48 protein-coding genes, 13 tRNA genes and 2 pseudogenes (1 of these 63 running past the window's edge) are annotated in these 57,671 nt (G+C 43.8%); 53 read left to right on the forward strand and 10 right to left on the reverse strand.

Going from position 1 to position 57,671, the window contains the following annotated elements; translation table 11 throughout:
• Nucleotides 1-127: 127 nt before the first annotated feature.
• From V1500_RS02900 to V1500_RS02970, 15 genes are all read left to right on the forward strand, one after another.
• Nucleotides 128-201, forward strand: a tRNA-Met gene (locus V1500_RS02900).
• Nucleotides 202-204: 3 nt separating this feature from the next.
• A tRNA-Asp gene (locus V1500_RS02905) sits at nucleotides 205-277 on the forward strand.
• A gap of 171 nt (nucleotides 278-448) precedes the next feature.
• Nucleotides 449-524: transfer RNA gene (locus tag V1500_RS02910), tRNA-Phe, on the forward strand.
• Nucleotides 525-533: 9 nt separating this feature from the next.
• Nucleotides 534-618: transfer RNA gene (locus V1500_RS02915), tRNA-Tyr, on the forward strand.
• An 8-nt stretch (nucleotides 619-626) separates the two neighbouring features.
• A tRNA-Trp gene (locus V1500_RS02920) sits at nucleotides 627-700 on the forward strand.
• A 12-nt stretch (nucleotides 701-712) separates the two neighbouring features.
• Nucleotides 713-788: transfer RNA gene (locus V1500_RS02925), tRNA-His, on the forward strand.
• Between the two features lie 26 nt (nucleotides 789-814).
• A tRNA-Gln gene (locus V1500_RS02930) sits at nucleotides 815-889 on the forward strand.
• A gap of 5 nt (nucleotides 890-894) precedes the next feature.
• A tRNA-Leu gene (locus tag V1500_RS02935) sits at nucleotides 895-976 on the forward strand.
• Nucleotides 977-984: 8 nt separating this feature from the next.
• Nucleotides 985-1,058 (forward strand) — tRNA-Gly (locus tag V1500_RS02940).
• Between the two features lie 3 nt (nucleotides 1,059-1,061).
• Nucleotides 1,062-1,138: transfer RNA gene (locus V1500_RS02945), tRNA-Ile, on the forward strand.
• A 21-nt stretch (nucleotides 1,139-1,159) separates the two neighbouring features.
• Nucleotides 1,160-1,234 (forward strand) — tRNA-Asn (locus V1500_RS02950).
• Between the two features lie 13 nt (nucleotides 1,235-1,247).
• Nucleotides 1,248-1,338 (forward strand) — tRNA-Ser (locus V1500_RS02955).
• A 7-nt stretch (nucleotides 1,339-1,345) separates the two neighbouring features.
• A tRNA-Arg gene (locus tag V1500_RS02960) sits at nucleotides 1,346-1,419 on the forward strand.
• Between the two features lie 349 nt (nucleotides 1,420-1,768).
• Nucleotides 1,769-2,458 carry a DUF421 domain-containing protein gene (locus V1500_RS02965; RefSeq protein ID WP_409304123.1) on the forward strand — a complete coding sequence of 230 codons (690 nt, stop codon included), beginning with the start codon at nucleotides 1,769-1,771 and terminating at the stop codon, nucleotides 2,456-2,458.
• Between the two features lie 273 nt (nucleotides 2,459-2,731).
• Nucleotides 2,732-4,192: a protein adenylyltransferase SelO gene (locus tag V1500_RS02970; RefSeq protein ID WP_409304124.1), complete on the forward strand. Its 1,461-nt coding sequence runs from the start codon at nucleotides 2,732-2,734 to the stop codon at nucleotides 4,190-4,192.
• A gap of 118 nt (nucleotides 4,193-4,310) precedes the next feature.
• On the opposite strand, the gene V1500_RS02975 is transcribed toward V1500_RS02970, so the two are convergent.
• On the reverse strand, nucleotides 4,311-4,754 hold the full coding sequence (locus tag V1500_RS02975; protein WP_409304125.1) for an acyl-CoA thioesterase: 444 nt from the start codon (nucleotides 4,752-4,754) through the stop codon (nucleotides 4,311-4,313).
• A gap of 286 nt (nucleotides 4,755-5,040) precedes the next feature.
• Entirely contained in the window at nucleotides 5,041-5,601 is a 561-nt protein-coding gene (locus V1500_RS02980; protein ID WP_409304126.1) for a replication protein, read from the reverse strand.
• A gap of 403 nt (nucleotides 5,602-6,004) precedes the next feature.
• On the opposite strand from V1500_RS02980, the gene V1500_RS02985 reads away from it, so the two are divergent.
• The 3 genes from V1500_RS02985 (at nucleotide 6,005) to pepF (ending at nucleotide 10,725) form a co-directional block, all read left to right on the forward strand.
• Nucleotides 6,005-7,243, forward strand: coding sequence for an MFS transporter (locus tag V1500_RS02985; protein WP_409304127.1), 1,239 nt, complete (start codon nucleotides 6,005-6,007; stop codon nucleotides 7,241-7,243).
• A gap of 294 nt (nucleotides 7,244-7,537) precedes the next feature.
• Nucleotides 7,538-8,671 carry a M24 family metallopeptidase gene (locus tag V1500_RS02990; protein WP_409304128.1) on the forward strand — a complete coding sequence of 378 codons (1,134 nt, stop codon included), beginning with the start codon at nucleotides 7,538-7,540 and terminating at the stop codon, nucleotides 8,669-8,671.
• 242 nt (nucleotides 8,672-8,913) lie between these two features.
• Entirely contained in the window at nucleotides 8,914-10,725 is a 1,812-nt protein-coding gene (gene pepF / locus V1500_RS02995) for an oligoendopeptidase F (protein WP_409304129.1), read from the forward strand.
• Nucleotides 10,726-10,774: 49 nt separating this feature from the next.
• On the opposite strand, the gene V1500_RS03000 is transcribed toward pepF, so the two are convergent.
• On the reverse strand, nucleotides 10,775-11,275 hold the full coding sequence (locus tag V1500_RS03000; protein ID WP_409304130.1) for a hypothetical protein: 501 nt from the start codon (nucleotides 11,273-11,275) through the stop codon (nucleotides 10,775-10,777).
• A gap of 97 nt (nucleotides 11,276-11,372) precedes the next feature.
• On the opposite strand from V1500_RS03000, the gene V1500_RS03005 reads away from it, so the two are divergent.
• The 6 genes and pseudogenes from V1500_RS03005 (at nucleotide 11,373) to V1500_RS03030 (ending at nucleotide 17,568) form a co-directional block, all read left to right on the forward strand.
• Entirely contained in the window at nucleotides 11,373-11,957 is a 585-nt protein-coding gene (locus V1500_RS03005; RefSeq protein ID WP_409304131.1) for a vWA domain-containing protein, read from the forward strand.
• Nucleotides 11,958-12,735: 778 nt separating this feature from the next.
• Nucleotides 12,736-13,431, forward strand: a complete 696-nt coding sequence (locus V1500_RS03010) for a response regulator transcription factor (protein WP_409304132.1) — start codon at nucleotides 12,736-12,738, stop codon at nucleotides 13,429-13,431.
• 1 nt (nucleotide 13,432) lies between these two features.
• Nucleotides 13,433-14,773 carry an ATP-binding protein gene (locus V1500_RS03015; protein ID WP_409304133.1) on the forward strand — a complete coding sequence of 447 codons (1,341 nt, stop codon included), beginning with the start codon at nucleotides 13,433-13,435 and terminating at the stop codon, nucleotides 14,771-14,773.
• Nucleotides 14,774-14,863: 90 nt separating this feature from the next.
• Nucleotides 14,864-15,466: a PepSY domain-containing protein gene (locus tag V1500_RS03020; RefSeq protein WP_409304134.1), complete on the forward strand. Its 603-nt coding sequence runs from the start codon at nucleotides 14,864-14,866 to the stop codon at nucleotides 15,464-15,466.
• A gap of 111 nt (nucleotides 15,467-15,577) precedes the next feature.
• Nucleotides 15,578-16,003: pseudogene (locus tag V1500_RS03025) on the forward strand (DNA/RNA helicase domain-containing protein); the annotation flags it as partial.
• 314 nt (nucleotides 16,004-16,317) lie between these two features.
• A complete protein-coding gene (locus tag V1500_RS03030) occupies nucleotides 16,318-17,568 on the forward strand; it encodes an ATP-binding protein (RefSeq protein ID WP_409304135.1) in 1,251 nt (416 codons plus the stop codon).
• 296 nt (nucleotides 17,569-17,864) lie between these two features.
• Here the strand turns inward: V1500_RS03030 and V1500_RS03035 are convergent, their stop codons facing one another.
• Nucleotides 17,865-19,508: an alpha/beta hydrolase domain-containing protein gene (locus V1500_RS03035; protein ID WP_409304136.1), complete on the reverse strand. Its 1,644-nt coding sequence runs from the start codon at nucleotides 19,506-19,508 to the stop codon at nucleotides 17,865-17,867.
• Nucleotides 19,509-19,952: 444 nt separating this feature from the next.
• Nucleotides 19,953-21,173 carry an ATP-binding protein gene (locus tag V1500_RS03040; protein WP_409304137.1) on the reverse strand — a complete coding sequence of 407 codons (1,221 nt, stop codon included), beginning with the start codon at nucleotides 21,171-21,173 and terminating at the stop codon, nucleotides 19,953-19,955.
• A 539-nt stretch (nucleotides 21,174-21,712) separates the two neighbouring features.
• On the opposite strand from V1500_RS03040, the gene V1500_RS03045 reads away from it, so the two are divergent.
• Both V1500_RS03045 and V1500_RS03050 read left to right on the forward strand, forming a co-directional pair.
• The gene (locus V1500_RS03045) at nucleotides 21,713-22,381 is read left to right on the forward strand and encodes a YdeI/OmpD-associated family protein (RefSeq protein ID WP_409305901.1); all 669 of its coding nucleotides are present in this window, start codon (nucleotides 21,713-21,715) and stop codon (nucleotides 22,379-22,381) included.
• Nucleotides 22,382-22,577: 196 nt separating this feature from the next.
• Nucleotides 22,578-23,555, forward strand: coding sequence for a ring-cleaving dioxygenase (locus tag V1500_RS03050; protein WP_409304138.1), 978 nt, complete (start codon nucleotides 22,578-22,580; stop codon nucleotides 23,553-23,555).
• Between the two features lie 357 nt (nucleotides 23,556-23,912).
• On the opposite strand, the gene V1500_RS03055 is transcribed toward V1500_RS03050, so the two are convergent.
• The gene (locus tag V1500_RS03055; RefSeq protein ID WP_409304139.1) at nucleotides 23,913-24,350 is read right to left on the reverse strand and encodes an SRPBCC family protein; all 438 of its coding nucleotides are present in this window, start codon (nucleotides 24,348-24,350) and stop codon (nucleotides 23,913-23,915) included.
• A gap of 275 nt (nucleotides 24,351-24,625) precedes the next feature.
• Between V1500_RS03055 and V1500_RS03060 the strand changes: the two genes are divergently transcribed.
• Genes V1500_RS03060 through V1500_RS03070 form a run of 3 tightly spaced genes read left to right on the forward strand, consistent with a single transcriptional unit; the run spans nucleotide 24,626 to nucleotide 28,244 of the window.
• Nucleotides 24,626-25,819, forward strand: a complete 1,194-nt coding sequence (locus V1500_RS03060; RefSeq protein WP_409304140.1) for a hypothetical protein — start codon at nucleotides 24,626-24,628, stop codon at nucleotides 25,817-25,819.
• A gap of 17 nt (nucleotides 25,820-25,836) precedes the next feature.
• Nucleotides 25,837-27,066 carry a Zn-dependent hydrolase gene (locus tag V1500_RS03065; RefSeq protein ID WP_409304141.1) on the forward strand — a complete coding sequence of 410 codons (1,230 nt, stop codon included), beginning with the start codon at nucleotides 25,837-25,839 and terminating at the stop codon, nucleotides 27,064-27,066.
• Nucleotides 27,067-27,068: 2 nt separating this feature from the next.
• The gene (locus tag V1500_RS03070; RefSeq protein WP_409304142.1) at nucleotides 27,069-28,244 is read left to right on the forward strand and encodes a M20 family metallopeptidase; all 1,176 of its coding nucleotides are present in this window, start codon (nucleotides 27,069-27,071) and stop codon (nucleotides 28,242-28,244) included.
• Between the two features lie 759 nt (nucleotides 28,245-29,003).
• Here the strand turns inward: V1500_RS03070 and ade are convergent.
• Both ade and V1500_RS03080 read right to left on the reverse strand, forming a co-directional pair.
• A complete protein-coding gene (gene ade, locus V1500_RS03075) occupies nucleotides 29,004-30,758 on the reverse strand; it encodes an adenine deaminase (RefSeq protein ID WP_409304143.1) in 1,755 nt (584 codons plus the stop codon).
• Nucleotides 30,759-30,781: 23 nt separating this feature from the next.
• Complete coding sequence (locus tag V1500_RS03080) at nucleotides 30,782-31,252, reverse strand: nucleoside deaminase (protein WP_409304144.1); 471 nt, start codon at nucleotides 31,250-31,252, stop codon at nucleotides 30,782-30,784.
• 333 nt (nucleotides 31,253-31,585) lie between these two features.
• Between V1500_RS03080 and V1500_RS03085 the strand changes: the two genes are divergently transcribed.
• The 19 genes from V1500_RS03085 (at nucleotide 31,586) to V1500_RS03175 (ending at nucleotide 49,622) form a co-directional block, all read left to right on the forward strand.
• Nucleotides 31,586-32,137, forward strand: a complete 552-nt coding sequence (locus tag V1500_RS03085; protein ID WP_409304145.1) for an XdhC family protein — start codon at nucleotides 31,586-31,588, stop codon at nucleotides 32,135-32,137.
• A 6-nt stretch (nucleotides 32,138-32,143) separates the two neighbouring features.
• Nucleotides 32,144-32,632: an XdhC family protein gene (locus tag V1500_RS03090; RefSeq protein WP_409304146.1), complete on the forward strand. Its 489-nt coding sequence runs from the start codon at nucleotides 32,144-32,146 to the stop codon at nucleotides 32,630-32,632.
• Between the two features lie 194 nt (nucleotides 32,633-32,826).
• Nucleotides 32,827-33,705: an FAD binding domain-containing protein gene (locus V1500_RS03095; protein ID WP_409304147.1), complete on the forward strand. Its 879-nt coding sequence runs from the start codon at nucleotides 32,827-32,829 to the stop codon at nucleotides 33,703-33,705.
• A gap of 9 nt (nucleotides 33,706-33,714) precedes the next feature.
• Complete coding sequence (gene pucD / locus V1500_RS03100) at nucleotides 33,715-36,000, forward strand: xanthine dehydrogenase subunit D (RefSeq protein WP_409304148.1); 2,286 nt, start codon at nucleotides 33,715-33,717, stop codon at nucleotides 35,998-36,000.
• A complete protein-coding gene (gene uraD / locus V1500_RS03105; RefSeq protein ID WP_409304149.1) occupies nucleotides 35,991-37,064 on the forward strand; it encodes a 2-oxo-4-hydroxy-4-carboxy-5-ureidoimidazoline decarboxylase in 1,074 nt (357 codons plus the stop codon). Before pucD ends, uraD begins: the two co-directional genes overlap by 10 nt.
• Nucleotides 37,065-37,066: 2 nt before the next feature.
• Nucleotides 37,067-38,011, forward strand: coding sequence for a factor-independent urate hydroxylase (gene pucL / locus V1500_RS03110; RefSeq protein ID WP_409304150.1), 945 nt, complete (start codon nucleotides 37,067-37,069; stop codon nucleotides 38,009-38,011).
• Nucleotides 38,008-38,358, forward strand: a complete 351-nt coding sequence (gene uraH / locus V1500_RS03115) for a hydroxyisourate hydrolase (protein ID WP_409304151.1) — start codon at nucleotides 38,008-38,010, stop codon at nucleotides 38,356-38,358. The genes pucL and uraH overlap by 4 nt, the downstream gene beginning before the upstream one ends.
• Before the next feature lie 15 nt (nucleotides 38,359-38,373).
• Entirely contained in the window at nucleotides 38,374-39,789 is a 1,416-nt protein-coding gene (allB, locus tag V1500_RS03120) for an allantoinase AllB (RefSeq protein ID WP_409304152.1), read from the forward strand.
• On the forward strand, nucleotides 39,752-40,978 hold the full coding sequence (locus tag V1500_RS03125; RefSeq protein ID WP_409304153.1) for a Zn-dependent hydrolase: 1,227 nt from the start codon (nucleotides 39,752-39,754) through the stop codon (nucleotides 40,976-40,978). The genes allB and V1500_RS03125 overlap by 38 nt, the downstream gene beginning before the upstream one ends.
• A gap of 20 nt (nucleotides 40,979-40,998) precedes the next feature.
• Nucleotides 40,999-42,285 carry an ArgE/DapE family deacylase gene (locus V1500_RS03130; RefSeq protein ID WP_409304154.1) on the forward strand — a complete coding sequence of 429 codons (1,287 nt, stop codon included), beginning with the start codon at nucleotides 40,999-41,001 and terminating at the stop codon, nucleotides 42,283-42,285.
• A gap of 152 nt (nucleotides 42,286-42,437) precedes the next feature.
• Nucleotides 42,438-42,740 (forward strand): urease subunit gamma, encoded by a 303-nt coding sequence (locus V1500_RS03135; protein WP_409304155.1) that lies wholly within the window; start codon nucleotides 42,438-42,440, stop codon nucleotides 42,738-42,740.
• Nucleotides 42,741-42,757: 17 nt separating this feature from the next.
• Entirely contained in the window at nucleotides 42,758-43,078 is a 321-nt protein-coding gene (locus tag V1500_RS03140) for an urease subunit beta (RefSeq protein ID WP_409304156.1), read from the forward strand.
• Nucleotides 43,079-44,788, forward strand: a complete 1,710-nt coding sequence (ureC, locus tag V1500_RS03145; RefSeq protein WP_409304157.1) for an urease subunit alpha — start codon at nucleotides 43,079-43,081, stop codon at nucleotides 44,786-44,788.
• Between the two features lie 11 nt (nucleotides 44,789-44,799).
• Nucleotides 44,800-45,246, forward strand: a complete 447-nt coding sequence (gene ureE / locus V1500_RS03150) for an urease accessory protein UreE (protein WP_409304158.1) — start codon at nucleotides 44,800-44,802, stop codon at nucleotides 45,244-45,246.
• The gene (locus tag V1500_RS03155; protein ID WP_409304159.1) at nucleotides 45,239-45,925 is read left to right on the forward strand and encodes an urease accessory protein UreF; all 687 of its coding nucleotides are present in this window, start codon (nucleotides 45,239-45,241) and stop codon (nucleotides 45,923-45,925) included. The genes ureE and V1500_RS03155 overlap by 8 nt, the downstream gene beginning before the upstream one ends.
• 26 nt (nucleotides 45,926-45,951) lie before the next feature.
• Complete coding sequence (ureG, locus tag V1500_RS03160; RefSeq protein WP_409304160.1) at nucleotides 45,952-46,566, forward strand: urease accessory protein UreG; 615 nt, start codon at nucleotides 45,952-45,954, stop codon at nucleotides 46,564-46,566.
• Entirely contained in the window at nucleotides 46,563-47,378 is an 816-nt protein-coding gene (locus V1500_RS03165) for an urease accessory protein UreD (RefSeq protein WP_409304161.1), read from the forward strand. Before ureG ends, V1500_RS03165 begins: the two co-directional genes overlap by 4 nt.
• Nucleotides 47,379-47,536: 158 nt before the next feature.
• A complete protein-coding gene (locus tag V1500_RS03170; RefSeq protein WP_409304162.1) occupies nucleotides 47,537-48,220 on the forward strand; it encodes a sulfite exporter TauE/SafE family protein in 684 nt (227 codons plus the stop codon).
• 367 nt (nucleotides 48,221-48,587) lie between these two features.
• The gene (locus V1500_RS03175; protein ID WP_409304163.1) at nucleotides 48,588-49,622 is read left to right on the forward strand and encodes a hypothetical protein; all 1,035 of its coding nucleotides are present in this window, start codon (nucleotides 48,588-48,590) and stop codon (nucleotides 49,620-49,622) included.
• 954 nt (nucleotides 49,623-50,576) lie between these two features.
• Here the strand turns inward: V1500_RS03175 and V1500_RS03180 are convergent.
• Entirely contained in the window at nucleotides 50,577-51,332 is a 756-nt protein-coding gene (locus tag V1500_RS03180) for an alpha/beta hydrolase (RefSeq protein ID WP_409305902.1), read from the reverse strand.
• A gap of 165 nt (nucleotides 51,333-51,497) precedes the next feature.
• On the opposite strand from V1500_RS03180, the gene V1500_RS03185 reads away from it, so the two are divergent.
• The 5 genes and pseudogenes from V1500_RS03185 (at nucleotide 51,498) to V1500_RS03205 (ending at nucleotide 57,391) form a co-directional block, all read left to right on the forward strand.
• Nucleotides 51,498-52,100 (forward strand): SAM-dependent methyltransferase, encoded by a 603-nt coding sequence (locus V1500_RS03185; protein WP_409304164.1) that lies wholly within the window; start codon nucleotides 51,498-51,500, stop codon nucleotides 52,098-52,100.
• A 363-nt stretch (nucleotides 52,101-52,463) separates the two neighbouring features.
• Nucleotides 52,464-53,565 (forward strand): annotated as a pseudogene (locus V1500_RS03190) (threonine aldolase family protein).
• Between the two features lie 8 nt (nucleotides 53,566-53,573).
• Nucleotides 53,574-53,732 (forward strand): hypothetical protein, encoded by a 159-nt coding sequence (locus V1500_RS03195; protein ID WP_409304165.1) that lies wholly within the window; start codon nucleotides 53,574-53,576, stop codon nucleotides 53,730-53,732.
• A 245-nt stretch (nucleotides 53,733-53,977) separates the two neighbouring features.
• The gene (locus V1500_RS03200) at nucleotides 53,978-54,379 is read left to right on the forward strand and encodes a (deoxy)nucleoside triphosphate pyrophosphohydrolase (RefSeq protein WP_409304166.1); all 402 of its coding nucleotides are present in this window, start codon (nucleotides 53,978-53,980) and stop codon (nucleotides 54,377-54,379) included.
• A 123-nt stretch (nucleotides 54,380-54,502) separates the two neighbouring features.
• Nucleotides 54,503-57,391: a DUF3427 domain-containing protein gene (locus V1500_RS03205; protein WP_409305903.1), complete on the forward strand. Its 2,889-nt coding sequence runs from the start codon at nucleotides 54,503-54,505 to the stop codon at nucleotides 57,389-57,391.
• 117 nt (nucleotides 57,392-57,508) lie between these two features.
• Here the strand turns inward: V1500_RS03205 and V1500_RS03210 are convergent, their stop codons facing one another.
• Nucleotides 57,509-57,671, reverse strand: the end of a protein-coding gene (locus V1500_RS03210; protein WP_409304167.1) for an alpha/beta hydrolase. Its footprint extends 752 nt past the window's final position; the window shows 163 of its 915 coding nt (coding positions 753-915); the start codon falls outside the window, past its right edge; it ends in the stop codon at nucleotides 57,509-57,511.

A 57,671-nucleotide genomic window follows, 5' to 3' on the forward strand; every position in this document is an offset into this window, starting at 1 on the left:
ACGAGCGTTCCTTCATTGAATAACTGCGAGTTGTACGGATTGAGCTGCTGCTTGGTTTAGCTTACTGAAATCCGGACAGTCTACAATGCACTTAGTGCATAAATTAAAATTGCATCATTTATATTATCGCGGGGTGGAGCAGTCTGGTAGCTCGTCGGGCTCATAACCCGAAGGTCGCAGGTTCAAATCCTGTCCCCGCAATCTGGTCCCGTGGTGTAGCGGTTAACATGCCTGCCTGTCACGCAGGAGATCGCGGGTTCGATTCCCGTCGGGACCGTTTTATTACTTCTTTCAGCAGGTAAAAATATTATGGCTCAGTCGTTAGAGCAAGGAGCAGTACTTCTATGATATATCGACGAGTTGTATCCAATGAACTGCTACTTGTAAAGTCTTTCAGTGTTGGGGACAAAGGACAATGAAAATTTAATTTAGGTAGTATACTACTTTTGGCTCAGTAGCTCAGTCGGTAGAGCAAAGGACTGAAAATCCTTGTGTCGGCGGTTCGATTCCGTCCTGAGCCACCATTTTTATGTGGAGGGGTAGCGAAGTGGCTAAACGCGGCGGACTGTAAATCCGCTCCCTCCGGGTTCGGCGGTTCGAATCCGTCCCCCTCCACCATTTATCACAGGGGCATAGTTTAAAGGTAGAACTGAGGTCTCCAAAACCTCCAGTGTGGGTTCGATTCCTGCTGCCCCTGCCAATAAGCATTTTGGCGGTTGTGGCGAAGTGGTTAACGCATCGGATTGTGGTTCCGACATTCGTGGGTTCGATTCCCATCAGCCGCCCCATTTCACTTTTTAAAAAGTACTATTATTGGGCTATAGCCAAGCGGTAAGGCAACGGACTTTGACTCCGTCATGCGTTGGTTCGAATCCAGCTAGCCCAGCCATCTTTGCCGATGTGGCGGAATTGGCAGACGCGCACGACTCAAAATCGTGTTCCTCACGGAGTGTCGGTTCGACCCCGACCATCGGTATTTTATATGCGGGTGTAGTTTAATGGTAAAACCTCAGCCTTCCAAGCTGATGTCGTGAGTTCGATTCTCATCACCCGCTCCAAATGGGCCTATAGCTCAGCTGGTTAGAGCGCACGCCTGATAAGCGTGAGGTCGATGGTTCGAGTCCATTTAGGCCCACCATAATGCTAAATTCTTTTTTGTTCCGCAGTAGCTCAGTGGTAGAGCATTCGGCTGTTAACCGAACGGTCGTAGGTTCGAGTCCTACCTGCGGAGCCATTTTTATGTCTATGGGGAAGTACTCAAGAGGCTGAAGAGGCGCCCCTGCTAAGGGTGTAGGTCGCGTAAGCGGCGCGAGGGTTCAAATCCCTCCTTCTCCGCCATAATGATGCGCCTTTAGCTCAGCTGGATAGAGCAACAGCCTTCTAAGCTGTGGGTCAGAGGTTCGAATCCTCTAAGGCGCGTACGAAAACTAAATGCAAATAGTTCAAAAAAAGCCCAAAATAGGGCTTTTTTGTTTGGAATGAACAGGCCTCCCCTTTTTAAACACCCGCAGAGCTATCACGTGTATTTTACCACGAAGGGCTTTTCTTCAATTTTCCTTTAATATCCCTGTGAGCTTTTTGAAGAAGTACACATCTTGATATGAAAAAACCGCTTGACGTATGCTGGCCCTTTTCATTTTTCTCCAAATAAGAATTTGATTTGTGAAAAGCTGTTGCTTTTCTCTCTTTTCAGTCCATTTCAATAACTTTCATCGCATATTTCCCTTTGTCAAACTAAAACATAGAAGATAGAGGGAGGGAGATATCTTTGCCAGTATCAGAGCTATTAATCAGGATACCGGTCTCATTTTTTATGCTTTATGTTGTTGTCCGGTTATTAGGGAAAGAGGAAATATCACAACTGACATTTTTTCATTTTACATCTGCCATTGCGTTCGGCTCCATTGCGGCGAATATGGCTTTTAATAAACATCTGAGCATTCATAATGGGATTTTTGTATTAGTTGGCTGGTCAATATTAACGGTTGGTATGGAACTTATAAGTTTAAAATCGAAAAAGGCGCGGAGAATCATCGAAGGAGAGCCAGTCATCCTGATTAAACAGGGGAGGGTAATGGAAAAAGCTTTGGGAAATGTTCGGCTGGATATGAGCGGCCTTAAGGCGCTGCTTAGAGAAAAAGGCATATTTTCCTTGTCGGATGTAGATTATGCAATTTTTGAAACGGATGGAAACTTGTCAGTGCTGAAAAAAAGCAACACCGAAAATATACATACTAACAAAGACTCCATTCTCCCTCTTGCAACAGAAGTCGTTTCACAGGGCAAAATCCATTACCAAAATCTAAGGAAGTTAAATAGGGATGAAGATTGGCTGCATCAAGAGCTACAGGAGAATGGGGTAAAATCGATATCAGATGTGTTTTATGCCGAAGTTCAGCAGGATGGATCACTCTATCTGGACATTATGGATGACCGGGAATCGACTGCGAAGGATTGATCGACAGGATACCATTGATTTTCGATTGCTGGTATTTCTAATTAAAATCTGCTATGCCTATCTTGTTCATTTGATTTCGAATATGTGGATATCAGGCTCCGCCTGCATAAATACAGTCCCGGGCAAAAAGGGGGTCATCTTTATGCAGAAAGGGTATAATAATATGGAAGAACCAGGCATTACAGGGTACTGCCTGTCGAGATACGGAATGTGAATCTTAATAGCTAATCTTTTATAAAAACAACTGCACAAGACAAAAGAAGAGGGGATACCATGACGAACAAAATAGGATGGAATCTAGATAACAGCTATACCCGTCTGCCACAGATATTTTATACAAGCCTTACCCCGGAGCCAGTAGAATTTCCAAAGCTTGCGATTCTAAATGAAAGGCTTGCAGAAACCCTTGGTTTAGATGCGGAAGCGCTGAAAGGGGAAGGTGGGGTATCGGTCTTTGCCGGTAACCAGATTCCTGAAGGCGCTTCACCGCTTTCCCAGGCTTATGCGGGGCATCAATTCGGGCATTTCAATATGCTCGGTGATGGCCGGGCAATCCTGCTTGGCGAGCAAATCACGCCAGAAGGGGAACGGTTCGACATTCAGCTTAAAGGGCCAGGGAGCACTCCGTATTCCCGAGGCGGTGATGGCCGTGCGGCACTTGGGCCGATGCTCCGTGAATATATCATCAGTGAAGCAATGCATGCATTGGGCATTCCCACGACCCGAAGTTTGGCGGTTGCAACGACCGGTGAGGCAGTCATCCGCGAAACCCATCTGCCAGGCGCGGTACTGACACGTATAGCTGCGAGCCACCTTCGTGTCGGCACCTTTCAATTCGCGGCAGCATATGGCAAGCCGGAAGAACTTCGGGCCCTGGCAGATTATGCGATAAAGCGCCATTATCCAGATATCGAGGGCGATGAGAATCCATATCTGTCCCTGCTTAGGGAAGTGGTCAAACGGCAGGCATCATTGATTGCCAAATGGCAGCTGGTCGGTTTTATCCATGGAGTAATGAATACTGATAATATGACGATTAGCGGCGAAACGATTGATTACGGCCCTTGTGCCTTTATGAATGAGTACGACCCGGCTACGGTATTCAGCTCCATCGACACCCAAGGACGCTATTCCTATGGGAACCAGCCAGGTATAGGCGGATGGAATCTGTCCCGATTCGCAGAAAGCTTGCTAGTGCTGATAGATGATGACCAGGAAAAGGCTGTAGAACTTGCTCAAGATGTCATCACCGGATATCCAAAGCTGTATACGCAGAACTGGCTGTCAGGAATGCGGGCGAAGCTTGGACTCTTTAACGAAGATTCGGAGGATGAAGCACTGATTCAGGAGCTGCTGGATTTAATGCAGAAGCAGCGTGCAGATTATACGAATACCTTCCGTTCCTTAACATTAGGAAAAACAGAGGGTGAGGACCTGTTTTCTACTCCGGAATTTGCCAAGTGGAATGATAAATGGCAGGACAGATTAGGCAGACAGGAACAATCAAAAGAGGATTCACAGGAACTGATGCGAAATAACAATCCTTCTGTGATCCCTCGTAACCACAGGGTGGAAGAGGCGCTGGCAGCTGCCGTGGAACGGGCAGACTACACTGTGACGGAAAAGCTTCTTTCCGCCCTTTCAAAGCCCTATGCTTACTTAGCGGAGCAGGAAGAATATTGTGCATTGCCGGTTCCATCAGGAGTTCCTTACCGCACTTATTGCGGGACCTGATATAGCTTAAGATATTTAGCAACATTTTTGAGGTTTTTTAGGTGGATATACCCAATCTTCTTGCGGTCATACCTTTCAAAATGGGAAGGAGTGTATACTCACTTCCCATTTTTATGGGCTATTTCTCAGACAGCACGTCCTTCTCAAACTGTTCTATTCTTTCACGCACAAATTCAGGAACAGGTTGGGAAGTTTTCGTATGAGGATTGTAACTTACATAGATGACCTCGGCGATGAGGAGCGGATCGATCTCTCCGTCCCTAGTAATCATGAAATTCATGGTCATGCTTGCATTGCCGATGCGGCCGACACGGCACCAAATATTCAGCCAATCGTTCAGCCGTGCTGGACTTTTGTATTCCATAATCGTCTTGGCAATAACGAAATCAAATTCACCATTTTCTGCAAGTTTGACCAGGTCAAGCTTCAAACCTTCCAGGAAAAATTCTGAAACTGCTACATCGAGATACGTTAAATAATGTGCGTTAAATACGATATTTTGTCCATCAATTTCTGAGTACCTTACCTTAAGGCGATGAGAAAATCGAAAGTCCCCGGTCATTTTAGCCCCTCGCTTAACAATCTGTTTTGTAAAAATTTTACAATACTTAGAAAGTTACCACAACTAATTTAGGGGTGTTCAACGTACAAAAGTTCACAATGTTCACGGAGAGGCCTTGTAATAATTTTCACCAGTGAGCCATTCTTCAATTTTTGTATTTTTATCCAATAATAGGGTCAGTCGAAAGACAAAGAGTTCAAATAATACCTTGCGTCGTGAAATGAACTGAATCGTAAATTGCGTAATACCCTTAGATTCACTTTATTCCAGACAGCTTTTGAAAAAGTTAACTGTCCGGAACTAATTCCTGTTTCGATTTGCTGAGCTTAACTGGAATTCTTTCTCTGGGACGGGTAGAGGAAGTCGATGAAATCGACAATATCTTTTTTTCTCTGTTAGTAATCTCTGTAGTAATCTCTGGTATTGCTTTGTTCACGCTGGCATGAAGAATGGCTCCTTCTGATACCGAAGAGCTTTCATGCTGGCCCGATGCACAGTCACTTTCGCTCTTCTCTTGGAACAAAATGAGCTCTTCCAACTGATCATAATCAATCGTATACCATTTGGTTTGGTCCATCTTGCTGGTATTGAATTTGCCTGAAATCAATAAACCGTTTTGCTCCAATCTTTTAATGATCCGTTTGATTGTGCTTACAGACCAAAAAGGCATCTGGTCATTCCATTCTTCATAGGTGTTATAGACCCAGCTTTTCCCTTCGAGCATATGCTGCTTTTTAGATAGCCAATAATGGACCTGCTGAAGAAAGATGGCCTCGTTTAGGCCTATTTGCATGGCCAGGGATGGGATGATTAAAAGAGGATTACCTTGCATAATTAATTTCGACATAGATCTGCCCCCTATCTACCAAATAGTCAGCCCGCATTAATTCAATGTAGCAGGCTTCACTCGTGTTATATAATGAAAAGGTGCAAAAGTAGAATGTGGAAGAAAATTTGTTGAAAAATCACCTTGTTCGTTCAATTTGTTGCCATAATTAAAGTTGTCCTAAAATAAACGAATAGGCTCCCTGCGACAGAACAACTCAGCTGTGAAAGGAATGCCACCCAGGAGATGGGACAGTTACATGAAGCAGGATCAGCAGGATGGCTTGGACTCAAGATGCAAGAGCCAGAATTGTGGGATGTTCTTGGCTTACACTTTGCGGGGATGCCTTTAAGAGAGACGGGAGGCGTTCAATTTTCTCGAAATTTAGTATTGTGCATATATTTCAGCTGGGGGAGGAGTATTCTTGTTTAAAAAAATACAGGGGAATGCAAGAGGCTGTTTGATTTATGAGCCGATGTTCATCCTGCCATACAGCATGCTGTCCATGTATGCATCGGTATATATGTTCCAGCTCGGAGTCAATGAGAAGCAGATTGGACTGATCACTTCGGTGGGGCTTGTCCTGCAGATATTCACATCCTTTATCAGCGGGTACCTTACGGATCGTATGGGGAGGAGAAGAGCGTTACTTTATTATGACCTGCTTGGCTGGAGCATTGCCGCACTGGTATGGGCGGTTTCGCAAAATTTCTGGTACTTTTTGATTGCTGCTGTACTTAACAGCTTTTTAAGAGTCCCTAATACCGCATGGTACTGCCTCCTGGTCGAGGGTACCGACCCGCAGGACCGCTCGTATGTATTCAGGGTCCTTCAGCTGATCGGCGTGATTGGGGGATTATTCGCTCCGCTCGGCGGATTGCTGGTCAGCCATTTTACACTCGTCCCTGCCATGCGGATCATGTATGCGGTATTCGCCGTCAGTGTGACCATTATGTTCATAGCGAGGAATTTTGCGACACATGAAACGGAAATCGGCATCCGGAAACGGAAGGAAAGCAAGGACATCAAGCTGAGTGACAACTTTAAGGAGTATTCTACCGCGATTCAAGCGATTCTTAGCAACAGGGTTTTATTAATGGTATTTGGCGTATATATGTTTTTTAATTTTCAAACGACCCTGCAGAATACATATTTGTCGATATACCTGGTCGATGCGCTGGATATTAACGATGCGTTGATCGCCGTTTTTCCGGCAGTGTCGTCCATCGCCATGCTCGGATTGATGTTTTTCGTCATCCCGCGCTTCCATGAAAGAAAGGCCAATCAGTACATCATTTGCGGATTTGCATTAACGATCCTTTCAAAGATCATCCTGATTATGACCGGTACAGGCCAAATTGCCCCGGTTGTAATCAGCACGATGCTGACGGCTGCCGGCAGTATCATCGCCAGTCCTTATCTGGAGTCGGTCGTGGCCAATTCCATCGATGACGAGCAGCGGGCAAAGATGTTTTCCATCCTGCAGGTTCTTATCCTGTTAGTGATCTCTCCATCAGGGCTGATTGGCGGATGGGCTTATTCCATCGATGCAAGGCTTCCATTTATCCTGATGATTGCGTCGCTTGCTGCCAGTATTGTTTTGGTGGCCGGATTGATGCGAAGGGAAGTGAAGGGCCGTCAACAGGGGAAATTGAGTGTGTGAAAAAGCAGATGCGGAAAGTGCAATTTAAAAAACCAAAGTCTTTTTAAGGTTCATATGATCAGTCGGGAGACAGAGACTATATACTATAAAAATAATTCGAGGGCAGAAGTAATGCACTCTAAATTATGTGAATAATTTGATATATTTACTTTAAATGAGGGATAGAAAAAGCCTTAGGCGCATGCTTCCAAAACTTCTTCACGATTGCTGGAGAATCTTTTAAACAGCGACACACTGCTGAAATTTATTATAAGGTTTCCAATTCCTCTATCAAAAGAAAGGGAGAAAATCATTATGGATTCTAGTAAGCGTATAAGAGAACTACGCAGTTTCATGGATCAAAACGCCATTCAAGCCTCTGTGATCATCAATTTTGAAAATCAGTATTATATGAGCGGATTCAAAGCCATTACATACTCCCGGCCCATCGTATTGCTTATCGATGACAGCAAAACCAGCTTAATTGTTCCTGCTCTTGAAGAAAACCATGCGCGGGAAGAATCAAGCGCGGACGAGCTGCATGTTTACTACGAGCATCCGGAGAAACAATCATTCGGCACCTCTTATCTGGAGCATCTAGCCTCGCTGGTCGCCAGTTATACTTCTGGAACAAAAATCGGAGTGGAATTCCACTCGCTCCCTATAACCATAGCTAATTTACTCAGGGATAAAGGATTTGAATTGTTCGATATAGGCGGGAGAATCGCCCAAATGAGATATATCAAGGACGAGCAGGAATTAGATTTGCTTGTTGAATCCGGCCGATTGGTCAGCCTGGCTCTTTCGCACTCGCTGAAGAATGCCAAAACAGGTGTTACGGAGATGGAAATCGATCAATATGGGAACAGGGCGCTGTTTGAAGAAACGTCGACCAAGCATCCAAACGCAACATTGGATTTCTTTGCGATGTCGCCTTCTGGAATTGCGAGAAGCGTAATGCCGCATGTATTCTCGAATACCAGGAAACTGGAGGAGAATGATATTGTCGTGCACAGCCGTCAGGTCGGATTGAACGGATACCGGGCAGAGTGCGAGCGGACCTTTTTCCTCGGTAAGCCTGCTGACAAGCAGATTCATGCCTTTCAAGCAGCATATGAAGCTCAGCTTGCTGCTTTAGAAGCTATTAAAGCAGGAGTCAGAGCAAAAGAAGTGGATGACGCGGCCCGCAAGGTATTTAGAAAAGCCGGACTCGAAGAATACAGCATCCACCGTACCGGGCATGGAATCGGAATCGGTCTTCATGAGGAGCCTTCGCTTCGCTTTGATAATGACTTAATTCTGCAGCCGGGAATGGTATTCACGATCGAACCGGGTATTTATATCCCTGGTGTTGGAGGCTTCCGTCATTCAGATACTGTAATTCTAACTGAGCACGGGACAGAGCTGATTACAGAATATCCGAGAGAATTGATACATTTGATATTGTAAGGATTTACTTAAAAAAATTCACCAAATTTTCAGCCAGGTAGATTTTTTGTTTGTGTCATTCTTAGCGAGTTCAGACAGACACCATCAAGGAAAAGTAACAGGAAATAATTTTTTTATGTTAAATTGGCGTGTAGCCTTAATTAAAATTCGAGTGGTGACAACTACCAGTTCATTCCTTTATAATGAATATATGTTTCGGTTGTCGAAATATTTTGTCATTTCATGAAAGGGGAGAGTTTTTCTTGAAAGAAGTACTGACTAAAACGCTGACCCGCTCTGAGGTTCCTGTGGAGGAGACCTGGGACCTGACTGATTTATTTGATACAGACGAGAAGTGGAAGGCTGCATTGGAGGCCATCCAGACAGATGTGGAAAGGGTGACGCAATATAAAGGCCGTCTGCAGGAAAGTGCCAAGACATTGCTGGGATGCCTTCTTGCCCGGGATGTGTTAAGCGAGAGAGTTATGCGCGTGATGACGTATGCCCATCTTTGCCAATCAGGTGATGGTACGAATCCTGTCTACCAGGCGAACTCTGCCCTTGTTGCATCCGTGATTGCTAATGTCAATGCGAGCACATCATTCATAAACTCTGAGATTCTTGAGCTGGACGAAGGAGCCATTCAACAATACATACAAGAAGAACCAGGCCTGCAGGACTTTTCAAAAACATTGACGGACTTATTGGAGACCAAGCCATATAAGCTTTCCCCAGAGGTGGAAAAAGTGCTGGCTGCTTTTGGAGAGGTCCATAATGCGCCATACATGATTTATGAAAGAAGCAGGACGTCGGATATGCAGTTCTCATCATTCGTTACGGAGGATGGGGAGGAGCATCCGCTGACATTCAACTCGTTCCCGACATACGAAGGCTCCCATGATACAGAGCTGCGCCGGAAGGCATACGATTCGTTTGGCAGCACCCTGAAGCAGTACAAAAATACGTATGCGGCTACTTATGCTACAGAAGTGAAGAAACAGGTCATCGAAGCCCGCCTGCGTGGTTTTGGCTCTGTCACGGACATGCTATTGCATGGACAGCAGGTCACAAAGGAAATGTATCATAACCAATTGGATACCATTCAAACACAGCTCGCTCCGCATATGCGCCGCTTTGCAAAGCTGATTCAGCGCGTCCTCGGATTGGAGACCATGCGTTACTGCGACCTGAAGGCTCCGCTTGACCCTGAGTTTGATCCGAAGGTGACGTACGAAGAGGCCTCTAAGCTTGTACTTGATGCGCTGCAGGTCATGGGACCGGAATATGTGGGAATCATGGAGAACGCTGTTCAAAACCGCTGGGTTGATATCGCCGATAATGTTGGGAAACGTTCCGGCGCATTCTGCTCAAGCCCTTTTGGTGCCCATCCATATATTTTGATGACATGGAACAATTCAATGAGGAATGCCTTCACACTGGCACATGAACTGGGACATGCCGGCCACTTCGCGCTTGCCGGCCGCTACCAAAGAATCTCTAATACCCGCCCGTCCTTGTACTTTATCGAGGCACCATCCACGATGAACGAAATGCTGCTGAGCCAGCATATCTTGGCAAAAACAGACGATGCACGCATGCGCCGTTTGGTCATCCTTCAGTCACTGGGTACGTACTACCACAACTTCGTAACCCATATCCTTGAAGGAGAGCTGCAGCGCCGGGTGTATGAACTCGCTGATCAAGGAACGCCGATCACAGCGAAGATTCTGTGCGAGCAGACAACAGAGCTGCTGCAGAACTTCTGGGGAGTGGCCGTGGAAATCGACGAGGGTGCAAGCCTGACATGGATGCGCCAGCCTCACTATTATATGGGTCTCTATCCATACACCTATTCAGCCGGACTGTCAGCTTCCACTGCTGCAGCCCAAATGATTCAGGAGGAAGGCCAGCCTGCAGTTGACCGCTGGCTATCCGCGTTAAAGGCAGGAGGAACATTGAAGCCGCTTGAACTCATGCAGCTGGCCAATGTCGATATGTCGACACCTGAGCCAATCAAAAAGGCAGTGGCTTATGTTGGATCTTTGATTGATGAATTAGAACAGAGCTTTATTTGATATAGAAAAAACTGAGTGAGGCTTGGGCTTCACTCAGTTTTTCTATCTATTATAGTGATCCCACCAGAGGCTTCAGGCTAAAATGGTCCAGCATGAGATTGACCTCATGGATATCGTAGATTTCTTTCTCCAGGCAATACCTAATCACCAGGTCGTGGGTGTCGCTGTTGGACAGGGAATAACCTGCGGAATCCAATAGCGTATCGGCATCGTCGGCATGCAGCTCAAGCGCTAGTGCCAGAGCAATGATGGTCTTTTTTCTGGGATGATAATCGGGATTCGTGCGGATCTTGGAAAAAAGCCTGCGGTCAATGCCTGCTTTATTGTAAATTTCCGCATCAGTCGCTCCCGTCTTATCGATAAAGCGAAATAAAACCTCCTGGAGAGAAGGGGCCTGATTTTCATTAATGAAATCCGCCAGCTCGCTGTTATGTACTTCATCCAGGATATCCTCCAGCCTAATCGATTCCTGAAAAACGATAAATTGTGACGCGCTCAGGTGCATCTCTACGTATTCTTCCAAGTCCCTCAGCAGTTCTTTATCAAGCATAAAATCCACCTCCCAAAATGTCGCTTCCAAGGCGACCTAATCACGAATCAATTTAGCTACTATTATATCATCATTAAAAATTGAAAGGATGATCGATATGAATAGCAATCTAACAGAAATCATATTCCTGCTTGATAGGAGCGGTTCAATGTCAGGACTGGAAAGAGACACGATTGGAGGCTTCAATTCGCTGATTGAAAAACAGTCCCGGCTGGAAGGGGAGACCAGAGTTACAGCCGTGCTGTTCGATGACGAATATGAAGTGCTTTGGAATGGCGTTGAGGCAAAACAGGTAAGGCTGACGGACAAGGAATACTATGTGAGAGGGACCACTGCGCTGCTGGATGCGGTGGGGAAGACCATTCTTGATGTGGGCTATAGGCTTTCGCAGACTAAAGAGGAACAAAGGCCTGGTAAGGTCATCTTCATTATCACAACTGACGGTATGGAGAATGCCAGCCGTGAATTCACCTACAAAAAGGTGAAAGAAATGATCCGGCACCAGCAGGAGAAATATAATTGGGAGTTCATGTTTATAGGAGCTAATATTGATGTGGCCAAGGAAGCGGATAGTATAGGGATTAGTGTGGATGATGCTATTACTTTTGAAGCGTCGCAGGAGGGAGTTGAGAGGATGTATATGAGGATGGAGGAGGAGATTTGTGAGAGAAGAAGGATGTGAAACATCTTTCATTAAATGAGACGAAACAAGAGGAAATTGGTTTATTTATGGTATGGTGAACCGTATCACAAGTGATAGTAAACAGAAAATCAGAGTTTATATTTGAGATCAGTAAATTGAATTGGGCACTGTTTCCTTTAGCAAACATTGAAAATGTAATATAAAATGGCTATCAAATTTTACTTGAATTTGATAGCCATTTTTGTTGATGTAGAGGGATTTCCGTATAGGGGTTGAAATAAACGGTTATGAAAGAAATGTACTTAGTTGAACAAGAATAACAGATAAATTTTGAAACAAATTAGGTTATTGGGTCGTATTTATGTTATAGATGAATACCGTATCCGTTGATTTAGTTGCTTATAGGAAGCTGATTTTTGCAGACTTTCACTTTTTGAATTAAAGGCAGGAGAAGCTGGATTAAAAAATGTTTGAGGCTTTAGGAAACTTGTTCAATGCAACAGATCTATTAGGGGAATGTTTCGAAATAGGACCTTTGAGGTTCCTTTTTTGTTGCCATTTTTAAGACTTCAACAGTTGTTCTTCTAATTTACATGATGGGGCAATGATGGCATTTGAGCTGTTATTGTTTTTTGTTCATAGGACCTAATTGGGTTTTTACCAAAATAGAGCTATAGAACAGTTCATAAGGGGGCTATAAAACAACGGGGTGGCTGATTCCGTGTATAAAGGGTCATGTTTTTTTGTTTTCATACTTTTCTCATTCCATTTTAATTTTTATCAAGTACACTTACATCAAATGAAAGGGGAGTTCGAGTTGGTACAGCGCATCTTAATTGTTGAGGATGAAGAACGGATTGCCAGGATTTTGACTCTGGAGTTGACCCGCGAAGGGTATCGGACGAAGGCGGTCTTTGATGGAAATGAGGGGCTTGCAAACGGAGCGCAGGAACAGTGGGATCTCATTTTGCTTGATGTGATGCTTCCGGGTTTAAATGGTCTAGAGGTTCTAAGAAGATTGAGAAATAAGCAAATAACGACTCCGGTTATTCTGTTGACTGCACGGGATGCGGTTCCAGATAAAGTCAGCGGGCTGGATCTGGGTGCAAATGATTATATTACAAAACCATTTGATATGGAGGAATTGCTTGCGAGAGTACGTGTCTGCCTGCGAAATAGTTCTACGACAGCGAAATTAGCAAATGAGAAGCAAGAGAGCCTGTCCGCCGGCAGCCTCGTTCTAGGCTTGCCTACAAGGGAGGTCCTGAAGGAGGGAAAAGTGATTGAGCTTACTGCCAGGGAATTCGACCTGTTAGCCTACCTGCTTCAAAATAAAAACTTGGTCGTTTCGCGCGACCAAATTCTCACCCATGTCTGGGGGTACGATTATATAGGGGAGACGAATGTCGTGGATGTTTACGTCCGCTATTTAAGGAAGAAAATAGACGCGGCAGGAGATGAGTCGTTGATACAGACTTACCGGGGCGTAGGATACAGCATTAAGGAGCTTTGATATGAAGATTAGAACAAAGATTCAATTATATTCAAGTCTTTTTTTACTCGCGATGCTGCTATTGTTAAATGTAATTCTTGCCTTCCTTTTCTTCAGTTTTTCTTTGGAGAGGGAAAAAGAAACGCTGGAGGATCAGGCGGCACTCTTGAAGGAAAATCATTCAAAGAATGAGATTTTCGGTGGTGGTTCCAGTATATTAACCGCCTATACTCCAGAGGACGGCACGGTTTTCATTGTTAATCTGGACAGCGAAGTTGTAAATATGAATGCCGATGATGAAGATGATGCAGAGGTCATCCCTCCCAGGCATGTTAAGGAGGAAGAATTCGATGTCCGCTATAGGGAAGAACGATTGATTTACCGCCTCCCGTACCGTGCTGATGGTGAATTGATCGGCACAATTGAAATAAGAACCAGCCTGGAATCAGTTTTCGAAGGTTTGTCACTGCTTTCAACAGTATTAATGGTGGCATCGCTCATCATTCTTATTCTTTCGGTTGTTGCGGGGAGGTGGCTATCTACATTAATCATTGCTCCCATTTCCATTATGAGCAGGACGATAAGCGAAATTGAGAGGGATGGTACGTTTAAAACAATCCCCGTTGAAGCCGAGGATTCTAAGGATGAATTGAAGGCGATGGCTGTCACCTTTAATAAGATGATGGAACGCTTAGAAATCAATCATGCCAAGCAGCAGCAATTCCTTTCCGATGCCTCTCATGAATTAAGGACACCGCTGACCATCATTGATAGTTATGCCAGCCTGTTAAAGCGTTGGGGGATGGAGGATAAGAAGATATTGGAAGAAGCTGTCGAAGCAATCCAACACGAGGCACAGCGAATGAAGACATTGACCGGGCACTTATTGGAAGCGGCCACGCAGGGCCATGCGGATGAAGCTGAAAAGGAGGAACTTGAGGCTGTCCAGTTTTGCCGGGAGGTTGCTCTGCCGTTATCAAGGACTTCCAATCGAACCATCCTGATCGATGCTTCGCAGCAGGAAATAACTATGGTTGCCGATAAGACAAAACTAGAACAGGTATTAATCATCCTTCTTGATAATGCTCTAAAATATAGCAGTGACGAAATAATCATCAAAGTAGAACAGGATGAACGGATTGCCATCATCGTTGAGGATAAAGGCATAGGGATCTCTCAGAAGGACTTAGCCTTCATTTTTGATCGTTTTTACCGGGTGGACCGTTCCCGCTCGAGAAAGACAGGAGGAAATGGGCTGGGATTGTCGATTGCGAAAACCATGGTAGAAGCCATGGGGGCAGAATTGGAAATAAAGAGTGTGGAGGGAAAAGGAACCTCGGCTGCGATTATATTTGATGCTTAAATATTCTCATCTGATTTTAATGTTTCTTTCATCTTCCTTTTATTTTTCCTGTTTATATTTAAAATATCGATAAACAAGGAGGAATAAAGGATGAAAAATGCATGGCTTAAGATAAGGGAAACTGCTGTAAAGAGAAAGAAAATAATCATCACTCTCTTTTCAATTCTCTTGCTGATCGTATTGGGGGCAGCAGGCACGGCGGCCTATGCGGCGAAAAGCATGTTAAAGATTTCCGAAACTGAGGCATCTGAAATTGTCAGCAAAGAATTAGATGGTGAAGTAACCAAAATGGAAAAGGATTGGGATTATAAACAAGTACAATATGAAATGACTGTCAAGACAGACACTGGGTATCACGAAGTTGAGCTGGATGGGACAACAGGGAAAATCATTGCTGTTGAAAAGGGCGATGAAGATGACGAGCTTGATGATGGCGGATCAGCCCAAGGCGATATCGATAGCACAGATGATGATTCCTCACTCAGAGAGACAGCCCAAAAGCCAAAAGTAAGCGTTGAGGCCGCGGTTGAAACGGCTTTGAAAGAAGTGAAAGGTACCGTAACCGATCGTGAACTCGACACAGAGAACGGAATATTATTATATGATATTGAAATTTCGCAAGAACAAAAGGAATTTGATGTGAAAGTAGATGCAGAGTCAGGAAAGGTCATTAAGGTCGAGGAAGAGAAATAGGGCCAAGTTATATTAATAAGGTGCTTGTTCAACAAAACGGATGGATTAAGCAAGGATCAGAGTCGTCATTTAGACGGCTTTTCTTATTGTGCTACAGGGCAGGTCCGTACTTTGGGATGGGACTTAAACAACTCAGAAACATAAGCTATCGATCGGAACCCGTTGAATGAAATTGGCTGTATTCATACTTGCGAGTGGCTGGAGTTTGATTATGTTGGGGTCTATCGGGGCTGATCTTATTTGTCATGATGGACAAGTGCTGACTGACGTTACCAAACGGGCAAAGACAGATGCCTCTTTAAAAGGCCTGAAGAAGATGGTGAAGGAGAAACCGGAAGAAGCCACAAAGGTCACTGATGAGATTATCTAGAACACATACAGGACCTTAATGACCCGTGGGCAAAAAGGATGATTCATAGACTGTACGGATACAGAGTTAGAACAATATTTTAAAAAGCGGGTTAGGGACATGCAGCATAGAATGAGTTCTTTAAGCCGATATCCATTGCTGCTGAGGAAAAGGGAGAATATAAGTAACAAAATTTGAGTAGCCACTTTAGGTTACTCTTTCTTTTTAAGTAATTATACTTATGGAGAAGGCTGTCGGATCAATGGGCACTGGATTTGTAGGATGTAGAAACTGTGGCCGCTCTTTAACATGAACAACAGTTTGACGTAAAAAGGTTGAACATTTCTGGATGTAAACTATCGCCAATTAACTGATAATATAGTATTTTTAGTAAATAAAACCTTTGAGACAATTCTGCATAAGAAACGAGTCCAGCAAGAGTTATATAATAAAAAAATTTTTATTATATGCAGCAAAGGGACAAGATTTGGAGTGATCGTATATGTCCAAGGAGAAATGCAGCCTCCATTCATTTAAATCGACTCAAGAGGAGTTAGAATTCTATAAGCGATTGATCGCTGATTTACCTATAGATATAGACTATATTGATGCGAAAACAAATATAAGAATACAGAAAAAGAAAAATGATAAATCAATTATTTTTTCAGGAGTCACGGAAAAAGATATTGAAAAAAGCAATTTAGTTTATCCGTCTATTCGATATAGGTTTGAGCAGCTGGAGCTGTTTTTGCAATCTATGCTAGATGTAGTGCCTCACCACATTGTTTTTATAGACAAGGATGGACTCATCACGCTTTGTAACAAACAAACATTAATAGATTTAAATGCAACTGAAGAACAGGTAATTGGCACGCACATCTCTAACTTATTAAAAATTGATGATTCGGAGATTAAATTGCTGCAAACGCTAAAAACCAGCACAGAGATTTATAACGAAGAAGTCCTGGATTCAAATTATGGAATTATTAATACTAGGATCATATATGATGAAGACGGCAATGTATTGAGGGTCATTGGTCTGTTCCATTTTTTAAACTATTTAAAAGAAGCGGAAAAAATGAATATGATTGGACAAATAGCAGCAAGTATCGCTCATGAAATTCGAAATCCTTTAACGACGGTTCGGGGATTCTTGCAGCTGATGGGGGAAGGACAGCTGGATGTAGATTCAAACCTTTTCGATACACTGCTAATACCCGAGCTTGACCGTGCCAATAAAATTATAAGCGAATTCTTAATGGTTTCGAAGTCCTCGCCAATGCTGAAGGAACCTGAGCCGGTTACGGATTTCGTGGCCCATTTTACAGGGCTGCTGTACAGTGAAGCCATTCTGAAAAAAGTGGACATGGTAGTGAACATTAGCGAGGATTTAGACAATACTCTGATTCTGGTAAATCAAAGTGAACTGATTCAAGTATTTATAAATTTATTTAACAACGCAGTCGAATCTAAAGGAACAACGGATATGGAGATCAGTTTAGTGTGCACAAGAGAAAAGAATGATATCAGCTTCCAATTCAAGGATAATGGGATTGGAATAGATAGCCAACATTTAAAGTATATTTTCGATCCTTTCTTCTCTACAAAGGAAACGGGAACGGGATTGGGATTATCGCTTTCGAAGAAAATCATTGAGCTGCATGGGGGAACTCTCTCTGTATCTAGTGCTCCGCATAAGGGAACAGTTTTTACGATTAAGATTCCAATCTATGATGTTAGCGAGGGTAAGTAAAAAGCGGAGACTGGCTGTGCCGATACGTTTTTTTAGATTATTTATACTGGAAAATCGTATATGTAGTTCAGACCAAGCCAGGATGCGAAATAGTTCATTGTTACACCATTCTAATCGCTAATATTAAAAACGGAATTCAGATTAAGTTGACACAGAAGCGTATCGCTGCTGCGCAAACAAAATGGCCCCGAAGCGATACTGGGGCCATTTTTATTTATGCAGCTTTAAACGTTTTTGACTGGTCTAATATGGGTCACGCATAATTAACACTTTTTGTACGAAATGAGTTTGCCCCATTATGGCAAAGGCGTCAACTCAGCTTCCAGGACAATCTTTTCTCCTTCTTCCGGCTCAAGCCAGCGCTGCTTTACCAATTTATTGACTGATGCTTTAATCTGCTTCACATAATTTTGATGCGCTCCAACTGCTCCGTACATTTTTTGAAGAGTTTCACTAGAAAAGTCTACCTGGTGGCCAAATGACCATGCATACGGATAACCTGGCTTTAAAGTGGCCCACTCGTTGTAAGTAGCTCTTGGAACATCGACATACGGACTGCGTACACCGTCCAGAACATTTCCGTATTTATCCTTTACAAAAGAGGCATTGATGGTTTCCCCGGTCAGACTTTTCTGTGTGCTTACACCAGCTTGTACTCTCAAAGGCTTGGCATGTGGAGGTTTAATTCCTTTGATAACCCAGCGTTCCATATTGGCATACATGGCTATTTCGAGGTAATGGCGCGGCAGTTGGTTTGCCTTTGGCTCGACACCTCCGTAAGCGTACGGTACCATTGTTGGTAAATTTCCTGCCTTAACTATGTCTTCTGCTGGTGGCTGATAGTTCACAATGTTAATTGGACCATGCGGAGCGCCAGTGATTTCATACATCCGGAAACCTGCACCAGGGGCGTCGCTGTCCTGCTGTCTCCACAGATAGCTGCCAAGCTGGAAGATATCGCCTTGTGCATCAGCCCGCATAAACGGCACATGCTTTTTAGGGAGCTGGGATCTCGGGTCTTTAACATCGGTGGCAGGTACACATTGATTGATTGGTGTTGTTCTGCCTGCTCCGGAAGCTGAGATAAAACCATCATAAACAGTACGGCCGTTTTTCAGCTTTGCATTCTCGGCAAAATTTGCCGCATATGTGTTAAGGAAGAATCCTGTTTGGGATTCCCCGGTTCCAAATACATACTTAACATTATACTTATGAAGTGGATTATTCTTGTCCTTTTCGCGCAAAAGGGCGCCTGTCTGGCTCAGCATATCCCAAACAAGTCCATTTTCATAGAGTTTTGAAAGATTTTCATCGTAACCTGCTTCTCCAGGCAGCTTGCCGCATGCTTGCAGTTCCGGAGACAGTGGATTCGCCATCGATAAAGGGGCATAACGTTTAGGATCAATACGTTTCAGGGAGGCTATTACATTGGGCTTAACCGTTACAGAAACCCAGATGTCGCCATCCCGAAGGACTTTATCTTGAACTGTCGGCCATTGAACCTCAACATCCCAGCCACGAGACGGGTTATTCAGTTCCACCCAAACATTGCCGCTAAATTTTCTTGGGTTTTCAGGTCGTCTAACAACCATCCGGGTTGTATAAGGCGCGTTTGCTGTCCTTACTTGTGGACTAGCTGCTTTACCGTCTTTTCCCCAATCGTAAACATTTGCTTTGCCGCTGACTAAATATTCATCCAACCGGTATCCATACTTTTCGAGATCTGTGCCTCCTACGGTAAATGGACGGGAAGTTTTTGTAATGGGAATAGGTCCTGAAACAGTTGGTATTGGAGTGCTATATTTTTTTGAAGCTGCTGACACCTTGTTGGAGTTTGTTCCTGCAGGATTCCATAGAAGTGATAAGACTAGCGTGATAAGTAATAAACAACTGATAGCCGCCCGCAAGCGGATTTTTGATAATAAAAGTGACTTCTTCATTTTTTCCTCCCTAAACAACTACTTTTTGTAGCGATTTGTAAATAGTTCTTTAAAAATTTCAAATGTAACTAATTACTCTTAGTTTGGATGAAACGTATACCACCTCTTTTCAAAACTACCATTTTTGAACGTAAGTTTAATTTGATAGCGCTTACAAAGGTGAGTTGCAATAATAATCCTGACCAGTTTTCTAAATTAATAGTATCCCACTCGGTATACTCTCGTTAATAGGACTATTTTACTAAATTTTGGTAAAGTAAAGCATAGCCGAAAAAGATTTATCAATAGGGGGAAATTTAAGAATAGTACACTTGCGAGAAGTATGGTCAGCAATAAAGCTTTCAGCCGCATAGAAAACCACCCGCTATTACGGGTGGCCGTCATATCTGGTTTTTTAAATCCAGTACCGGCTTTTGACATGCCAAAGCTGCAGTAATTCCGTCCCTACACAGGCTTTATTGCCGGTAAGCATAGCGTAACGGTTGTCCCTTTACCTTCCGAGCTTTGAAAGCTGATTGTCCCATTATATTTTTCTATAATGTGATAGCAAATCATCAAACCCAATCCAGTCCCATTGCTTTTTAAAGAGTAAAAGGGAGTGCCGAGAGCTGCGACTTCAGCCTCTGACATGCCGCACCCGTAATCGATTACTTCCATCTCTACGAAATCATTCTTTCTTTTTGCGTTTACAGTGACAGAATCACCCAAGTTAGAGGCTTCAATTGCATTTTTAATGATGTTAATCATTAATTGTTTATACTCTATGCTGTTAGCGCAGATGAAGCAATTATCATCCACATTTAATTCAATTGTATTATCATGCAGCAGCCCATAGGATCTAAGCAAATCCGTGACACTCTGGAGAATTACCTTAACATTCACTAACTCCATTTTTATATTTTTGTCTGGCTTGGCTATAGATAAAAATTGAGAAATCACTTGTTCTGCTGTATTTAATTCATCGATCATCAAAGTAAAATGTCCCTTTGCTTCATCATCAAATGCTGTGTCTTTTTCTCGATAAAACTGCAGAAAACCCTTAACCACCGTCAATGGATTTCTAATCTCATGGGCAACGGCAGCTGCTAATTGACCAGTTGTCTTCAAACGTTCTGAATTTTGCAGCTGCTCATAGTATAATTTCTGTTTTCTCATGCGAACATTCGTAAAATGATAAATGAGATATATAATGGCCTGGCTTGCTAAAAAATTGATCACATTCCCTACTAAATCTTGTTTAAAATAAACATATACATTGTCATGATCCATTAAAAAAATATAGTTAAATATGATCGTGAATGATAGCCCGTTAAATAGTAATGAAAAATAAAACAGCTTTGAATCAAAAAACAATATAGAAATGGCAGGTATAAAACATAGAAAAATAAAGGTAGACCGTGTTTCTGGATATAGAAAGAAAATGGTATAAAGAAAAGCTGACGCCACAACGATTATGATAATTCTAAATATATGGTGTTCATACTTGGGATAAAGCAATAAACATGCAATCAAAACGATAGCAAGACCGATATGTAACATGTAACCTGCATCATACTCTCCAAATCGCGGATTGCCTAATAGCAAACCAATCATAATAAGAGCCATGATCATGAACACTACCGAATAATATATTTTTTTACTGATGAGTGTATAAAACTCCTTCATATGTACTCCTTTTGATGTGATTCATGAATGAAAAAAACAAACCAGATTACCATAATAACACAAATTATTACATATTTAGGAGGTGCATTCTGTCATTTGTGAAAGAAAATGATAAATGTGGAGTATGAAAGACAGTGGCGTTGGCAATTACATAAAACTTTTGAGAGTAGAACCAGCAAAATATGAATGGTCAAACCGGAGGATGGATTTATATTTAATTCTGCACTAACAATATTGTTGGTGCTTTTTTGCGTGGTCTATGGAAATGGCTGACCGTTTGATGAAAGCTGAACGAAACAGCATCGATATCAGGAAGGACTTCAAGCCGCTTAGGGATTTCTTTAAAAGTTAATGGTATAAAATTGAAAAGGCTGCCGGCACATTTGTCGGCGGTCTTTTTTTACGGACTCTTTGAAAAGGATTCGAAAAACTCCGGTTTGTCTGTGGAAAAAGAGCTGATACTTTAAAATAATTCAAGTTGCGAATGAAAAAGGAAACTTTTACACTTAAAGTACAATAAATTTTTTAGGTGGATCATGATGGCTAAAACAATAGCAGAGAAACTGAATTTACAAAAGTATAAGAAAGTCGCTGTGTTACATGTGCCGGATGGTAGGGATTATTTAGAAGGCTTGTCTGATTATGACACGGAGCTGATTGATGGGCCGTACGATCTTATTTTTGCTTTCGTGCTGGATATGGATTCCTTAAAGGGACTTGTGGACAGGATCATCGAAAATAATTTGCTAAATAATAAAGGCTATATCTATCTGGCTTATCCGAAGAAAGGGAATAAAGTATATTCCACGTATATTCATCGGGACGACCTTTTAGGCGGATTGGGTGCAGGAGAAGACGGCTACATAGGTGACAGCAGCATTAAGTTTGCGCGGATGGTAGGCCTGGATGAAGTGTTTACGGTAGTCGGCCTGAAGGAGGAATCCCGCAGCAAGAAAACTGCTTCTGCAAAAGCAAGCCAGCGTGTTGATGATTATATCGAATTGATTCCTGAGGTGGAACAATACCTGCAGGATTCTCCTGACCTTCTTGCTTTCTATCAGTCCCTGACACCGGGATACCGTAAGGATTGGGCACGCTATGTATACAGTGCAAAGCAAGAGGCGACAAGAGAAAAACGCCGTGAAGAGATGAAATTGATCCTTGCTGCCGGTTATAAGACACGGGATTTGTATCGCAGGGATCATTAATTAAATGGATGGCTGAAAGGACACTTGTGATGAGTGTTCTTTTTTAATTGACACTTCATCCTATTCATATTACAATTATCTCGAATTAAAGATACTTTAATTAAAGTAAAATGAGTATTCCAGTGGAGTTATGGGAAAACGTATCAGATAGAGATTAAATAGAATTGATTTTACATTATAGTTCGGAGGCTTATATATGAATGGATTAAAAGGAATACACCACGTAACAGCGATTACGAGCAGTGCGGAAAAGAATTATGAGTTTTTTACGTATGTGTTAGGAATGCGTTTGGTCAAGAAAACGGTGAACCAGGATGATATCCAGACCTATCATTTGTTTTTTGCCGATGATACGGGCAGCCCGGGTACGGACATGACCTTCTTTGATTTCCCTGGCATCCCAAAGGGAGTGCATGGAACGAATGAGATTTCCAAGACATCCTTCCGTGTACCAAGTGATGCAGCATTGGATTATTGGGTGAAACGGTTTGACCGCCTGGAAGTGAAGCATTCCGGAATTAAAGAACAGTTTGGCAAAAAGACATTATCTTTCGTTGATTTTGATGACCAGCAATACCAGCTGATCTCCGATGAAAAGAACGAAGGCCTTCCATCCGGCACTCCTTGGCAAAAGGGACCGATTCCACTCGAGTATGCCATCACAGGATTGGGACCGATTTTCGTCCGCATTGCCCACTTTGACTATTTTAAAGAGATGATGGAAAAGGTCCTGCAGTTTAAGGAAATAGCGAAAGAAGGATCGTATCATTTATTTGAAGTCGGACAGGGTGGCAACGGAGCGCAGGTAGTTGTCGAGCATAACACGGTCCTTCCGCAGGCAAGACAGGGATTCGGAACTGTCCACCATGCGGCGTTCCGTGTCGAGGACCGCTCGGTGCTTGAGGAATGGATTTCCCGCATGGAAAGCTTCGGCTTCCAGACATCCGGCTTTGTGGACCGTTTCTTCTTCGGCTCATTGTATGCACGGGTCGCACCGCAAATCCTGTTTGAATTTGCCACAGACGGCCCTGGATTCATGGGTGATGAACCTTACGAAACCTTAGGTGAGAAGCTGTCACTTCCTCCATTCCTGGAGCCGAAGCGTGAACAGATTGAACGTCTGGTCCGTCCGATTGATACGGTTAGAAGTACCATTGAGTTTGTCAAAGAGTAGGAAAAAGAAGTGTATACGAAAGAAGAGACCTCACCAGTGTGAGGTCTTTTTTCTTTTGTAAGAAAATCTTATGATGAAAATCAGTGGAAAACAGCCTGCCCCCGTCACACCTGCCACTTTTATCGGACCTGCTAAAATTTGAGAAAATAGGGGCGCAGCAATTCCTCCTATGCTACAGCATCAATAAACAAGGGCACCATCGGTATCACACACAAGCATTTAATCCGCAATATTATCAAACAGAATACCATTATTCATCAGCAGATAAAAAAACATGGCCGTTTGGGTCCATGTCCTTGATCTTTGTAGCATATGATTTTTAAATCAAATTTCATGATGTTCAGCCAGACAGCAGCGTCAATCCTTCACCAATCCGCCTCTTAGCTTTGTCACGCCAAACTCTAGATACCCCTTAAGGCAGGTCAGCATAAACACCCAGCCTTCCTTATTGTCCAGTAATTTAGCCATTAAGTCTGGATCATTGTCTGCAAAACCTTCCTCATTCACTTCGATGATTGTCTCAGAATTTTCCAATTCATGCAGCGTTATGGTAATCGTACGCTCTTCGTCGTCGGCTCCCCATTTGAACGCGATTTTTTTATTGGGTTCGGCCTCCACTACGGTAATCTCGAGTCTAGCATTGTATTCGTCATACGTTAATTGAATCTTCTTTCCGCTTTCCCATCTCTCTGAACTGGATGAGAACCAGAAATTCCCGATTTTTTCAGGATCTACAAATGCTTCATATACTTCATTTACAGAGGTTGCTATTTTAAATTTTGTAACCAAGTTCATGGAGAGTGTCATCCCTTTCATTTGTTTTGTATTAAGTATAGCTTATTGTAATTATTTTACATAACCTGATTTTCATTTGTATTTCATATAGCCTCTTCCCTGCACACAATTTATATCTTTTGATTTCCAGGAAAAATAATCGTCATTTTAAAATGCTGTCCCTCTCGAGCCCTTTTTCTTGATTAATCAGAAAAGATATACTTATCTTTTTATTCTGTCATATTAGTGTTATTATGCTTAAATACTATTTTTGAAAGGTAAGTGAAAAGATTCTTATGTCACAGATGTTAGCGTTAGTCATTCTTGTCGCAATTTTATTTATAGGGGATTTAGTAGCAGTGCGCACGAAGGCCTGGGTGCCATCGATATTTGTATGTGCAGTCTTGTTCCTGATTGGATACTGGACATTCTTTCCAAAGGATATCGTGTCTCTGGCAGGTATACCGCCAGTAGTTGCCACTATGCTGATTTACTTGTTAATCACGAATATGGGGACATTGCTATCACTAAAGGAATTGAGAAATCAGTGGAAGACTATTCTGATTGCCATATCAGGAATTCTGGGAATTATCGCAACTTTATTAGGTATCGGTACATTTGTTTTCGGTTTTGAGACAGTTGTCGTAGCAATTCCGCCTTTAGTTGGTGGTGTTGTTTCCGCCTTGATTATGTCTGAAGGAGCGAAGGAAGCTGGTCTGGCATCACTTTCCGTCTTTGCGATTGTCATTTACGTTATGCAAGGTTTTGCAGGATATCCATTGACATCCATCATGCTTAAGAAGGAAGGCAAGAGGCTTCTGAAGCTGTACCGCAGTGGGCAGCTGTCCGAACAAAAAACGGAAGAGGCAGCGGCTGCACTAGAAACCTCTAAGCAGGAATTAAAACTGTTTAAAAATATGCCTGAGAAATATAACACAGATTTCTTTAAATACTTCAGGCTCGCTTTGGTAGCATATTTGGCTTATTTAACATCAACTTTACTGGCACCGGTCGTCAGTGTCAGCCCGTTTGTTCTTTGCTTATTGTTCGGTGTCATTGCGACAAGCGTCGGTTTTCTGGAAAAACAGGTACTGCAAAAGGCGAACGGTTTCGGGCTTGCGATCATGGCGCTGATGCTCTTCATTTTTGACGGATTGAATAAAGCGACCCCGAGCATGATGGTCGATCTTTTATATCCGTTGATTGGTTGTATTGTCCTGGCCGTAATCGGTATGTACATATTCTCATTGGTGATCGGAAAGGTGCTAAAGGTCAGCAAAGAAATGGCATTTTCGGTTTCGTTGACTGCCCTTTACGGATTCCCGGCAGATTACATTATTACCTCTGAAGTTATCAAATCGTTGACCGAGGATGAGAAGGAAAGGGAAATGCTTACGAGCCGGATGCTTCCGCCTATGCTGGTAGGAGGATTTATTACCGTTACAATCGTATCTGTTATCTTAGCAGGAATTTTTGTAGGATTGTTATAAAAAAGGAGCGGGGACTTGTGGAATCACTCGAAAAAAGTATTGAAAAACATATTGAGGCCTTAAATGAATTTACGGCAACACCGAATAATGGAACGACTCGGCTTACATACAGCAAAGAGGATTTGCAGGCACGTAATTATATCAAGGAACAAATGAAGGAGCTTGGCCTGGAAGTCAGGGAGGATGGTTTAGGGAATATCTTCGGAAAACTGGAAGGAAGCCTGCCGGATGCGCCGAGCGTCCTTGTGGGTTCGCATTTTGATTCTGTTCCGAATGGCGGGGCATATGACGGGCCGGCAGGAGTAGTGGCAGGACTTGAGGTGGCTTCGCTTTTTGTGAAAAATGGATTGAAGCCACAGTACCCGCTGGAGGTTTTCGCGCTTGTGGAAGAAGAGGGTTCCCGTTTCGGAGGCGGGCTGATGGGCTCTAGAGGGATAGTCGGGATGCTTAACGAAAAAGATTTTAAAGAGCTTAAGGACAAGGACGGCATTTCTACGGAGGAAGCGATGAAGCAGATCGGTCTTGATCCGACCCTTCCTAAACAAAGAAAGCCTGAAACGATGAAGGCTTATTTGGAACTGCATATTGAACAAGGCCCGATTCTGGAGGAGAAGAATATTCCTATTGGAGTTGTGGACGCAATCGTGGGCCTTGCACAGCTTGAAGTGACGATTGAAGGACAGGCGGGACATGCGGGAACGACCCCGATGGATCGCCGGTCCGACTCATTGGTTACCGCTGCCCAAATCATCGCCAAGCTGCCTGAACTGGCAATCCAGGAAGGGAATGGTTCGGTAATTACAACCGGACGGCTTAATGTGTTTCCAAACGGAGCTAATGTGATTCCGCAGAAGACCGTTTTTTCTGTAGATATTCGCTCTGGCAAAGAAGAGAATGTCCAAAGTATGATTAAAAAAACGAAAGACCTCATCCATTCATACAACGGAAACGGCATCCGAATCTCATACGAAGAACAGCTGTATATCCAGCCGAAAGCAATGAATCCAGAAGTTGTCTCTTTGTTAAAGGAGCAAAGCGCTGAACTGGATATCCCGTACTGCTCCATTAATAGCGGGGCTGGCCATGATGCGATGGTATTTTCGGACTATACGGCGGCTGGAATGGTTTTTGTGCCCAGTAAAAATGGGCTTAGCCATTGCCCGGAGGAATGGTCGGACGCAAGGGATCTTGCGAAGGCCGTACAAATTCTCTACGGGGCAGCTAAGATATTAACGGAGGCGGAATAAAAATGATTCATGAAAAGATAAAAGAAGCGATTAAAGAATATAGCGAAGAGCTGACAGAGCTGCGCAGAAAGCTCCACAGCGAGCCGGAACTGTCGTGGGAGGAAGAAAATACGACGGCTTTTGTTTGTGAGTACCTAGAAAACCTTGGCATTCCATATCGAAGGACGGAGCCAACCGGTGTGATAGCGACGATCGAAGGCGGGAAGTCTGGAAAAACCGTGGCGCTAAGAGGCGACATGGACGCACTGTCCGTAGAGCAGTTAAATATGGACCTGCCATACGCTTCGAAGGAAGACGGAAAGATGCATGCGTGCGGCCATGATGCACATACGGCGATGCTGTTGATCGCTGCCAAGGCGCTGAACGGAATTAAAGACGAGCTGCCGGGAAATGTGCGTTTGGTGTTCCAGCCTGCCGAAGAGGTGGCCGAGGGTGCAAAAGCCATGGTGAAGCAGGGTGCGGTAGAAGGCGTGGACAATATTTTTGGAATCCATATCTGGTCGCAGATGCCGACACATAACGTGTCATGTACACCAGGACCTTCCTTTGCATCAGCAGATATATTCAGGGTGAGATTTAAAGGGAAAGGCGGACATGGCGCGATGCCTCAGGATTGTATCGATGCGGCGATCGTCGCTTCTTCCTTTGTGATGAATGTCCAGTCTGTCGTATCCAGGACAATCGATCCTCAAAGTCCTGCCGTTCTGACAGTCGGAAAAATGGTTGTCGGTACACGGTTCAATGTCATTGCGGAAAATGCCTTGATTGAAGGGACTGTGCGCTGCTTCGACCCGGCTACACGCGACCATGTGGAAAAGCAAATCAGCCACTATGCAGAGCATGTTGCCAGCACATTCGGAGCGACCGCTCAGGTCGAGTATGTGCGCGGGACACAGGCTGTTATTAACGATGAATACAGTGCAAAGCTTGTGCAGAAGGTAGCTGCCGAAGCATTTGGCGAGCATGTTTTATTCAACGAAAAACCGACAATGGGCGGTGAGGACTTCAGTTTTTACTTGGATGAAGTGCCTGGAAGCTTTGCCCTGGTCGGAAGCGGAAATCCCCAAAAGGATACAGAATGGGCACACCACCATGGCAAGTTCAATATCGATGAAGACGCGCTGGCTACAGGAGCCGAGCTGTATGCGCAATATGCCTGGGCTTATTTGAATGAGTAAGATGTATTTATTAGTTTAATAGCATAACAAAATCACCATACTGCCGCTGTATGGTGATTTTTAATAGGGTTAAGCTTTGTTATTCGAAGATATGGTAAGAGCTTTATTAGGGTTTTGGCGCGTCCCTGTCATGGCATTTTTTTGCCGAATCACTACTAAAACAATAAATGAGGGCCATTTTCTTATTAAATTCAGCAAAAAAATAGTGTTAAGGTCAGAAAAACGATATTTTCATAGACTGGCTGTAGATTCTAAGCGGGAATAGATGGCCTTATGCTCGAAGTCTTGGTTTTAATGCTCGATATTCAGGATTTATGCTCGAACGTGTTCGATATCCGGGAATTATACTCTAACTCTAGGGTATATGCTCGATATGAAAGGTTTTTATGCGCGAAATACAAAATTTATGCTCGAACTGCTTTTTTATGCTCGAACGGGTTCGATATCCGGGAATTATACTCTAACTCTAGGGTATATGCTCGATATGAAAGGTTTTTATGCGCAAAATATAAAAATCATGCTCGAACTGCTTTTGATGCTCGAAATCTTTCTATAAAGCTTTTTGGCCGACTTTAATTATATCTTCGGTAGGGCTATCTAAAAAAGTGTTTCATAAAGGTCTTGTTTAGATTTAAAACCTCTTCACGCTGTAGCCAAGAGCAAAACGGATCATCATATTTAGAGACAAATGTCATTTTAAAACAACCAAAAAATCACCATACCGTTCTAATATGGTGATTTTTCAAGAGTAATAAATAATCATTTAGAATAAACGCCAGCTGCATCAATTGGAATATGATTAAATTTCGACACCTGGAACAAGCCCTGGACAGTGAGTTTTAGTTCAGGTATTACCGGAAGTGTTAAAAACGAAAGTGTGAGAAATGGGTTAAACTGTTCGGATACCCCAAGGTTTTTCAAAGCAAGATGAATATCCTCCAGTTTAGCGATCACTTCTGTATAAGGTTTTAAAGACATCAATCCCGCTATAGGCAGTTCCAGGGATGCGAGTATTTTCCCCTCATTAACTACGATTAATCCGCCCTTAATTTCCCGCAGCTTGTTTACAGCCATTACCATATCCACATCATTAGTCCCGGCCACAACAAGATTGTGTGAATCATGCGCTATAGTCGTAGCGATCGCTCCCGATTTCAATCCCAATCCTTTGACAATGCCCAATCCGATGTGCCGTTTCATATGATGCCGTTCGATTACAGCAATTTTTAATTGGTCGGCCGCAGTCGAGGGCTGAAACAGTCCGCCTCCATCAATGTCTACCTTTGCAATAATGTGGTTGGTTACAAGGCTATTTGGAATAATTTCTATAATATTAGCTTCATTAGAAGATATCGGGATGTGAAACTGATTTTCTGTTAAGGGATGGAAATTTACTGAATTGAGAGATGGGCTAGGTTCGTTCCCTTCAGCTTCGTTTTCAGGGCTAAATAAAATCCCTTCCTTCACAACCTGAACCCCATCCTTGAAAACAGCAGTAATATTTATGGTTTCTAAGTCATCAATCATCAGGAAGTCGGCCTTATAGCCTGGAGCAATGGCGCCCAGCTCATCGAGGCCAAAGCATTCTGCTGCATTGATGGTGGCCATTTGTATGGCAGTAACTGGGGAGAGTCCTGATTGAACCGCAAGCCTGACATTGTAATCAATACTGCCATCCCGAACAAGGTCATCTAAATGCTTATCATCCGTGACAAATAAACACCGCCTGGCATTCCGTTCATTTACAATCGGGATAAGCTGTTCTAAATCCTTCGCCACCGTACCCTCGCGTATCATTAGATACATGCCTCGCTGAAGGCGCTCTTTAGCTTGTTCGGAAGTGGTGCTCTCATGATCAGTGCGAATGCCGGCGGACATATAAACGTTTATATCACTAGCAGAAAGGCCGGCCGCGTGACCGTCAATCTTTTTTCGGTTTTGTTTTGCTTCCATGATTTTTGCCATCATATCGGCTTCGGCATTTAGCACCGCTGGAAAATTCATCACCTCGGCTAAACCAAGGACTCGTGGATGGGCATAAAATGGTTCTAAGTCTTCGTGAGTCAAAGTCGCCCCGGAGTGTTCGAAGTCTGCAGCAGGAACACATGATGGTAGCATGAAATAAAAGTTGAGCGGGAGATTTTCCGAGGAATCAAGCATAAACAGGATTCCTGAATTCCCTAAAACATTGGCAATCTCATGCGGGTCAGCAATCACGGTTGTCACGCCGTGGGGGAGGAGAACCTTTGCGAATTCCGATGGGGCAACCATGGAAGATTCAATATGAACATGGCCATCGATGAACGCAGGCGATATAAAATGACCTTGAGCGTCCACTACATGCTCACCTTCATAATTGCCGATCCCGGCAATATAGCCATCCACAATGGCGATGTCAGCTTCGAAGACTTCTCCGTTAAAGACATCGATTACTTTTCCATTTTTAATAACAGTGTCTGCAGGTTCTCTTCCTGAGGCTACTGCAATTCTTCGTGCCAATCGATTTTGCTCCATATGACCATCCTTTTACGTAAAAATTAGTATTCGACTTTAGTAAGAGTTTGCCCCCACACACGAAATGGCATGTCGCAATCCTTCAGCAATAATTGTTCCATCTTAATGCTGCGGCGTTCCATAGGGAGGGAAAGCTCCTTATAAATAAAATCGTCATCGAATCCAATATGACCGGCTTCTTCTTTTGTACAAGCATAATAAACGGCCTTCGGTCTTGCCCAGTAAATCGCCCCTATGCACATCGGGCACGGTTCGCAGCTCGTATAAATTTCACAGTCTGTCAGTTGAAAGGTATTCAGTTTCTGACAGGCTTCCCGAATTGCCTGGACCTCTGCGTGAGCGGTTGGGTCGTTTGCAGCGGTCACTTCATTTCGTCCATAAGCGATGATGGTTCCATCTTTTACAACCACTGCCCCAAAGGGTCCTCCATGGCTGGTCTCTACATTGTCAAGTGCAGCCTCTATTGCCATTTCCATAAATTTTGATTCTGGCATATGATCTCTCCAATCCGATTTAAGTTTAATAATACGGGAGATGTATTATTTAAGTACCTATCACTTTATCAAAATTTTCTTACGTTTTCCTTTTGTTTGTGAGGTTTTCTAACAGAGTTTTTATTTTGTCCATGTCTTGTTTACTGTTTTGCACAAAAACCATGTTAGATTATCTTACATGGTTGTGGATGAAATAGAATTTATTGGTTATTATTGAAAAAATAAATGACGCACCACATAACTAAAACTCCGAGATAATCTCTAAAACTAATAAAAAGAGAGAAGATAAGCCAGGGTCTATTACATATAAAGCGCAAAGAACGGAGGCATGACATGGATGGAATTCATGAAATTTTAAATGCTCTTGATCGTTTATCTGCTGATGATGTGCTTGCAACTGTCATCCGTGTTGAAGGTTCGGCGTATCGTAAAGCGGGAGCCTCCATGGTGTTTAAGGATGATGGTGCCACAATTGGTTTGATTAGTGCCGGATGCCTTGAAACTGATTTATCCATCCGGGCAAAAGAGCTGAAAGGGAAAAAAACCAGCGAAACGATTGTTTACGATATGCGTGCCGAGGATGATCTGGCCTGGGGCCAGGGGGCTGGCTGCAATGGGAGGGTCAGCGTTTTGCTGGAACCAATAGACGTTTACCTTCACGATCATCTTTGTAAGTTAAAAAACTGCCTGGAAAGTGGAAACCGCGTAACCCAGATAAAGAAATTAAATAAGGAACATTCTGTTTCAGATTATTTATTTTTAAAAGGGGATCATGATTTTTTTGGAGTGTGGCATGGACCGATTCCTGCGATGGTTAAAGACCTCTTAAGGGGCTTTCATCGCAATTTTTCGAAAAACGGCATCGTGTCTGTTCCGGAGCTGTAAGCGGAAATGTACATACAGTCCTATGAGCCGAAGCCCCGTTTAATCATATTTGGGGCAGGTTTGGATGCGATGCCAATCGTTAAAATTGCTTCCCACACAGGCTTTTCGGTAACGGTTTCTGATTGGCGCCCTGCCTTATGCAACGACCATAACTTTCCTGAGGCCGATCAATTGATTGTAGGCTTTCCTCACGAGACGATTCCCATGCTTGACTTAACGAGCCGGGATTCAGTTCTCCTGCTTACTCACCATTTTCAAAGAGATAAAGAATTATTAGCATATTTGATGCGTAAAGAGCTGGCTTATTTAGGTGTCCTGGGGCCAAGGACCCGGACTCAAAGACTGCTTGAAGGCAAGGCAATTCCTTCTTTGATACACAGTCCAGTGGGTCTTGCCATTGGGGCAGAAGGACCAGCGGAAATTGCGGTCAGCATCGTTGCAGAGCTTATCAAAAATCAGAGGCGAAAGCATTTGGAAAAGGCTGTTTCCTCTTGAAAAGGATGTTCGCCTGTTCAATTCGCAGCAGCGTTGGATTGCCGAACCTTTAGAAAAGGCGGTTTCCTCAATTCTTGCTGTTTAAATGGCAGCAAGCACCAGCTAAGGTTGTTTACCCTTAACATCGTTAATACGTATTTGTTTCTATCTCCGCTTCGTACAGAAGAGGAAGCTGTTAAAGGAGGGATGCCATCGTGGTTGGAAAAGGTGCTATATCACAGAATGCCCCAAGCGTTTTTATGCCTTCTGAATTAGAGGAGGCATGGAATTTAAAACACCAGTTTGGTGCGGACGGCTGTTTTGTCGCCGGAGGGAGCCTCTTGCAGACAAATTGGCAAAAGGGGATGGAAGTGCCCTCGAGCTTAATTAGTTTGGGGTTCATAAAAGAGATGAAAGGATGGGGGAAAGACGTACTTTCGGGAGAAACTTATACTTGCATCGGAGCCTTAACCACATTAGCTCTATGCAGGAGCCATCCTGATATGAAAAAGTTCCCCGTCCTGGCTGAAGCCGCAAGAAACATCGCCGCTCCGGCAATCCGAAACCAGGCAACGCTTGGCGGAAATGTCATCAGTAGATTCGGTGATGCCATTCCAGCCCTATTAGTCCTGGATTGTCAGCTCCAATGGTTTATGGGAGACGATTATGTACTCATGCCCCTGATTGATTTTATACATGAAGGGCCTCCTGATGAACATGCCATCCTTATCGCCGTGTATATACCTGAACAGGTAGAAGGCAGCAACGAAAGCAGCTTTTATAGAAAAATTGGGCTTCGCGATGCCTTTTCCCCAAGCATCGTCACGATTTCAGGGAAATGCAGGCTGGGAATGAATAAGGATGTCGAAACCATCCGGCTCGCAGCCGGAGGGAGTATCAACCCGCCCCAGCGTCTTGTTGAATCTGAGAAATTACTAAAGGAATCCGGCATTTCCGCTGATTCCTTAAAGAAAGTCCTTCACACCATAAAAGAGGAATTTACCCCAATTGCCGACATCAGCTTCTCCTCTGATTATAAGAAAACAGTAGCTGCGAATCTGATTGTTTCCGAGTTAAGCAGAATAGCAGGGTAAGGGGGATTTATGACTGACCAGACAAACTCTCTAAAAAAAAGTAAGCGAATCCGCCGTGATGGCCCCGAAAAAGTAACCGGGACATTGAAATATCTCACCGATCTTTCCTTTCCCAACATGCTTTATGGAAAGATTTTGAGAAGCATGGAACCCCATGCCAAAATTGTATCCATCTCCACCGAAAAAGCCGAAATGCTTCCAGGGGTCAGGGCGGTTGTAACGTATCAAGACGTCCCCGGTTTGAACGGGTACGGACTTATTTTTCCAGACCAGCCTGTCCTTTGTTTTGATCGTGTACGCTGTGTTGGCGATGCGATTGCAGCAGTTGCTGCAGACACAGAAGAAATTGCAGAAGAGGCGCTGAAATTGATTGCAGTTGAGTATGAGCCCTTGCCAGTAATAGACAGCCCTGAAGCAGCACTGCGTTCCGATGCTCCGCTTCTTCATCCGGATGGTAATGTTTTGCACCGGGCCGCTTATAAAAAAGGAGATGTTGAGAACGGCTTCCAGGACTCTTCTATTGTAGTGGAGGAAACATATGAACTCCCGCGGCAAATGCACGCTTATATGGAAACGGAAGGAGGGGTGATCGTACCGGCACCGGATGGAACATTGACTGTTTATGTGGGTACTCAGCATGGTTTCAAGGATCGCTTTCAATTATCCAGAATTTTGAATATGTCGGAGAAAGATATTCGGATTATCTCAAGCCCGATGGGTGGCTCGTTTGGAGGAAAGGACGAGTTAAATATCCAGCCTTATGGGGCCCTGCTCGCCTTGGCCGCCAAATGCCCGGTTAAGATTCATCAAAGCAGGGAGGAATCGGTAAGAGCGGGATTAAAACGTCATCCGATGAAGATTACGATGAAGACGGGAGTCGACTCCGAGGGGAAGCTATTAGCCCATAAAGTAAAAATCATTGCAGATACAGGAGCCTATGCCACATTAGGCCCTGCTGTATTAGATTTTGCTGTGGAGCATGCGCCGGGGCCGTATATCATCCCCCATATTGAAATAGAGGGACAATCTGTTTTTACGAATAATGGCATAGCCGGAGAGTTTAGAGGCTTTGGCGGAAATCAGGTTACGTTTGCATTAGAGGGGCAAATCGACCGGCTTGCCGAAAGGCTGAAAATGGACCCGCTCGAATTCCGCCTGAAAAATGTACGGAAGGTGGATGACCCCGGACCGTTGGGACAGCAAATTGTCCCGACTAATGGGGCAGCCGAAGTCCTCCATACAATAAAAAAATCATTAGTAAAAGCGGCGAACAAAAAGAAGCAAGTTGATCCTTTTAAATTGGAGGGAATAGGTGTTGCCCTGACCATGCATGGCGGGGGACTTGGAAAGGGTCGCTTAGATCCTGGCGGTGGACGGCTTTCTTTTACAAAGGAAGGAACAATTGAAGTTGCGTTTGGCTTCGAAGAGTGCGGCCAGGGACTATTGTCCGTTATAGAAACACTGCTGATAAATGAATTTGGTTGCAGCGAGAAGGATATCAGAATAGTAGTCGGGGATACGGCGACAGTCCCGGTCAGCGGCTCCTCAACAGCTTCCAGGGCAACAAGTATGGTTTGGCACTCCCTGCAAAGGATGAAGGACTCCTTCCGTACACAGCTGATTCAGCTGGCAGCCGAGTTAACGGGAATGGATTCTGAAAAACTTAAACTGGGACCAGGCGGAGTGTGGCTTGAGGACAAGTATCATGAAAATGGGAGCCTTTGTATCCACTATCGTGAACTAGCTGAAAAGATGCCGAGTTCGGGGATAGCGGTCGACACCAAATTTGATTTTCCCGTCAGCCCAGATGCAGTCGTTCCCGGCAGCCATTTTTTATACTCTTTCGCAGCAGTTTTCGCTCAAGTGGAAGTGGACCTGCTGACAGGTAAGGTAAAGGTCACTCATCTGGCACAGGCTGTCTCGGCTGGCCCGGTGGTGAATGCGATGGGATATCAGGGACAGATTGAAGGAGGGGGCATCATGGCGCTGGGATATACATTGATGGAGGAAGCGCGGATGGAACAGGGTATGTACATGATCGATAATTTTGATACCTACCTGATTCCTACAATCTGTGATGTCCCGCCCATCATGCATACAGAAGCGATTGAAACACTGACGGAAGGAGATTCCTATGGCCCCAGGGGAGTCGGAGAAATCGGGACAGTTGGAGTAGCCCCGGCCATTTCACGTGCTGTTTATAATGCAACAGGATACTGGACGAACCAGCTGCCAATATCTCCAGAACGGCTGTTAAACCATGTTCAATTAGGAGAGGTGAAAGCATGGATTTGAGAAATAGTGTGGAAAGTGGAACAACACTGACACCGTCTCCTCTAATTACCTTACGCCTTGAAGTGAATGGCAAAAAGCATCAGGTCACGGTTTCTCCTACGGCCCGCCTGGTTGATATTTTACGTGATGGACTCGGGCTTACCGGAACAAAAATTTCCTGTGAAATTGGGCGCTGTGGTGCTTGTGCCGTTCAAATGGATGACAAGCTGGTACATTCTTGTTTAGTTATGGCCTATCAGGCACGGGATAAATCGATTTGTACAATCGAGGGGTTGGCTGAGGGATTAGGTGAAGAATTGGCTGAAGGATCAGCTAATGAAGGATTGCATTTTATCCAGGAAGCATTTTTACAAGAAGGCGGTTTTCAATGCGGGTACTGTACGCCAGGGATGACCATGGCCGTTAAGGCGCTGCTCGATGTCCATCCGGATCCTGCAACAGAGCAGATCCAAGAGGCTCTTTCCGGAAATTTATGCCGTTGTACCGGTTATGCCGGGATTATTCGTTCGATTAGAAGGGCCGTTAACCATATAAATGCTTCGGAAGATATGAGGAACGAAGCCTCCTTCATTCAGGACATTAACCGCATGGATCACTATGAGTTCGCCCATAAAATAGGCTGGGTTTATGAGCACTCACCCTGGATTGCGAAAAAAGCTTGGGAAAGCAGCCCGTTTTATGACCGGGAGGAGCTTATGCAGACCATGTCAGCAGTCGTTCAAAATGCAGACGCCTCACTAAAATTGTCTTTGCTGCGGGCGCATCCAGACCTCGGTACCAGGCTCAAAATTACTGACGCATCCCAAAAGGAACAAAAGGGAGCCGGTCTTGACCAGCTCTCAAATGACGAACTCACAAAATTTCAATCGCTAAATAAGCAATATGTAGATACATTTGATTTTCCTTTTATCATGGCTGTAAAAGGGCAAAACAAAACAACCATTCTGGAAGCTTTGCAGCTTCGACTAAATAATACGTATGAACAGGAATTTTCAACCGCTTTAAAGGAGGTTGACAAGATAGCGGGATTCCGATTAGACGGCCTATTTCAAGGAAGGGGTTAATCATGGTGGAAAGACTGATGTGTTACGGAAAAGCGGATGTATGGGTGTATCGAACGTATGCAAAGGCTCTTACGGAAGTGGCAGTCATTCCGGAATCATCGTTTACAGGCCGGAACAATATCCTGTTCGGAATGAATGTAAAAGTGGCTGTTGAGGGGGATCAGTTTCTTTCCTCCTTTACCGAAGGCGATAATTCGATGGTGGTTGCCACTGATTCGATGAAAAATTTCATATTAAAGCATGCAGGGGATTACGAGGGCGCTACCCAGGAGGGCTTCCTGGAATTTGTCGCACGGCGTTTTCTTGAAACGTATCCTCAAATGGCAGGAATCGATATTTCGGGGGAACAAATCCCTTTTGAAGAACTGCCGGTAGCTTCACACGACAAATTCGAGGCCAGTCCTTTAGTATTTCGCTATTCACTGAACGAACAGGCCTGTGCTTCGGTCCAGGTGAAACGAGTCGATGAGGGCATCCAAACCACAGACCATCTTAGCAGTTTAAAAGGATTGAAGCTTATAAAGGTGAAGGGGAGTTCCTTTTACGGATATGTACAGGATGAATATACGACATTGCCTGAGTCCTTTGACCGCCCATTGTTCATTTTTTTAACCATAGAATGGCGTTATAGCGATTTGGAAGACGCCAGGGGGAACAGGCCAAACGGATATGTAGCGGCAGAACAGGTCAGAGATATTGCCTACACCGTTTTTCATGAAGAAAATTCACCATCCATTCAAAATCTCGTGTATCGGACTGGACTTCGAATCCTGGAGCGTTTTCCACAATTGAAGGAAGTCCGGTTCGAATCCAATAACCGCACATGGGAAACCGTGTTGGATGAGATTCCTGCTTCGACGGAAGGAAAGGTATTTACCGAGCCGAGGCCGCCGTTTGGCTTCCAGCGATTTTCGATGACACGTGAAGATCTGGAAAGCGCCCAATGATCACTACGCACATACTTGATCTAAGTAAAGGGAAACCGGCAAAAGGTGTGTTGGTGGAATTGTGGCGGGAGACCTCCGAGAACCATTATGAATTTATGAATGATTCCCATACTAATGAGGATGGCAGAATCCCGTCACCGCTTGTGCAAGGAGAAGCCATGAAAAAAGGAATCTATGAACTTCGCTTTTATGTGGCAGAGTACTATCGGAGTGAGGGAGCATTATTGGAGGATAACGCCTTTCTTGATTGTGTTCCGGTCCGGTTTAGAATATCCGGACCAGGCTCGCATTATCATATTCCATTGCTGTTGTCACCAGGAGGATATAGTACCTATCGAGGAAGTTAGAGGGGAGTGGGGAATATGGTGAACGACTTTTATATTAAAAACGGCTATGTATTTACAGATGAAGGCTTTCAGCAGGCCGCGGTCCTTGTCCGCGATGGAAAAATCGATTCACTTCTTGTGAAAGAAGAGGAGCCTTTAAAAGAAGGATCATTGAATTCTATCGATGCGAGCGGATGTATTGTTGTCCCGGGCTTTATTGATTCCCATGTGCATTTTAATGACCCGGGAAGGGCGGATTGGGAAGGCTTTGAGACAGGAAGCCGGGCTGCAGCAATAGGAGGAACCACCACGGTTTTTGATATGCCGCTGAATAGCTGTCCCTCTGTTACCAGCCTGCAAGCATTACGACAGAAAAGCGAACATGTTTCCTCTCGTTCTTATGTTGATTACGCTCTTTGGGGTGGGTTAACGGGCAGCACGACTAGTTATCATACTGATTTCCTTGAAATGAGCAAGGATATCGTTGCCTGGAAGGCGTTTATGTGCAGCAGCGGCATTGATGACTTTGACTTTGTTTCTCCCGACCACTTAAAGACAGCCATGAAAAAGGCGACCGAGCAGCATAAAATACTTGCACTGCACGCGGAATGGGAGGAGGAGGTCGCTTCTCTTGGCATTTATTATAAACAGTCGAAAGGTTTGGATGAACGCTTGGCATATTTGCGAAGCAGGCCGGTATCGGCAGAAGTGAAGGCGGTTGCCTATGCATTGGATTTGGCTGCAAAATATGGAACTTCACTGCATTTTGTCCATATCAGTTCTCCGAAAGCAGTGGGAACGATCCATGAGGCGAAACGCAGTGGGGTCGATGTAACGGTTGAAACCTGTCCCCATTACTTAATATTTGATGAAGATGACTTTCTGGAAAATGGAGCAGTTTTCAAATGCGCCCCGCCTCTAAGGTCTCGAAAAGATGTGGAAGGGCTGTGGGAATGCATTGTAAATGGATGGATTGATACGATTGGTTCCGACCATTCTCCAAGCCTTTATTCCATGAAGACGACCGACTCCATCTGGGATGCATGGGGAGGAATCCAGGCAGTACAATTTACATGGCCGGCTCTGCTGGATCAGGCGCTTAAGCGCGGGATTTCCCTTACCAAGATTATTCCTTTGGGTACCTCCAATGTAGCCGGCCGTTTTAGCATCTCAGATTTTAAAGGAAGAATCTCTCCCGGAATGGATGCAGATTTGGTGCTCATTCGATTAGACGAATCGACCTCTGTGGATAAGGCAAGCATTGCTTTTAAAAATCCATTTTCGCCGTATGAAGGGCAGACCTTTCATGTACGGGTCAAAAAAACGATTTTACGGGGAACGGTGATTTATGACGACCAAACGGGGGTTATACAAGAGAGAACCGGGAGATGCATTAATCAAGGGAGAGAATGTTATGAACCCATATCCTCAACACTTGGAAGAAGCCATTGAGTGGCTTAGTAAATTTGGAAAAGAAAAAGATGACGGAGTAACGAGATTGGTTTTTTCCAGGGCATGGAATGAAGCGCAGCATGCCCTGAAGGATTGGATGGAAACCCTTGGTCTTCTTGTAAGCTTTGATTCAGTAGGCAACTTGTTTGGCAGGTTGCCTGCAAGAGAGGAAGATGCCCCGACGATTCTTGTTGGATCCCATGTAGACACGGTCCGCTCAGGAGGAAAATATGATGGGGCGTATGGAATTCTTGCCGCACTCCTTGCTGTTGCAGCTCTTAAAAAAGAGTATGGTGCCCCTAAGCTGAATCTTGAAGTAGTTTCTTTGTGCGAAGAGGAGGGCAGCCGCTTTCCGCTTGCCTGCCTGGGCTCCGGGTTGATGACGGGACTCTATGAATCCCGTGATCTCAAGGGTTTAACAGATTCAGAGGGAATGAAGCTTGAAGATGCCATGAAGATGTCTGGCTTTTCGCTGCCTGGTGGTGAATATACAGTCCGTACAGATATTGATGCATTTATTGAAATACATATTGAACAGGGGCCAGCTCTGGAGAAGCTCAGAAAGCAGATAGGCATCGTACAGGCGATTGTGGGACAAAAAAGGTATCAAGTAACCGTTACAGGTGAATACAATCATGCCGGGACCGCATCCATGCACTGGCGAAAGGATGCGTTAATGGGAGCGGCCGAGATGATTTGCGCTCTCTATGAGTCTATGGGAAATCGTGAGGATCAGCTTGTCGCAACCGTCGGCCAGCTTTTTGTGAAACCGAACATTCCTAATGTCATTCCTGGACGGGTTGTTTTTTCGGTGGATGCACGGCACCCATCAGAGGAAACCTTAGAGTCTTTTTGCAGGCAGTTTTCCCGCCAGTTCCTGGAAATATCTGCAGACAGGGGGTTAGGGACGGAAATTAAAATGTGCCATGAAGTTCATCCTGTCCAAATGAACCAGGCACTAATTGAAACTGTTCAGGATATTTGTGTGAAAAGGGAAATTTCATATCAGTTGATGAACAGCGGAGCTGGCCACGATTCACAATTGTTCGCCAAGGTTTACCCGACTGCCTTATTGTTTGTCCCAAGCCAGGGGGGGATTAGTCATTCCCCTTTAGAATACACGCCTGTTAAAGATTTAGAAACAGGTCTTGATGTACTGAAAGAATGTTTGCATCAATTAGCGTACTGAGTGCGCAGGGGAGGATGTTCATGATGCAGGATAAAGAGAAACTGCAGGCCTGGATTGAGGGTCATCAGCAGGAAATGATCGATTTTTTACAAAAGCTAGTCCAAACTCCATCAGATAACCCGGAAGGTGATTGTTACCCTATAGCCGTTTTACTGCAGAAACAGCTATCTGAAATGGGGTTTGACAGGGTGTCTCTACTAGAAGTGGATGCAGAGGAAGTGAAGCAGGCTGGAATGATTAGCCTCGCTAATGTTGTGAGCAGTACAGAATTTGGAACAAATGCCGGATTGAACATTGTATTGAATGCACATGGTGACGTCGTGCCTCCGGGGTTGGGGTGGAGTGTGGAGCCGTATGGAGGGGAGGTTTTGGATGGGAAAATGTATGGCAGGGGTGTAGCCGTTTCTAAATCAGATATTGCTGCCTATACCTTTGCCGTTCTTGCATTAAAACACGCAGGCATCAACCATCCTTTGAACGGAAAAATTGATCTCGCGTTTACATTTGACGAAGAGACAGGGGGAGAATTAGGACCCAAGAGACTGCTTGAAAGTGGAGTTATCACGCCTGACCTGGCAATAGTTGCCGGGTTTACCTATTCCGCAGTTAATGCCCATAATGGCTGTTTGCATTATGAGTTGTCGATCACAGGAAAATCAGCTCATGCGGCCCTGCCGGAGACAGGTGTGGATGCCATTGAAGCAGCCTCTTGTATTTTACGGGCCTTATATGGATACCGTAAAACACTATCCTTAAAAAAATCTTCCATAAAAGGAATTGACCATCCTTCGTTAGTGGTTGGACTTATTTCGGGAGGGATTAATACAAATGTCGTTCCTGACCAGTGTAAGATGAGGATCGACAGGAGACTAGTGCCAGAGGAAGACGCGGGTCAAGCAGAAGCTGAGTTTATAGAAATTGTCCAGGAATCCATAGCCCATATGGATGGTCTAAATGTCCAAATCACAAAAATTCTCCATGCTGAAAGCTTTGGGCCAGTCCCTGAAAACACGCCTTTAATACAGACGTTACAATCCAACTGGAATTCCATTATGAAGAGAAAGGGCGAATTATCGATTAACGGAGTCCCGCTCTATACAGATGCCCGCCATTTTTACAGCAAGGGAATCCCAACCGTCATGTTTGGGGCCGGTCCAAAAGCATTAGAGGAGGCAAACGGGCACAGGGCAGATGAAAACATTAGCCTGTCAGATCTTTTGGATGCTGTGAAAATCGTTGCCTGTACGCTATACGACTTGCTGGCAGAGTCGAACTCGATGCGAGTTGTTATTAATAATCATCGGTAATGACTCGCTTTCTTAGGACGGACCGCATAAAACCAGAATCGCACTCGCCGTGATAGGCATAAGACAGCATGCGAGGAGGTGATTCCCTCCACCTGCCAAGGTCAAAGAAGTAAGGGAATTCGAAATCGGAGTATTAGAAAGGAAGGGCCCTGATGAAGTTAACTTCACGCGAAATGGAAAAGCTCATGATTGTGGTCGCTGCTGACCTTGCGCGCCGGCGGCAGCAACGGGGGTTAAAACTCAATTACCCTGAGGCAATCTCTATCATTACATACGAGCTGCTTGAAGGGGCGAGGGATGGAAGAACGGTTGCTCAATTGATGCAATATGGCACAACGATTCTTAACAGAGAAGATGTCATGGAGGGAGTGCCTGAGATGATTCCGGATATTCAAGTAGAGGCAACTTTCCCAGATGGAACAAAGCTTGTGACCGTACACGAGCCGATTCGTTAGATGGAGGGGGAGTACCAATGATTCCGGGAGAGTACCTATTAAAGAAGGAGCCGATTTTGTGCAATCAAAACAAGCCCGCCATAACAGTAAAGGTTTTAAACCGCGGAGACCGGCCTATTCAAGTCGGTTCTCATTTTCACTTTTTCGAGGTGAATACAGCTCTGAATTTTGACCGGCAAACTGCCTTTGGCATGCATCTTAATATTCCTGCCGGAACGGCAGTGCGCTTTGAACCTGGCGATGAAAAGCAAGTAGTGCTTGTTCCTTTTTCAGGAGAAAAGAAGGTATATGGTTTAAATAACCTGACAAATGGGTCCGCGAATAAGGAGGAAAAGTAGATGAGCTTTCAGATGTCGCGAAAACAATATGCCGACATGTTTGGACCGACTGTCGGAGACGCCGTTCGATTGGCGGATACAGATCTGTTTGTTGAAATCGAAAAAGACTACACCCTATATGGAGATGAAGTGAAGTTTGGCGGCGGGAAAGTAATTCGGGATGGCATGGGTCAGCATCCTCTCGTGACAAGGGAGGAAAGTGTGGACCTAGTTTTTACAAATGCCATTGTGTTGGATTATACAGGAATTTATAAAGCAGATATTGGCATAAAGGATGGGATGATTGCAGCGATTGGCAAGGCGGGTAATCCGCTGTTGATGGACGGCGTTAATATCGTGATCGGAGCAGCCACTGAAGTCATTGCGGCAGAGGGAAAGGTTGTCACGGCAGGAGGCATCGATGCCCATATTCATTTCATTTGTCCACAGCAAATTGAGACGGCGCTTTCTTCCGGTGTGACAACGATGATAGGCGGGGGAACAGGTCCTGCTACCGGTACAAATGCCACCACTTGCACGCCTGGTCCATGGAATATTCACAGGATGCTGCAGGCAGCCGAAGGATTTCCGATGAATCTAGGATTCTTGGGCAAAGGGAATGCTTCCGATGAAGCGCCGCTGAAGGAACAAATCGAAGCAGGTGCCATTGGATTAAAGCTGCATGAGGATTGGGGGACGACTGCTTCTGCTATTGATACAAGTTTGAAGGTGGCTGACCATTATGATGTGCAAATTGCCATACATACTGACACCCTGAATGAGGGTGGATTTGTGGAAGATACACTGGCTGCCATCGACGGCCGTGTGATTCATACCTATCACACAGAGGGCGCAGGGGGAGGACATGCACCCGATATCATTAAGGCGGCAAGCTATCCGAATATATTGCCTTCATCCACAAATCCGACACGTCCTTATACTCTCAATACTTTAGAAGAGCATTTGGATATGTTGATGGTTTGCCATCACTTGGATCCGAGCGTTCCAGAAGATATTGCTTTTGCAGATTCGCGCATTCGGAAGGAAACGATTGCCGCTGAGGATATTCTCCATGATTTAGGAGTATTCAGTATGATTTCTTCCGATTCGCAAGCAATGGGACGTGTGGGGGAAGTGATTACGCGTACCTGGCAAACTGCCGATAAGATGAAAAAGCAAAGGGGTAAATTACAAAAAGATGTAGGTGCAGGAGATAATTTCCGTGTCAAACGCTATATTGCGAAGTATACGATTAACCCTGCACTTGTACATGGGATTGCCGAATATGTAGGCTCGATTGAGGAAGGCAAACTGGCAGATCTTGTTTTATGGGATCCCGCCTTTTTCGGTGTGAAGCCGGAGCTGATTCTAAAGGGCGGCATGATTGCACATAGTTTGATGGGTGATCCAAACGCAAGCATCCCGACACCGCAGCCTGTTGTTTACCGCCCAATGTTTGCTTCGTCCGGAAGGGCAAAATATAAAACATCTATTACCTTTGTATCAAAGGCCGCTTATAAAAACGGAATACAGGAGCAATTGGGTTTACAAAAGATAATTAAACCGGTGTCAGGAATTCGCCAATTGTCAAAAAAAGATATGGTTTTTAATGGCGAGACTCCAGAGATTGAAGTAGATCCGCAAACCTATGAAGTGAAGGTAGACGGCGAGTTGATTACCTGTGAGCCGGCGGAAGTTCTTCCGATGGCACAGCGTTATTTCTTATTTTGAGGTGATGAAAGATGATTATTGAACAAGTGGTTGGCAATGTTGCCTTGTTGGAAAAAAGAGCTCCCCATGTGGAGCGAGTATACCTGCAAAGTGACGATTTAGTGAAGCGGATTCAACGTGTTGTAACGGACCATGGCAATGAACTTGGCATCCGTCTGAGAGACAATCGGGACTTAATAGATGGCGACGTTCTATATATGGATGAACACAATATGATTGTGATTTCGGTAAAGCAGGATGACTTATTGGTTATTATGCCAACCACCATTCCACAGATGGGGGAGATCGCCCATCAGCTGGGGAACCGCCATTTACCGGCACAATTTGAACAAAGTGAAATGCTTGTTCAGTATGACTATTTAGTAGAAGAATTACTGCAGCAGCTGTCCATTCCTTATAAAAGGGAGAATCGGAAAGTTAAGCAGGCCTTCCGCCATATCGGGCATCGTCATGATTGATGGATTGTTTCCTCTTCTGCAATTATGCGATTCCAATTTTCCATCCGGGGCGTTTTCCCACTCGTTTGGACTGGAAACATATATTCAGGAGCAAGTCATTCATGATAAGGACAGCTTTTCAAAAGCCATTGCCGTCTATATTCGGAAACAGCTTGTTTATGTGGATGGCCTTGCTTGCAGGCTAGCTTATGAGGCATTGGAACAACAAGAGATATCTGAATTTTATGAACTTGATTGCATATTATTTGTATCGTGCCTTGCCGAGGAAACGAGATTGGGCAATCGCCGGATTGGTGAACGGATGGCCAGATTATGCACCGAGCTTTATCCATCGGGCACTCTTGCAAATTACGTGAACAGAATAAGGGAAAAACGGAGCTATGGACATCCTGCGCTCGTTTTTCCCATCATTGCGCACCATCTTAAAATAACCAAGGAAACTGCGATAGGCACGTATTTATATGCCAATGTTTCGTCCCTCATTCAAAATGCTGTACGCGGAATTCCGCTCGGCCAGACGGACGGCCAAAAGCTTTTGGTAGAGATTCAGCCTTTGTTAGAGGAAGCAGTGGAAACCATATTGCGAATGTCGAAGGAAGAATTGGGCGCTGTCAGTCCAGGTCTGGAAATCGCTCAAATGCGCCATGAACGGTTGCCTGTTCGCTTATTTATGTCTTAAAAAATCATGAAGAAGGAGTTGGGATAATGGAACCTGTACGTATCGGAGTGGGCGGGCCTGTTGGAGCAGGAAAAACGATGCTTGTGGAGAGGCTGACGAGAGCGCTGCATGAAGAACTCAGCATGGCGGTCGTGACGAATGATATTTATACAAAAGAAGATGCCTTGTTCCTAAGGAAAAATGGAGTGCTGCCGGAAGACCGCGTCATCGGAGTGGAGACGGGGGGATGCCCTCATACAGCCATCCGTGAAGATGCATCCATGAATTTTGCTGCCATTGAGGAACTGAAAGAAAGGCATCCAGGCCTTGATCTTATTTTTGTGGAAAGCGGCGGCGATAATTTGGCAGCAACATTCAGTCCGGAGCTGGTTGATTTTTCGATTTATATTATAGATGTGGCACAGGGAGAAAAAATTCCCCGAAAAGGCGGACAGGGGATGATTAAGTCGGACCTGTTTATCATCAATAAAATCGATCTTGCGCCATACGTCGGTGCAAGCCTCGAGGTCATGGAGCGGGACACGATTGCAGCCAGGGGGCAAAAATCGTATATTTTCACCAATTTAAAAGATGGAACAGGGCTTGGAGAGGTGGTTAATTGGATTAAACAGCAGGCGCTTCTCATTGGCTTGGAGTCATGAGCTATACAGGAGTATTAGAGCTTTCCGCTGCAAAAAAACAGCCGAAAACCATTATATCTGACTGTTATTACGAGGGGGCCCTGAAAATAACCCGTCCGGTATACCTTGAACAAAATCTGCCATCCATATATCTCATTCATGTTGGAGGCGGCTATGTGGATGGAGATACATATTTGACCAATTTTTGTGTGGAAGAAGGAGCTGAACTGGCAGTTACTACGCAATCGTCCACAAAGGTATATAAAACTCCGAAAAAGCCAGTGGTTCAGCACACGAACTTGAAATTGGGCAAAGCAAGCGTACTTGAATTTTTGCCGGACCCTCTCATTGCTTATGAAGGGGCACGGTTCATTCAAGATACCATCGTTCGTATGGATGAAGCAGCCTGTTTATTTTACAGCGATATGATCACACCGGGATGGGCAGAGGACGGGAGTCTATTCCGCTACGACTGGATTCGCTCCAGATTTAAAGTGTATAGGAACGAAACATTGGTTGTGTTTGATCATCTGCTGCTGGAACCGGATGAAGATCTAAGCGGCATCATGCAGATGGAAGGGTATACGCATGTCGGGTCGTTTTTTATTGTACATCCGAAAGTCGATAAAAAGTTTCTCGACTGTTTGTATGAAACGTTGGAAGAATCACAAGCAGAGGTTTGTTTCGGCATATCGGCCCTGCCAGGGGGTGGAGCGATCTTGCGAATGTTAGCCAGCACTACAAGGGATATGGAGAAAATGATTGCCCGGGCCCATGCCTTTGCCAGACGTGAGCTTTTAGAAAAAGATGTTGTAGTATGGCGTAAATATTAGAGGGCGGATGATAGCCAGGGCTACAAGGAATTGGAAAGAATGGTTGCCCGGCGCCCATGGGTTTGCCAGACGTGACTTTTATAAACAGATGATTTATTTGGAGTAGAAAATAACTTCGAGTATCATTCCTGGGCCAATAAAAAAGAGAGAGAAAGGGCGTGTCAGTGATCGAGGGTGCAGGATTATTATCGATTTTAGGCATAGGGTTTATTTTAGGGATCAAACATGCCATCGAGCCGGATCATGTGATAGCTGTGTCGACTGTTGCCGGCCAAAGTAAAAAATGGTGGAAATCGTCCTTAACAGGGGTATATTGGGGAATTGGGCACACAGCTACCTTGTTTTTAACCGGGCTGTGCATTCTGTTGCTGAAGGGAGAAATTCCTGAAGTGTGGGCAATGTCATTGGAATTTTTGGTGGGGATCATGCTTGTACATTTTGGGATTTCAGCAATCATTTCCTTAACAAAGAATCATGAAAATGTGCAGGGGAATCGGCATTCCCAAAACGGCAGCCCTGTTCCCTATGCCAGGCCAATGTTTATGGGCTTTATCCATGGTCTGGCAGGCAGTGCCGCGATGGCATTGCTGACCCTGAGCACGGTGAAAAGTGTCTGGGAGGGCGCTCTTTATATTTTAATTTTTGGAGCGGGGACGATTATCGGTATGCTCTGCTTCACCACGATTCTAGGAATCCCGTTTGTAGTAAGCTCAAACAACATCCGCATCAACAAAGCTTTGAGGAAAATCACGGGAGGTATCAGTGCTGTATTTGGAGTTTATTACATGTACCGTTTAGGGGTCACAGAAGGTTTATTTATCCTCTGGAATCAGATTCTATGAAAACAGTTAGATTCTTAAATGCCATGCTATATTTTTAGGATAAGGGGTCTCTCAAAAAGTGAACTGGTATTTTAATTATTTTTCATTGAGTTATTTAAGAGCCTAACGACAACTAAATTAGCGCCATGCTATATTGTTAGGAAAAGGGATCTCTCAAAAAGTGAGCTGGTACTTTAATAATTTTTCATGAGCTATTTAAGAGCCTTACGACAACTAAATTAGCATTAGGAATTATGAGAGTTTCAGATGTTTTACATGGACTTTTTGATCAGGTAACATTTTTTATTTATCGACTACGTTTGAATCTAGATAGTTTAACCGCCTATCATACGGGGAAAAACCTGACTATAACCCATGAGGAGGTAGTATGATGGCAAATCGTAATACTGATCGGAAGAATGGAAACAACAATCAACGTACAGATCGAGACACTAAGAATCCTGGCTCAAACCTTTTGAATCATCATGAAGATATTGTGCATACGAGTCAAAATAATGGTCCAGACACTATTTTTACGAATGGGAACACTGGCAAAATGAATGCGAATCGAAGCACCGGCTCAAACACAAGCACAGATCGGACAGTGTATCCAAGCCAATACGTTGAGCCGGATGATATGGTTGGAAGTACTGATTCAAATACAATGAATACAAACCGAGGCACTGGTTCAGAGCAAACAATTGAATCAATCACTGTCACTACAAACAGTGGTACTGGTTCTAACCTGACAGATACCGATCGCAGCGCTGACCGGACTCTGTTTACGAGCGAAATTACTGGTGCAAAAACTGGTGCCTATGCTGATTATAATAATCAATACGCGGATACTTACGCGACACAGGCCCTGCATCAGGAGGCTTCCGCGCAAAATCAAAACAGAAATCTTCTGCTTCGCGGAATTCTGCTGGGAGGACTGATTGGCGGAGCTTTGACACTGCTTGATTCCAGGACACGGTCGAAAGTGGTGGATACCGCGGTTAATGTGAAAGACACCTCGGTTGGCGTAGTCTCCCAGGTGGCTGAAAACCCAAAAGATACAATGGGTGAGATGATGGATCGGTTTAAAGCAGCATCTACGACCCTGCAGGAAGCAATAGGAGAGGCTCAAAACATATACGATATGATGAAGCCGCAATTGACTGCTTTTGCAAGCGGAGCAGGTACCACATCAGCAAATGTAATGAACGCAGCGGCACTGGTAAACGTGGCCATGGAAGCAAAGGATAGAGTGGTCGAGGTAAAGGATAAAGCGATGGAGGCTGTCTCCCATGTAGCGGAAGCAGGGAAAACGCTCTCGCCATCAAGCACAACTACAACATCTGATATGTCCACCACATCAGGTACATCAACAACGTCAAGCACATCGACCAAGGAAAACGGGCCATCCGGTACCACGCATTAATAATAGAAGGAAGAAGAGCGAAACTGTGGGGTTTCGCTCTTTTTTATGTAATCAGAGGGCTCCTTTTCCAATAAGAATTTATTTTTTGGCGAATGTGAGTACGATGCTGCCAGTGAAAAGGTGCGGGAGTGGCCTTGGTATGAATTATATTAAGCATTACTCCTTTGAAGTGTGGTTATATGATATCAGTCTAAACCGTTCTGATCATTATAGTAGGAATCACTAAATAAATAGAAGAAAAATGAAGGGATATTACTAAAAGGAATACAAAAATGAGGGAAAAGGTGTGAGAGTGGGCTTGGGATAGAACAGTATGAAGTATTACTTTATTTGAGGTCAGATCGATCTGAAACATCCTTATCGTTTTTGGATAAATCACTAATTAGTAGAAAAAAGAGGGGATTTTATACTAAACGGAGTAAAAAAGTGAGGGAAAAGGTCAAGAAACTGATATTTTTATAGACTGCCTGGATCTTATGAGCCGGAGTATAGGGTGTTATGCTCGAAATCTAGTTTTTTATGCGCGAACTCCAGAATTTATGCTCGAAATCGGAAAACTTATGCGCGAAATCCAAAATTTATGCTCGAACTGCTTTTTTATGCGCGAACTCCTCCTTATGCTACTCTAAACAATAATTGCCTGTCCCTCATCCCACATGCTACGATAAAATCTGTGATTCACTTACTAAATTTTGTCCTTCACCCTGCCTATGAAGGCCCAATCTATGACTCGTATTGAGTTCTGTCCAACCCGCCTATGAAGGTCCAATCTATGACTCGTATTGAGTTCTGTCCATCCCGCCTAAGAAGGCCAAATCTATTGACACACTCGAATTAGGCCGCATATGTAAACCGAATCTATGACCCTCTTACTGGATCCGTCTTTCATTTGAAATTTGTCCTTCGAAACAAAAAAGGGGTGCACTTCATCAGTGCACCCCTGCCTCTATAAGCCTATCTTTCAGTAAGTATATTTTCCACAAACTGCAGGGATTCGTCGATGATGATCTGCTGGTCGTTGTCGAGTGTTGCGACGTGGTAACTTTCTTTCAGGTAACGTAAGTCTTTTATTTGTGATCCTAAATGATCGTAAATGAATTGAGAGTTGTTTGGCGGGACCACATGGTCTTCTTCCGAGACAAAGATTAAAGCGGGACAGGTTATTTTAGATAAGTCCGCTTTTACTTTTTCCATTAACATCACGATTTGCTGCAGTGATTTTGAAGGTGTTTTTTCATAGGCAAGTTCTGTGACGCCTGGCTTTTTAATATCCGAACCGATGGCATCCAAAAATCTTGGCATTTCTGTTTGTTCGGCAGCCCCGGCCATGGTAGGGATATCAATGGCAGCATTGATCGGAATGATGCCTTTTATTTCAGGGTGTTTTTGCGCTGCGTAAAGCGTAAGAGTCCCACCCATCGAGAGTCCGGTTACAAAGATCGTATCACAGCGTTCCTTCAGCCAGCTGTATCCTTCTTCAAGGGACTGGATCCAGTCTTCATAGGTTGTTGTCTCCATTTCCGCATAATGAGTTCCGTGTCCTTTCAGGCGTGGGCCGCATACCGTATAGCCTGCCTTTGCATAGGCTTCTCCAAGCGGCCGCATACTCTGGGTTGACCCGGTAAATCCATGTGAAACTAAAACCCCGACATTGTTTCCTTCAAAGTAAAATGGCTCTGCTTCCTTTAGAACAGGGTACTTCTCAGTCATCATTTTCCCTCCAGACATTTTTTGCTTTAACAGTAAAAGAATTCGATATAACTATTTCGTACCCTCCTTATTGCAAAAAAAATGTCTCGAATATGGCGGGGCCTTTCTATTATGTTTATCATGGTAATCAGGGGCAAAATTTTTAATACAAAAGGAAGAGGTCTGTTGAAAGAACATTATTATGATAAATTACTGAATATAAAGACGACAGGTGACCAGCAGGGATTCCATAATTCCATGCATTACCATAGATATGAGCCCACTCCTTACAGCGCCCTCGAGAAGCTGTTTGAAGAATATGAATTGCAAAGCGGCGATCAAGTTGTTGACTTTGGCTGTGGGAAAGGACGGCTGAATTTTTATATGAACCATGTCTTCCATATAAGGGCTACAGGGATAGAGATGGATGCAGAGCTATATGAGGCTGCCCTGAAAAATAAGGAGAGATATTTGAAGAAGCATCCCATCGGCCGGGGGAAAGTAGAGTTTCGCCAGTGCCTCGCGGAAGACTATAAAATTGACCGTAAAGATAATCGTTTCTATTTCTTTAATCCATTTTCAGTACAGGTATTTATGAAGGTCATTAACAATATTTTAAAGTCAGTGGAGAAAGCGCAAAGGGAAGTCGATGTGGTTTTATACTATCCATCAGAGGACTATATCTATTTTCTGCAAAACGAGACAGCATTCCAGCTAGTGCAAGAGGTAGAGCTTCATGGATTTTCCAACCCGCGCGAGAAATTCGCCATACATAGGCTTTCATATTAAAATTTAATGTCGCACATTTTTAAGTAAGAAAGAATGATATGGGGAGGAGAAATGATACATATGCAAAAACTACATAAATATTTTACGAGGAACAATTTCACATTGACCCATGAGACAACCAAGGGACGGGAGTATGAACATAAGGTAAGCAAGGAAATCGTATATTTGCTGCCTACTGCACAGATTAGTGTTGTATTGAATCCGGAAACCGTAGAACTGAATCATCGATTGCTGGGTAAAAGCAGCGGGAAAAATCATAGCACAGCACTGCGACAGTTTCCGAAGCGGATGAATGGGGGCAAGGAACCGATCACTTATGGATATGCTTTTCCATTCAAGACAGAGAAGGAACTGGATGCCTTTCTGAAAGCGCTTGATAATCCATTGCTGGCAGCTTTCAAAGAAACCGAATTTCAGCTGGGTGGGCATGGAACCCGCAATGTTCAAGTTTTGAAAGAGGCAATTGAACATATTGATGGAAACGAAGAAAGCGATATATACGGTACAGGCAGCATTATTGATGATTTCCAGGATAAAATGGCGGAATACCGTGGGCAAGGAAACAGCTGTATTTTTTCCGAGCGGCACGATGGCCCAGCAGATTGCCTTAAGGATATGGTGTGACCAAAAGGGGACAAGCCGGGTCGCATATCATCCATTGAGTCATTTGGAAATTCATGAAGAAGATGGTTTGAAAAAACTGCATCATATTGAATCAGTGTTGCTGGCTGATAAAAACCGTGTCATCACACTGGACGATGTAACCGGGATGGATGAAGATATTGCCTGTGTGCTTCTTGAATTGCCGCAGCGGGAGATTGGCGGACAGCTGCCGGATTACGAGACGCTGGAATCCATATCGGTTTATTGCCGTGAAAAAGGGATCAAGCTTCATTTGGACGGGGCGCGTCTGTTTGAAATTCTTCCATTCTATCAGAAGTCAGCTGCGGAAGTCTGTAACCTTTTTGATAGTGTTTATGTTTCTTTCTACAAAGGAATTGGCGGGATTGCGGGTGCGATTCTTGCCGGGGGAAAGGAATTTACTGAGGAGTCTAAGATATGGAAAAGGCGTCATGGCGGCGATTTGATCAGCCTATACCCGTACATTATTAGTTCGGATTATTATTTTGGCCAGAGGATAAACAAAATGGGCCAATATTATGAAGACGCTAAAGAACTGGCCCGCCTATATAATCGATGCCAGGGTGTTTCGACGTTGCCGGCAGAACCGGTATCGAATATGTTCCACGTTCATTTTGAGATGCCGAAGAAAAAGGTTCAAGATATATTGATTGAGCTTTATGAGGAAGCAGGTGTCGGATTGTCGAGCTATGTAAGAGAGATCGGCGAGGGTGCGTCCTATTTTGAGGTGAGCATTGGTGACCAGTTTGCACGGGTTCCGAAAGAACAATTGGACAGGGTGTTTCAACTGTTGGGTGAGAGAATGAGACAAATTGTGGAGTGACTATTGTTTTGCTGAAATCAGTTGTAACTGGCTTAATGTATCAATTTGTAGTAGTCAAAAGGTCAAAAACGATGATGATGGCATGCCAGACAGCCAGGAGGACTTTGACCGAGACGGAAAACGGAATGGAATGGAAGAGCAAGAAATGGTCAATCCATTCAGATTGAATCTTTACCGCTGGAATTGCCTCCCGATGAATCCGAATGAATAATTTTTACTAAAGGCTGCCATATTGGCAGCTTTGTTTTGTGCAGCGGATTTTTTACCGAAGTTCGTGACCGCTCCTATGCAACATAAGGCAGCCGCGGGATTTACATGATATTATTTTTTGGTAGGGTTTTGGAACCAGAGTTGTTTAATATAAAAAATGATTACATACTAAAGACTAGCTTATTGTTTTACGGGAGGTCATATGAAAAAGAACATTCATGTTGTTGGTGCTGTCATTGTAGAAGATGAAAAAATATTATGTGCGCAAAGGGGAGCTTCCAAAGTCCTGTCATTTAAATGGGAGTTTCCAGGCGGAAAAATAGAAGAAGGAGAAACGCCACAGGAAGCGTTACAGAGGGAAATACAAGAGGAAATGCGCTGCAGGGTGGAAATCGGTGAGCAGATTGAACATACCGTATACGAATACGACTTTGGGATTGTTCATTTGACAACCTTTTACAGCAGGCTGATCGAAGGAACACCAGTATTAACCGAACATGCCGCCATCAAATGGCTGCCAGTGGAGGAACTTTCAACCTTGGACTGGGCACCTGCTGACATTCCTGCTATCGAAAAGCTATCAGGGATGTCTTGGCCGCGTTGATTATTGATAAGAAAAGCTATTCATGCTGAATGTGAATAGCTTTTAATTTGCTTAAATTCATTGATCTTACATCTGCTGTTATATAAAATGAATGAAAAACGATTGGAATCAACTGGTGATAAGATGGCAAACTTTATTGAAAACCTACAAGCCTCATTACATAAGGGTTTTATTGATCATACCTCCAGCTATTATGGGAGTTATAAACCAAAGCTGCTTATTAACAATGTGCAAAAAAATGAAAACGTCTTGAATGCATTACTGGACGAACTGGACGTTTGTCAGTCCTTTATATTTTCGGTGGCATTTATCACGGAAAGCGGTCTGGCTACCCTGAAATCTCATTTTCTTGATCTTAAGAGAAAGGGAGTAAACGGAAGGATCTTAACGTCTACCTTTTTACATTTTAATCAACCGAAAGTATTTAGGGAGCTTTTGAAGATTACCAATGTTGAGGTGAGGCTAACCAATCTCGCAGGCTTCCATTCTAAAGGATATATTTTTAACCATGACACCCATTATTCATTGATAATTGGGAGTTCGAACCTTACAGCACATGCACTTAAGGTTAATTATGAATGGAATGTAAAACTCAATTCTCACGAGAACGGGGAGATTGTCCATCACTTCAAGAACCAGTTCGAAGATGTGTGGCTGGAATCGGAACCGTTAACGGAGGGATGGATTGCGGATTATGAGAAGTCATATACTCGGGTCGAACTCAACAACAAACTTGAGCAGGTAGCGGATTTTCCTGCAGAGTACCAACACAATGCTATTACAGAAGCCCTTCAAATTGTTCCGAACCATATGCAACAAGCAGCCTTACAGCAGATTGAGGCTGTTCGCAAAGCCGATAAGGAAAAAGCTTTAATTATTTCTGCTACTGGAACAGGAAAAACCTATTTATCAGCTTTCGATGTGAGAAGATATGCTCCAAAACGAACGCTGTTTATCGTTCATAGGGAACAAATATTACAAAAGGCTAAATCGGATTTTAAGAGAGTGCTGGGCGGAATGGATAAAGATTTTGGAATCCTGTCAGGGTCTAGTAAACAGATTGATGCCAAATATTTATTTGCGACTATCCAGACTATTTCTAAAGATGAGACTTTGTGGCAATTCAATCCAGAAGAATTTGATTATATTTTGATAGATGAAGTGCATAAAGCGGGTGCCCAATCCTATCAAAAGGTGTTCGATTATTTTCGTCCAAAGTTTTTAATGGGAATGACGGCTACACCGGAACGAACAGATGATTTCAATATTTATGAGCTGTTTGACTATAATATTGCTTATGAAATCAGGCTTCAGGAAGCACTTGAAGAGGACATGCTATGCCCGTTTCATTATTTTGGAGTGACGGATCTTGAGTACAACGGAGAGATGATAGAGGACACCACAGTTCTGTCTAAGCTGGTTACAGAGGAACGGGTGAACCATTTAGTCGATAAAATGCGATACTATGGTTTTTCTGGCGATAGAGTAAGAGGGCTGATATTCTGCAGCCGGAAGGAAGAGGCTGAGCAGTTATCCACTATCCTTAATTCAAAGAATTATACAACGATTGCACTCACCGGGAAGGATTCACAGGAAGAAAGGGCAAGGCAGGTAAAACGTTTGGAAGAAGGGATTCTGGATTACATTATTACCGTGGATATTTTTAATGAGGGCATCGATATCCCTAGTGTAAACCAGGTCGTAATGCTAAGGCAGACACAATCCAGTATTATTTTTATCCAACAGCTTGGCCGGGGACTGCGTAAGCATGATTCGAAAGAATTTGTCACCATTATAGACTTCATCGGTAATTATAAGAATAATTACTTAATACCGGCTGCTTTATCAGGAGACAAATCCCAGAATAAAGATAACTTACGCAGGCTTGTTACTGACACTGGTTATATTAAGGGAGTATCCACTATCAACTTTGAAGAAGTAGCGAAAAAACAAATATTTAAAGCTATCAATAATAGCAGCCTAACGGACTTGAAGATCTTAAAAGAGGCCTATATAGAACTAAAGAACAGGCTAGGCCGGGTTCCATATCTACACGATTTTATAGAAAATCATTCGATTGACCCTACAGTCATTGTCCAGAAATATGCTAACTATTATCAGTTTTTAATAAAGGTTAAGGAAGAGGTACCTGCTATATCGGAATTTGAAAATAAAGTTCTGACCATGCTATCCAATGAAGTGCTAAACGGAAAGCGTAGGCATGAAATTATTTTATTGGATTTGCTCTTGCAGAAAGAAAAGGTTAGCTACGCAGAATTACGCAATAGTTTAATAGACTTTGACTGTGATGCTTCTGACGAAACTATTGAATCGGTGCACAGGGTATTTGATCTATCCTTTTTCACACAAACATATAAACATAAGTATGGGGATAAGCCGCTTATATTAGTAAATCGTAATCAGGATTTTGTACTGAATGATGATATTAAACAGAGCCTCATTGAAAACGTCTGCTTCAGGAATTTAGTAATCGACATTGTGGAAAGTTCAAAGGAAAAGAATATGCGCTATCAGCAAAACAGGCCTCTTACTCTGTATAAAAAATATACGAGGAAGGATGCCTGCAGGCTTTTGAACTGGAGAAATGATGAAAGTTCAACGATGTATGGATATAAGACCAAATACAACACCTGTCCAATTTTTGTCACATATCATAAGAACGAAGATAAAATAGAGAAGAGTGTAGCTTATAGTGAAGAATTCATAAATCAAGAAGTGCTGCAGTGGTCCACAAGGAGCAATCGGACCTTGCAATCAAATGAAGTAATTGAAATTATCGAGGCTCAGAAAAGAGGCATTGACCTTCATATATTCGTTAAAAAGGATGATGATGAAGGCAGTGATTTTTATTATCTGGGCAAAGCTGTACCTGATAGGGAGAGTGTGGAGCAGACTGTTATGAAAGATAACAAGCCGGTGGTCCATATGAATTTGGTTTTGGAGCAAGCCGTAGAAACGAAGCTATATCACTATATTAGGGAGTTTCAGTAGATAAAAGTATTTTTAATTTCGTTGGCTGTAACTATATAAGGATAAATAAAGCTGCTAATGGATTTAGCAGCTTTATTTATCAATTCAACGAGGATAGCACACGGCTATCCTCTACCTTCATCTTTCAACTTTGGAAGCAATTTGTTCCAGCTTTTGTATCACGTATGCCCCGATTTCTTCGATTGACTGTTTGGCTTCAGGGATTGGAAACTGCTGAAATACATGCCACATATCATCCCAAATTTTAAAAGTGACATCGACCCCGTCAGCGCGTGCTTTT

Origin of the sequence: Peribacillus sedimenti, from assembly GCF_046237635.1 — a bacterium.
In the GTDB taxonomy this organism is placed as follows: domain Bacteria; phylum Bacillota; class Bacilli; order Bacillales; family DSM-1321; genus Peribacillus; species Peribacillus sedimenti.

Coding starts and splice junctions, on each gene's coding strand:
- V1500_RS02970 (WP_409304124.1), top strand. CDS start 2,732: ATGACGAACAAAATAGGATGGAATCTAGATAACAGCTATACCCGTCTG.
- V1500_RS02975 (WP_409304125.1), bottom strand. CDS start 4,754: ATGACCGGGGACTTTCGATTTTCTCATCGCCTTAAGGTAAGGTACTCA.
- V1500_RS02980 (WP_409304126.1), bottom strand. CDS start 5,601: ATGTCGAAATTAATTATGCAAGGTAATCCTCTTTTAATCATCCCATCC.
- V1500_RS02990 (WP_409304128.1), top strand. CDS start 7,538: ATGGATTCTAGTAAGCGTATAAGAGAACTACGCAGTTTCATGGATCAA.
- V1500_RS03000 (WP_409304130.1), bottom strand. CDS start 11,275: ATGCTTGATAAAGAACTGCTGAGGGACTTGGAAGAATACGTAGAGATG.
- V1500_RS03005 (WP_409304131.1), top strand. CDS start 11,373: ATGAATAGCAATCTAACAGAAATCATATTCCTGCTTGATAGGAGCGGT.
- V1500_RS03015 (WP_409304133.1), top strand. CDS start 13,433: ATGAAGATTAGAACAAAGATTCAATTATATTCAAGTCTTTTTTTACTC.
- V1500_RS03020 (WP_409304134.1), top strand. CDS start 14,864: ATGAAAAATGCATGGCTTAAGATAAGGGAAACTGCTGTAAAGAGAAAG.
- V1500_RS03030 (WP_409304135.1), top strand. CDS start 16,318: ATGTCCAAGGAGAAATGCAGCCTCCATTCATTTAAATCGACTCAAGAG.
- V1500_RS03035 (WP_409304136.1), bottom strand. CDS start 19,508: ATGAAGAAGTCACTTTTATTATCAAAAATCCGCTTGCGGGCGGCTATC.
- V1500_RS03040 (WP_409304137.1), bottom strand. CDS start 21,173: ATGAAGGAGTTTTATACACTCATCAGTAAAAAAATATATTATTCGGTA.
- V1500_RS03045 (WP_409305901.1), top strand. CDS start 21,713: ATGGCTAAAACAATAGCAGAGAAACTGAATTTACAAAAGTATAAGAAA.
- V1500_RS03050 (WP_409304138.1), top strand. CDS start 22,578: ATGAATGGATTAAAAGGAATACACCACGTAACAGCGATTACGAGCAGT.
- V1500_RS03055 (WP_409304139.1), bottom strand. CDS start 24,350: ATGAACTTGGTTACAAAATTTAAAATAGCAACCTCTGTAAATGAAGTA.
- V1500_RS03060 (WP_409304140.1), top strand. CDS start 24,626: ATGTCACAGATGTTAGCGTTAGTCATTCTTGTCGCAATTTTATTTATA.
- V1500_RS03070 (WP_409304142.1), top strand. CDS start 27,069: ATGATTCATGAAAAGATAAAAGAAGCGATTAAAGAATATAGCGAAGAG.
- ade (WP_409304143.1), bottom strand. CDS start 30,758: ATGGAGCAAAATCGATTGGCACGAAGAATTGCAGTAGCCTCAGGAAGA.
- V1500_RS03080 (WP_409304144.1), bottom strand. CDS start 31,252: ATGCCAGAATCAAAATTTATGGAAATGGCAATAGAGGCTGCACTTGAC.
- V1500_RS03085 (WP_409304145.1), top strand. CDS start 31,586: ATGGATGGAATTCATGAAATTTTAAATGCTCTTGATCGTTTATCTGCT.
- V1500_RS03090 (WP_409304146.1), top strand. CDS start 32,144: ATGTACATACAGTCCTATGAGCCGAAGCCCCGTTTAATCATATTTGGG.
- pucD (WP_409304148.1), top strand. CDS start 33,715: ATGACTGACCAGACAAACTCTCTAAAAAAAAGTAAGCGAATCCGCCGT.
- uraD (WP_409304149.1), top strand. CDS start 35,991: ATGGATTTGAGAAATAGTGTGGAAAGTGGAACAACACTGACACCGTCT.
- pucL (WP_409304150.1), top strand. CDS start 37,067: ATGGTGGAAAGACTGATGTGTTACGGAAAAGCGGATGTATGGGTGTAT.
- uraH (WP_409304151.1), top strand. CDS start 38,008: ATGATCACTACGCACATACTTGATCTAAGTAAAGGGAAACCGGCAAAA.
- allB (WP_409304152.1), top strand. CDS start 38,374: ATGGTGAACGACTTTTATATTAAAAACGGCTATGTATTTACAGATGAA.
- V1500_RS03125 (WP_409304153.1), top strand. CDS start 39,752: ATGAACCCATATCCTCAACACTTGGAAGAAGCCATTGAGTGGCTTAGT.
- V1500_RS03130 (WP_409304154.1), top strand. CDS start 40,999: ATGATGCAGGATAAAGAGAAACTGCAGGCCTGGATTGAGGGTCATCAG.
- V1500_RS03135 (WP_409304155.1), top strand. CDS start 42,438: ATGAAGTTAACTTCACGCGAAATGGAAAAGCTCATGATTGTGGTCGCT.
- V1500_RS03140 (WP_409304156.1), top strand. CDS start 42,758: ATGATTCCGGGAGAGTACCTATTAAAGAAGGAGCCGATTTTGTGCAAT.
- ureC (WP_409304157.1), top strand. CDS start 43,079: ATGAGCTTTCAGATGTCGCGAAAACAATATGCCGACATGTTTGGACCG.
- ureE (WP_409304158.1), top strand. CDS start 44,800: ATGATTATTGAACAAGTGGTTGGCAATGTTGCCTTGTTGGAAAAAAGA.
- V1500_RS03155 (WP_409304159.1), top strand. CDS start 45,239: ATGATTGATGGATTGTTTCCTCTTCTGCAATTATGCGATTCCAATTTT.
- ureG (WP_409304160.1), top strand. CDS start 45,952: ATGGAACCTGTACGTATCGGAGTGGGCGGGCCTGTTGGAGCAGGAAAA.
- V1500_RS03165 (WP_409304161.1), top strand. CDS start 46,563: ATGAGCTATACAGGAGTATTAGAGCTTTCCGCTGCAAAAAAACAGCCG.
- V1500_RS03175 (WP_409304163.1), top strand. CDS start 48,588: ATGATGGCAAATCGTAATACTGATCGGAAGAATGGAAACAACAATCAA.
- V1500_RS03180 (WP_409305902.1), bottom strand. CDS start 51,332: ATGACTGAGAAGTACCCTGTTCTAAAGGAAGCAGAGCCATTTTACTTT.
- V1500_RS03200 (WP_409304166.1), top strand. CDS start 53,978: ATGAAAAAGAACATTCATGTTGTTGGTGCTGTCATTGTAGAAGATGAA.
- V1500_RS03205 (WP_409305903.1), top strand. CDS start 54,503: ATGGCAAACTTTATTGAAAACCTACAAGCCTCATTACATAAGGGTTTT.